Below are 56,216 nucleotides of genomic sequence, written 5' to 3' on the forward strand. Positions count from 1 at the left end.
CCACGCCGGTGATGTCGTCGATGGTGGCGTTGGGGTCGACACGCAGCTTGATGATCTTCTGTGCGGTTTCGGCCAGCGGCGGAATTTCGATGGTCGCTTCCAGGCGCTGCTGGATACGCCGCGCGGTGAACGCTTGAACGGCCTGGGTGATTTCCTCGCGGTCATCATCGGGGCGGTCAAGGTTCGGGCGGATGCTGCTCAGGGCTTCGCCGAAGTTGGCGGCACTGGCCTTGTTGAGCATGGATTTGAAGGCTTCGCTGGAGATTTCCAGCAGCACGCCCGGCTCCCCCGAGTTGACCAGCACCGACGGCTCTCGCAGCAAGCTTTCTTCATACAGGCACGGCGAACTGGTGAGTGCCGGCAGGCCCGGTAGCAGGCTCAGGCTGTGCTTGCCGAGCATCTTTTCCAGGCGTTCGGTCGGCACTGCGGTGAGGCGGCGGCCAGTGAGTTCGGTGAGACGGTTGAGGTCGAGCAACTGGCTCTGCGGAAACAGCACCATCAGCGCGCCGACGGCGTCATCGAGCAGCACGGCCTGGACCTTGCGCGCCGGGTTCAAGCCGTGATGGTCGAGGACTTCTTCATAGGCAATGCCCAGTTTGCCCAACAGCAGCCGTATAACCGACGGAGCGTGCGGGGAGGCGGGTGCGAGGGCAACTTCGGTCATGGTCTGTATCCGGACTAAAACAATTGCAGGAGTATAACCAGCTTGCTCAAACCCATCCTCCAGAAACTGCGACGGTGCTCACACTTGGCCGTATTGCTGCCCGTGGCGCAGCCAGCGGTCGAGCAATGGGCTGACGTGGTCCGGCCAGCGCTCCAGCAAAGCCTGGGCGGCGTCGCGTACAGCGGGAAGCAGGTCGGCGTCGCGCATCAGGTCGGCGACCTTGAATTGAAGCAGGCCAGTCTGACGCGTGCCGAGCATTTCGCCAGGCCCGCGCAGTTCAAGATCCTTTTCGGCAATGACAAAGCCGTCGTTTGTTTCGCGCATGATACCCAGGCGTTGGCGGCCGATCTGCGACAGCGGCGGATGGTAGAGCAGTACGCAATGGCTGACTGCGCTGCCTCGACCGACGCGACCGCGCAACTGGTGTAATTGCGCGAGGCCCAGGCGTTCGGGGTTTTCGATGATCATCAGGCTGGCGTTGGGGACGTCCACGCCGACCTCGATCACCGTGGTAGCGACCAGCAGTTGCAAGTTGCCGGTCTTGAACTCGGCCATCACCGCGGCTTTCTCGGCAGGCTTCATGCGGCCGTGGATCAGCCCGACTTTCAGTTCGCCAAGCGCAGCGGTCAGGTCTTCGTAGGTGGTTTCGGCGGCCTGGCAGGTCAGCTCTTCCGACTCTTCGATCAGGGTGCACACCCAGTAGGCCTGACGCCCCTCGGCACAGGCGCTGCGTACTCGCTCGATGACTTCGACACGCCGGGTGTCGGTGATCAGCACGGTGTTGACCGGGGTTCGGCCGGGCGGCAGTTCATCGAGGATCGAGGTGTCGAGATCGGCGTAGGCGCTCATGGCCAGCGTGCGCGGGATCGGTGTGGCGGTCATGATCAACTGATGCGGGCACATGCGCCCGCCGACGCCTTTCTGCCGTAAAGCCAGCCGCTGTTGCACGCCGAAGCGGTGCTGTTCGTCGATGATGACCAGCGCCAGGTTCTTGAACTGCACTTCGTCCTGGAACAATGCGTGGGTGCCGACCACCATGGGGGCGCCGTTGGCGATCTGTTCCAGCGCGGCCACGCGGTTTTTGCCTTTGAGCTTCCCGGCCAGCCATGCGACTTCGATGCCCAGCGGTTCGAGCCAGCGCTTGAAGGTGATGAAGTGCTGCTCGGCGAGAATCTCGGTGGGCGCCATCAGGGCTACCTGATAGCCAGCCTCCAGTGCCTGAAGTGCAGCGAGGGCGGCAACCACTGTTTTACCCGCGCCCACGTCGCCCTGAATCAGCCGCAGCATGGGTTCGCGTTGGCTCAGGTCGTAGGCGATTTCGTTGCCGACCCGCTGCTGGGCTCCCGTAGGGTTGAACCCGAGGTTGGCCAGGTATTGGGCCGGCAGATGCGTGGCCTTGGGCATGGCCGGGGCGCGCAGTGAGCGCATGCTTTCGCGAAGACGTTGCTGGGACAGTTGATGGGTCAGCAGTTCTTCGAATGCCAGGCGGTGCTGCGCCCAATGGTGCCCGAGGGCCAACTCGTCGACGTCGGCATCGGCGGGCGGGTTGTGCAAATAGCGGATCGCATCGGCCAGCGGCGCCAGTTGATAGTCGCGGGCCAACTCGTTCGGCAGCCAGTCGGGCAGGCTCGTCGGGCCGAGCAGCGTGAGCGTTTGCATGCACAGCTGGCGCAAGCGTTGTTGGGTCAGGCCTTCGGTGAGTGGATAAACCGGGGTCAGGGTTTCATCCACGGGCGGCGGTTCATCACCGTTAATGGCGCGGTATTCCGGGTGGTAGATTTCCAAACCCGACGCCCCGGGCCGCGCTTCGCCGTAGCAGCGAATGCGCGTGCCGCGCTTGAGGCCTTCTTTCTGGGCATTACTGAAATGATAGAAGCGCAGGCTGAGCCCGCCGGTGCCGTCCTGCAGGCGCACGACCAGACTGCGGCGACGGCCCATGACCACATCGGCGCCGCTGACGGTGCCTTCGATGACGGCATCCTGCCCAGGGCGCAGTGCGCCGATCGGCACTACGCGCGTGCGGTCCTGATAACGCAGCGGCAGATGAAACAGCACGTCCTGGAGATTTTCCAGGCCCACCTTGGCCAGTTTCTCGGCCATGGCTTCGCCGACACCCTTGAGTGCCGTCACCGACACTTGCGACAACTCGGTCATGACGCTTGCTTAGCCCGCCACCACCTGCGCGGACGGCTTGGCCACCGAGCACAGGCGAATGGAGTCAGCGAGGATTTCAATGGCCTTGGGCCGCGGGAAGCTGGCACGCCAGGCGATGGCCACCGTGCGATAAGGTGTGGGCGCCGACAGCGGCCGCACTTCGATCACGCCGGGGGCATAGTGATGGCTGTCGACCGCCGACAGCGGCAGGATCGAAACCCCGAGGCCGGACGCGACCATGTGGCGGATGGTTTCCAATGAGCTGGACTCCACCGTGGTGTGCTTGGCGCCGTCGTTGCCCTTGGTCAGGGTCGGGCAGGCCTCCAGCACTTGATCGCGGAAGCAGTGGCCTTCGCCCAGCAACAGCAGGCTCTTGTCGTTGAGCAGGCTGGCGTCGATTGACTCTTTTTGCGTCCACGGGTGTTGGGCCGGCATCAGCACGTAGAAAGGCTCATCGTAGAGTTGCAGGGTCAGCACGTCGGCTTCGTTGAACGGCAGGGCGATGATGATCGCGTCGAGCTCGCCGTTGCGCAATTTGTCACGCAGCACGTGGGTGAAGTTTTCTTCGATGTACAACGGCATCTGCGGGGCGACCCGGTGCAGTTGTGGAATCAGGTGTGGAAACAGGTAGGGGCCGACGGTGTAGATTGCACCGACTTTCAGCGGCGCGGTCAGCTGGTTTTTGCCGGCCTGGGCCAGTTCGCGGATGCCTTGGGCCTGTTCCAGCACCTTTTGTGCCTGGGCCACAATGCCTTCGCCGACCGGGGTCAGGCGCACGGCGCTTTTGCTGCGCTCGAAAATCAGCACACCGAGTTCGTCTTCAAGCTTTTTCACGCCTACCGACAGGGTCGGCTGGCTGACGTGGCAACGCTCGGCCGCATGACCGAAGTGCTGCTCTTGGGCGAGGGTAACGATGTAGCGTAATTCTGTCAGAGTCATAGCAAGCGTCCATGAAGTTGCGAGCCAAGCATACCGGCTGCAATCGATAGACGCACGTTATCAGAAGGTATGTGTCGAGTGACACCGGGCAATGCCGGTTTGCCGTTGGCAGATAGGTAAAAGGCACCTTTCGGTGCCTTTCGAAGATCTTGAAGTCGCCGCTTAACCTGTAGGAGCCGAGCTTGCTCGCGATGGCGGTGTATCAGGCAACGATGATGTTGGATGATATGGCCTCATCGCGAGCAAGCTCGGCTCCTACAGGCACAGCATTTTTTCCTACCGCCGGCGGTTTTCCAGCGAATAAACAAAGGGTGCAACAATTTCGATGGAGCCGTTGGTCAACATATCGGCCGGTGGTTTAGGCAGCGGCTGGGCGCGGCGGATCATGTCGAGCGTGGCCCGATCCAGATCGGCAGTGCCGGAACTGCCCACCAGTTCAAACGACAACACATTGCCCTCGGCATCCACGACGAAGCGCAGACGGTTCATCCCTTGTTTGCCCCGCGCTTGTGCACTGGCCGGGTACTTTTTGTACTTGGCCAAATGCGCGAGCAGGGTGCCTTGCCAGCTGGCCTTGGCGGCCACTTGGGCTGCCGACGGGCCTGGCGCAGGCTGAGCGGACTTCTCAGTCGGGGCTGGAGTCGGAGGTGCTTCGCTCGGTTTGGCCTCGGATGGTTTTTCCTTCGGCGGCTCCGGCTTTTTCTCCACAGGCTTGGGCGGCTGAGGCTTTGGCTTGGGCTTGACCGGTTTCGGTACGGCAATCTCCGCCTTCGGCGCTTCGGCGAGTTTCGGAATCGGCAACTCTTCAACAGGCGCTGGCGGCTGCGGTGGCGTGACGACTTTCGGCGGGGCTGGCGGTGGCGGGGCTGGAACCGGTGCCAGCTCGACCATCATTGCCTGGGGCGGCAATTCGATGGGCGGGCGGGCTGTCCAGTTAACGGCCAGCGCGATGGCCAGCGCGTGAACGCCCAGCACCACGGCCAGGCTACCGCTGTAACGCGTCAGCTTATGGCGCGTCGTGATCATTTCTTGACTGCCGTCTCGAGTCCGACCAGGCCGACCTTCAGGTAACCGGCCGAGCGCAGGTTGTCCATCACGTTCATCAGGTCGCCGTAATCCACGCCCTTATCGGCCTGGAAAAAGATCGTCGTGTCTTTTTTGCCCTGGGTCTTGGCGTCGAGCGTGGCGCCGAGTGCTTCGGCCTTCACTTCGTCTTCGCCCAGGAACAGGCGCTGGTCAGCCTTGACGCTGAGGAACACCGGTTTCTCGGGCCGCGGCGCCGGCTTGGCAGTGGACGCAGGCAAGTCGACCTTGATATCAACAGTGGCCAGCGGGGCCGCCACCATGAAGATGATCAACAGCACCAGCATCACGTCGATGAACGGCGTGACGTTGATTTCGTGGTTTTCGGACAGATCGTCGTCTGCCCCTTCTTTCAAATGCAGGCCCATGGCCGATTACCCCACTTTCACCATGTGCGGTTGCGAGCTGCGCTCAGGCTGGTGATCGAGGTCGCGGCTGACCAGCAGCAGGACTTCTGCCGAAGCGTCGGACACCTGCGCCTTGTAGCCGGCGATGGAACGGGCAAACACGTTGTAGATCACGACCGCAGGAATCGCTGCAACCAGGCCCAGTGCAGTTGCCAGCAGGGCTTCGGCGATGCCGGGGGCCACGACGGCCAGGTTGGTGGTCTGGGTTTTGGCGATGCCGATGAAGCTGTTCATGATGCCCCATACGGTACCGAACAGGCCGACGAACGGCGCGGTGGAACCGATGGTGGCGAGCACGCCGGTGCCGCTGCTCATGTTTCGACCGCAAGCGGCTACCAGGCGCTCAAGGCGGAAGCTGACACGTTCCTTGATGCCTTCTTTTTCACGGGCACTGACCGACAGGTGCATTTCTTCCAGAGCGTCGTGCACCAGTAGATTGGCGAGGGTGCCTGGCTTGGTGGCCGTAGCGCTGGCTTCCTTGAGGGTGGCGGCTTTTTTCAGGTGGACGATCTCGGTGCGCAGGCGACGCTTGGCGCCCATGAGTTCAAGGCCTTTGGCGATCCAGATGGTCCAGGTGATGATCGAGGCGATAGCCAGGCCGATCATCACGGTTTTCACGACGACATCGGCGTTCTGGTACATGCCCCAAGGCGACAGGTCGTGAGCCATGCCCAGCGTGTTGTCGGCTTCGAGGACTTCAGGAGCGTCTTCGCCTAGGGTTTCCTGGGCCGCTGCTGCCTGGGCCGGGTCGGTCGCGGCAGGTGCAGCAGCGTGCTCAGTTGCGGCGGGTGCGGTGGCAGGGGCTTGCGCGTCAGCGAATGCTGCGGTCGGTGCCAGCATCAAGCTGAGCAGCAGGGCGGCCACTGCGCTCCAGGCGCGAGGTCGTTTGGTTGGCGAAGCGGGGATTTGATTGCGTGTCATGCTGGCCGGACCTGAGATAGAAAAACGATGATGCTCTTCCAGGCCTCGTGAGGCCGAGAACAAAAGTGGTGCGTATTATTGCAAGTAATTCTTGTTAACAAAAGTAATAGAGTATCTTTTTTTCCTGTATTGCTAGCCGCTCGTCCATTGCCAGCGCTAGTCTGTCGGTTTCCAAAGGGAGTTTTCTGATGTCCGCGCCTTCTGTTTTGATCGCCGGTTGCGGTGATGTCGGCAGTCGTCTGGCCACGCAGTTGTTGGCTGCTGGGTGGGAGGTTCATGGCCTGCGGCGCGACGTTTCACGCCTGCCTCAGGGGGTGATTGGCGTTGCCGGGGACCTGTTCAACAAGGATTGTCCAGAGACCTGGCCAGTCGGCGCTGTGGACTACCTGGTGTATTGCGCCGCCGCCACCGATCACGATGAAGCCGGTTACCGCGCCGCTTATGTCGAGGGCTTGCAGCATGTGCTGGAGTGGTTGGAGGACTACGGGCAGGCGCCCAATCGCCTGCTGTTCGTGTCCAGCAGCAGTGTTTATGGCCAGCAGGAGGGTGAGTGGGTCGACGAGACTTCGCCAACCGTGGCGGCCGGCTATTCAGGGCGAGTGATGCTCGAGGCCGAGCAGGTGGCCCTCAAGAGTGGCATCCCGGCCAGCATTGTGCGGTTGACCGGTATTTACGGTCCGGGCCGTGAGTGGTTGCTGACTCAGGTGCGCCGGGGCTATCGCGTGGCGATCGATCCACCGTTGTATGCCAATCGGATTCATGCCGAAGACGCGGCGGGTTTGATGGCGTGCCTGCTTGAGGCAGATCGGCGCGGTGTGGCGCTGGATGATGTCTATATCGGTGTCGATGACGCGCCGGCAGCACTGGCGGAGGTGGTGGGCTGGTTGCGCGAGTATCTGGGTGTGACCGAATGGGCGGACGACGCCAGTGTGCGTCGCACCGGCAGCAAGCGCTGCAGTAATGCGCGTGCCAAGGCGTTGGGGTGGGAGCCGAAGTATCCGAGCTTCCGTGAAGGTTATGCCGCGATCCTTGAAGGACGCTGCTGACTTCCGTGCGCCCCATAACAACTGTGGGAGCGAGCTTGCTCGCGAAGAGGCCATAACATTCAACACGTTTGTCGACTGTTACACCGCTTTCGCGAGCAGGCTCGCTCCCACATTGATCACGCCGTGTTTATTGCTTCTCGAGCAACCACTTGCGATTCTCTGGCGTGAACTGAGGCATTTCATCCGCCAGCGCGGTGTTCACGGTCTGGAAAATTTCCAGCTCCTTGCCTTTGCGCGTGAAAATCCAGGCGTTTCCTTGTCCGTTGAGTTGCAGCCACATGTTGTCGTTGCCGCCACTCATCGAAGCGCAGTCGCCCGCCAGGCATAACGCATAACGATCAGTGCCGGGCAGGCCCGTCACTTGGCCGTCGGCCTGGAACTGCACAGTGTTGCCTTCGCCGGGGCCGCTGATGACTTTCCAGCTACCGCCCATGTAGGCCGAATACAGTGCACGCTCGAAGCTGGCGCCGATCGGTGCGCCATCCGGTACCGGAATCAATGCGCGGTCGAAGACCTGGGCGGGTTCGTTTTCGGTCGCGGCCTGGCTCAGTTGTTTACCGTTGCGCTTCAATTCGCTTCCGGAACTGCCATAAAAGTCGATTTTCCAGGCACCGGACTCTTCGCCCAGCAGCTTGCCGTCGACATTCTCAAAACCATTGGTGTAACGGGCCTGACCGGCCTTGGTGTTGACGTCCCATTCCAGGTTCGGGCCATAGGCCTGGAGCGCTTCGCGCAAGGGGACGCCCTTGGATGCAGCATCGATCGCCACCTGATTGATCCAGGTGCCGCTGATATCACGATCGGCAGGGTCGCTGGCACAACCACCCAAAAGCAGGGCGAGCAGCGAGAGAGCAAGCGCTTTGCGCATGGTGGAATCCTTTCAAGCTTTCTTTACAGCAGAGCAGTCGGCGCAGCCCGGGGCTGCGCCGGACACATTACTCGATGACCAGGATGGCATCCATTTCAACTTGCGAACCCTTTGGCAGGGCCGCAACGCCGATGGCGGCGCGAGCTGGGTAAGGCTGGTCGAAGTACTTGCCCATGATCTCGTTGACCTTGGCGAAATGGCTCAGGTCGGTGAGGAAGATGTTCAGCTTGACGATGTCCTTGAACGAACCACCGGCGGCTTCAGCCACGGCTTTGAGGTTCTCGAAGACCTGGACGGTCTGGGCTTCGAAGCCTTCGACCAGTTCCATGGTTTTTGGGTCCAGAGGAATCTGACCCGACATGTAAACGGTGTTGCCAGCCTTGATCGCCTGGGAATAAGTACCGATGGCGGCCGGGGCCTTGTCGCTGGTGATAACAGTCTTGGTCATGAATGACTCCTTGTAATGGATGGAGGGCTACGCACGCATGCGGGTGATGCGGATCACCCCGGTCAGGGCGCGCAGTTTCTTGATCACGCGGGCCAGGTGCACGCGGTCGTGTACGCTGACCACCAGTTGGACCACGCTGATGCGACCATCGCGTTCGTCCATGCTGATTTTTTCGATATTGCCGTCGGCCGCGTTGACGCTGCTGGCCAGCAGGGCGATCAAGCCGCGCTGATGTTCCAGCTCGACGCGCAGTTCGACATTGAATTCGCCGGTGACATCCTTGGCCCACGAGAGCTGGATGCATTTTTCCGGGTTGTGGCGGATTTCGCTGATGTTGCGGCAGTTGTCCAGGTGCACGACCATGCCCTTGCCCGCAGACAGGTGGCCGACAATCGGGTCGCCCGGGATCGGTGTGCAGCACTTGGCGTAGCTGAGCACCAGGCCTTCGGTGCCGCGAATCGCCAGCGGGCCTTCCGGGCTTGGCAGCTGCTCGCCTTCGCCGAGCAGTCGACGCGCCACGACATAGGCCATGCGATTGCCCAGGCCGATGTCTTCGAGCAAGTCTTCGATCAGTTCCAGGCGATACTCGGTGAGCATGGCCTTGACGCGCTCGGTCGAAATTTTTTCCAGTGAGCTGTCGAAGCCGTTGAGGACTTTGTTCAGCAGGCGCTCACCCAGGCTGATGGACTCGGAGCGCCGTTGCAGCTTCAGCGCGTGGCGAATGTGCGTGCGCGCCTTGCCGGTGACCACGAAGTTGAGCCAGGCCGGGTTCGGGCGTGCGCCCGGAGCGCTGACGATCTCGACCGTGGAGCCGCTTTGCAGCGGTTCGGACAGCGGCGCCAGACGACGATTGATCCGGCAGGCGATGCAGCTGTTGCCCACGTCGGTGTGCACCGCGTAAGCGAAGTCGACCGCCGTGGAGCCTTTGGGCAGCTCCATGATCCGGCCTTTTGGCGTGAACACGTAGACCTCGTCCGGGAACAGGTCGATCTTCACGCTTTCAATGAATTCCAGCGAGTTGCCGGCGCGTTGCTGCATCTCCAGCACACCCTTGACCCATTGGCGGGCGCGGGCGTGAGTGCCTTTGGGCTGCTCGTCGCCGCTGGACTTGTACAGCCAATGGGCGGCGATGCCGTTGTTGGCCATCTCTTCCATTTCGCGGGTGCGGATCTGGATCTCGATCGGAACACCGTGCATGCCGAACAGCGTGGTGTGCAGCGACTGATAGCCGTTGGCCTTGGGGATCGCGATGTAATCCTTGAAGCGGCCCGGCAACGGTTTGTACAAATTATGAACAGCGCCTAGCACGCGGTAGCAGGTATCGACCTTGTCGACGATGATCCGGAACGCGTAAACGTCCATGATCTCGTTGAAGGCCCGACGCTTGCCGCGCATTTTCTTGTAGATGCCGTAGAGGTGTTTCTGGCGACCGCTGACCTCGCCCTGGATGCCATCGATGGCCAGGCAGTGGCTGAGGGACTCTTCGATCTTGTTGACGATTTCCTTGCGGTTGCCCCGGGCGCGTTTGACCGCCTGGTAGATCCGCGCAGAACGCATCGGGTGCATGGCCTTGAAGCCGAGGTCTTCGAATTCTATGCGGATGGCGTGCATGCCCAGCCGATTGGCGATGGGCGCATAGATTTCCAGTGTTTCCTTGGCGATGCGTCGGCGTTTTTCGCCGGACAGCACTTCCAGCGTGCGCATGTTGTGCAGGCGGTCGGCCAGCTTGACCAGGATCACGCGAATGTCGCGGGCCATGGCCATGGCCATTTTCTGGAAGTTTTCGGCTTGTGCCTCGGCCTTGGTCTCGAAGTTCATCTGGGTCAGTTTGCTGACCCCGTCGACCAGTTCGGCCACGGTTTCGCCGAACTGCGCTTGCAGCGCTTCCTTGGCAATACCGGTGTCTTCGATCACGTCATGCAGCATGGCTGCCATCAGGCTCTGATGGTCCATGTGCATGTCGGCAAGAATATTCGCCACCGCGAGTGGGTGCGTGACGTACGCTTCTCCGCTACGGCGGCGTTGGCCGTCGTGGGCTTGTTCGGCGTAGAAATACGCTCGGCGGACCAGATTGACCTGGTCTTTGCCGAGGTAGGTCGATAAGCGATCGGCGAGGGCGTCTATGCTCGGCATGATGACTCCTGCCAAAAGCTGTGATCCCGCGCCGTGCTACGTCGACCTGGCATAGGCTTAGACGGCCTCGTTGGACTCGTCCTCGAATGCAGCAAAAAGCGGTTCATCTTCAACGATTTCGGCTTCGGCGATAGCTGCGTAGTCGATCAGGCCTTCAGCGATTTCGCGCAGGGCGACAACGGTAGGCTTGTCGTTTTCCCATGCTACTTTCGGCTCTTTGCCGCCGGTGGCCAGTTGACGGGCACGCTTGGTAGAGAGCATGACCAGCTCAAAGCGGTTATCCACGTGTTCTAGGCAGTCTTCAACGGTTACGCGGGCCATGGTCTTCCTCGTAGCAAATGCAATATGCGCGCTGCCCGGATGGGCGAGCGGACTCAACAGTTTAAAAAATCACCAGCGATTAGGGAAGCGCTGATTTTTTGATCAAGCTCTTCAACGCGCTGCAAGTGCCAATGTAAAGCCCTTGCAGCGGTTTTGGGAAGAGCGGATCAGCCGAGCAATTCAGCCAATAATTTGCCGTGGCGTTGCTGCTGACGCTTCTGCTGCAACTGATTGGCACGGAAAATCGCCTTCAAGTCGTGCAATGCGTGGGCGAAATCGTCGTTGATGATCAGGTAGTCATAGTCGACATAGTGGCTCATTTCGCTGACCGCTTCGCGCATCCGGCCGTCGATGATCTCGTCGCTGTCCTGGCCGCGGTTGGTCAGGCGTTGGTGCAAGGCCTGAAGTGACGGTGGCAGAATAAAGATCGAGCGGGCCTGAGGCATCAGCTTGCGTACTTGCTCGGCGCCTTGCCAGTCGATTTCCAGGATCAGGTCGTGGCCTTCGTCCAGCGTCTGCTGCAAATGGCTTTGCGAGGTGCCATAGAGATTGCCGAACACTTCGGCGCGCTCAAGGAAATCCCCGTGTTCGATCATCTTCACGAACTCGCTGCGGTCGACGAAGTGATAGTTCACGCCGTCCACTTCGCCCGGGCGCATGGCGCGGGTGGTGTGGGAGACTGAAACACGGATCTCCGGATTGGCGTCGGTCAGGGCCTTGACCAGGCTGCTCTTGCCTGCGCCCGAGGGGGCGGAAATGATGTACAGGGTGCCGGTGCTGTGGGTCATGTCGGGTATGCCTTACTCAATATTCTGCACTTGTTCGCGCATCTGCTCGATCAACACCTTGAGGTTGACCGCTGCCTGTGTGCTGCGCGGGTCGAAGGCTTTGGAGCCCAGTGTGTTGGCCTCGCGGTTGAGCTCCTGCATCAGGAAGTCCAGGCGTCGCCCGGCAGCGCCACCGGACTTAAGCACCCGGCGAACTTCGATGATGTGAGTGCTCAAGCGATCCAGTTCTTCGGCGACGTCGCTTTTTTGCGCGAGCATGACCATTTCCTGCTCCAGACGCTGCGGGTCCATCTCGGCCTTCATGTCGGCGAAGCGGTCGAGCACTTTCTGGCGCTGGGTGGCGAGCATCTGCGGAACCAGTTCGCGCAGGGTCACCACGTCTTCTTCAATGGACGTCAGGCGATCGTTGATCAACCGTGCCAGTTCCGCGCCTTCGCGCTCGCGGCCGGCCTTGAGCTCTTTCAGGCCCTGGTTGAACAACGCCAGCGCTTCGGCGTTCAAGGCTTGTGGGTCGATTGCATCACCCACCAGCACGCCAGGCCAGGCCAGTACTTCGAGCGGATTCAGCGCTGCCGGATTTTTGATCAGGCCGGCGATGGTCTCGGCGGCGGCGACCAATTGCGCGGCGCGGTCCTGGTCAACCTGCAGTGGTTTGCCGGTGTTTTCTTCAGTGAAGCGCAGGGTGCATTCGAGCTTGCCCCGGGATACGCCTTGGCGCAGCGCTTCACGGACGGCGCCTTCGAGATCGCGAAAGGACTCCGGCAGGCGCAAGTGGGGTTCCAGGTAGCGGCTGTTGACCGAGCGCAGTTCCCAGCTCAGGGTGCCCTGGACGCCGGCTTTCTCGACGCGGGCGAAGGCGGTCATGCTGTGCACCATGGAGGTACCTCGCAATGCGGATCGGCCCGGAACTGAAGTTCCGGCAATCCGATATCAATGAATTAAAGCCGACTGGCAGCAAAGGCGCAGGATTGTAGCGCAGTGGCGCGGATGCGCCCAAACACAGGGTGTGACAAAGGGCTGCAGGCCGTCGGCGACGGGCTGTTCAGAGCCTTCGGTCGTCGGAGGATTTTTTTAGAAGTGCCCAGGCGTGGCTGGCAGCTCTATAATGCTCCGCAGTTTTCCGTCCCCGTACAGGTATCCCTTATGAAACGTCCAAGTGGTCGCGCTGCCGATCAGCTCCGCTCGATCCGCATTACCCGCAACTACACCAAACACGCCGAGGGATCCGTACTGGTCGAGTTTGGTGATACCAAAGTCATCTGCACCGTCAGCGTCGAAAACGGCGTGCCGCGTTTCCTCAAGGGTCAAGGCCAGGGTTGGTTGACCGCCGAATACGGCATGCTGCCGCGCGCCACCGGCGAGCGTAACCAGCGTGAAGCGAGCCGCGGCAAGCAAGGTGGTCGTACCCTGGAAATCCAGCGTCTGATCGGCCGCTCCCTGCGTGCCGCGCTGGATATGTCCAAGCTGGGTGATGTCACCCTGTACGTCGACTGCGACGTGATCCAGGCCGACGGCGGTACCCGTACCGCGTCCATCACCGGTGCCATGGTTGCATTGGTCGATGCCTTGAAGGTGATCAAGAAGCGTGGCGGCCTGAAAGGCGGCGACCCGCTCAAGCAAATGATCGGTGCCGTTTCGGTCGGCATGTACCAGGGTGAGCCTGTGCTCGACCTGGACTACCTGGAAGACTCGGCTGCCGAGACCGACCTGAACGTGGTGATGACCAGCACCGGTGGCTTCATCGAAGTCCAGGGCACCGCAGAAGGCGCGCCGTTCCAGCCTGAAGAACTGAACGCCATGCTGGAACTGGCGAAGAAAGGCATGAACGAAATTTTCGAACTGCAAAAGGCTGCACTGGCTGACTGATTGGAATACCGCAGGCAAGGAGGACGCCATGAGTGACGAGCAACAACTGCTTCCCACCCCGAGCAAAGAGGTTCGGCAGTGGGCAATGTTTTGTCACTTGTCCGCCTTGCTGGGGATCTGGATTCCGTTCGGCACGCTGATCGGCCCGTTGATTCTGTGGCAGATGAAGCGCGAGATGGACCCGTTCATCGATGCCCAGGGCAAGGAAGCGCTGAATTTTCAGATTACCGTGGCTATCGCTTCCGCCATCAGCTTCCTGCTGATGGTGGTGATTATCGGGTTCTTCCTGTTTGGGCTGATTGCCATTGGCGCGCTGGTGTTGACCATCATTGCTGGCGTGAAAGCCAATGAGGGGTTTCCCTATCGGTATCCGTTCACCTGGCGATTGATCAAATAACGATCAGCGAAGATCCCTTTGTGGGAGCGAGCCTGCTCGCGAAGAGGCCGTCACAGTCAACACTGATGTGACGGATAGACCGCTTTCGCGAGCAGGCTCGCTCCCACATTGAAAAATCATTACCCACAAAAAAGCCGACATCGCTGTCGGCTTTTTTGCATCTGACGCTTAGATGGTCAGCGTCCAGTCGTAGTCCACGATCAGCGGCGCGTGCTGCGAGAACCGTGGCTGACGTGGCAGGCGTGCGCTACGCACGAAGCGGCGCAGGCCCGGGGTCAGCAGCTGATAGTCGAAGCGCCAGCCGAGGTTGAGCATCTCGGCCTGTTCGTTATCCGGCCACCAGCTGTACTGGTCGCCTTCGCGGCTGACTTCGCGCAGGGCATCGACATAACCCATGTTGCCGACAATCTCGTCCATCCAGGCGCGCTCAGGCGCCAGGAAGCCCGGGGATTGCTGGCTATCGCGCCAGTTCTTGATGTCCAGCTTCTGTTGCGCCACGTACAGCGAGCCACAATAAATGTACTCGCGGCGTTTGCGCCGTTGCTTGTCCAGGTACTTGGCGAAGTCGTCCATGAGCTTGAACTTCTGATTCAAGTCCTCATCGCCGTTCATACCCGAAGGCAGCAGCAACGTTGCAATACTGACTTTGTCGAAATCGGCTTGCAGGTAGCGCCCGTAGCGGTCGGCCGTCTCGAAACCGAGACCGCTGATGACAGCCTTCGGTTGCAACCGCGAATACAAAGCCACGCCACCTTGGGCGGGGACTTCGGCATCGCAGGCATAAAGGAAGTATCCATCCAGTTGGAAGGCTGGATCGTCCAGTTCAAAGGCGGAGGCACGGGTGTCCTGCAGGCAGATGACGTCGGCATTCTGTGCTTGCAGCCAACTGAGCAAACCTCGCTCGACTGCAGCCTGAATACCATTGACGTTCACACTGATGATCCGCATAAATGGCCCCAAAAATCGCGTGCGTGTATGATACACGGCGTCAAGCTAATTAGCTAAATCCGTGGTATTTGGGGTTTTTTTCATGCAAGCGTATCAGCGCGATTTCATTCGTTTTGCCATCGATCGCGGCGTTTTGCGCTTCGGTGAGTTCACCCTGAAGTCCGGGCGCACCAGTCCTTACTTCTTCAATGCGGGCCTGTTCAATTCGGGTTCGGCCCTGGCGCAGCTGGGTCGTTTCTACGCCGCAGCCATTGCCGAAAGCGGCATTCCCTTCGATGTTCTGTTCGGTCCGGCCTACAAGGGCATCCCTTTGGCGGCGACCACCGCCGTGGCGTTGGCCGAGCATCACAACCGTGACTTGCCGTGGTGTTTCAACCGCAAGGAAGCCAAGGCCCACGGCGAAGGCGGCAGCCTGGTTGGCGCACCGCTGACTGGCGATGTATTGATCATCGACGACGTGATCACTGCCGGTACCGCTATCCGTGAAGTGATGCAGATCATCGCTTCCCAGGACGGCGCCAAGGCGGCTGGCGTACTGATCGCCCTGAACCGTCAGGAGCGTGGCAACGGTGAGTTGTCGGCCATCCAGGAAGTGGAGCGCGATTTCGGCATTCCGGTGATCAGCATCGTTTCGCTGAACCAGGTGCTGGAGTTCCTGGCTGACGATCCGCAGCTCAAGCAGCACTTGCCGGCCGTGGAAGCGTATCGCGCCCAGTTCGGCGTTTAACGCGTACCGCCCCCCCTGTAGGAGCGAGCTTGCTCGCGAAAAACGTCAACGATAACGCCGGGTGCCTGACACTCCGCAGTGTTCTGGCGTCCATCGCGAGCAAGCTCGCTCCTACAGAGGCCGAGGTGAAAAAAAAGACCCCGCTCAGCCAGGCTGAGCGGGGTCTTTTTGTATCCGCTATCGCTTAGTGGCGCTTGCGATTGCTGATCAAGGTGCCCACGCCGGTGTCGGTGAAGATTTCCAGCAGGATCGCATTCGGTACGCGGCCGTCGATGATCAGCGAGCTGCCCACGCCACCCTGGACCGCTTCCAGCGCACAACGGATCTTCGGCAGCATGCCGCCGTAGATGGTGCCGTCGGCGATCAGGTCGTCGACCTGTTGGGTGGTCAAGCCGGTGAGGACCGTGCCTGATTTGTCCATCAGGCCGGCGATGTTGGTCAACAGCATCAACTTCTCGGCTTTCAGCGCCTCGGCCACTTTACCGGCCACCAGGTCAGCGTTGATGTTGTACGACTCGCCGTTGGCGCCGACGCCGATTGGCGCGATGACCGGGATGAAATCGCCTTTGACCAGCAGGTTCAGCAGGTCGGTGTTGATTCCGACCACTTCGCCGACGTGGCCGATGTCGATGATTTCCGGCTGGGTCATCTCCGGGGTCTGACGGGTGACGGTGAGTTTCTTCGCGCGAATCAGCTCGGCGTCTTTACCGGTCAGGCCAATGGCGCTGCCGCCATGACGGTTGATCAGGTTGACAATGTCCTTGTTGACCTGGCCGCCGAGGACCATCTCCACCACGTCCATGGTCGCGGCGTCGGTGACGCGCATGCCATCGACAAAGTGGCTCTCGATCGACAGGCGCTTGAGCAAATCACCGATTTGCGGGCCGCCGCCGTGAACCACCACCGGGTTGATGCCGACGGCTTTCATCAGCACGATGTCGCGGGCGAAGCCGGTTTTCAGCTCCTCGCTTTCCATCGCGTTGCCGCCGTATTTGATCACCAGTGTCTTGCCGACATAGCGGCGAATGTAAGGCAGCGCTTCGGACAGGACCTTGGCAGTGTTGGCGGCGGCTTCGCGTTCGAGGGTCATTCAGGGCTCCGGGTGAATCAGAACGGTAGTTGGAGATCAGGTGCAACACGCTTCAACTGGACATGGAAGACGTCCTTGATGCGCTGCAATTCAGCCTCGTCATCGGCCTCGAAGCGCAGTACCAGCACCGGTGTGGTGTTGGAGGCGCGAACCAGGCCCCAGCCTTTGGCATAGTCGACTCGCACGCCGTCAATGGTGGTCAGGTCAGCGCCTTCGCCCCACTGCGCGTCATGCAATGCATCAATGATGCTGAATTTGCTCTCTTCGGTCACATGGATATTGATTTCCGGCGTAGAAATATCGTTCGGGAAGGTGGCGAACAGCTCTTCCGCGGTGGATTTTTCCTTGCTGAGGATTTCCAGCAGCCGTGCGGCGCTGTAAATGCCGTCGTCGAAACCGAACCAGCGTTCCTTGAAGAAGATGTGCCCGCTCATTTCGCCGGCCAACAGGGCGCCGGATTGTTTCATTTTCTTTTTGATCAACGAATGACCGGTCTTCCACATGAGCGGACGACCGCCGTATTCCTTGATCAACGGGATCAGGCGGCGGGTGCATTTGACGTCGAAGATGATTTCCGCGTCGGGGTTGCGTGCTACCACATCCTTGGCGAACAGCATCAGCAGGCGGTCCGGGAACACGACGCTGCCGGTGTTGGTGACCACGCCCACGCGGTCGCCATCGCCGTCGAAGGCCAGGCCGATGTCGGCGTTGGTTTCCTTGACCTTGGCGATCAGGTCTACCAGGTTTTCCAGTTTGCCCGGGTCCGGGTGGTGGTTCGGGAAGTTACCGTCGACCTCGCAGAACAGCGGGATGACTTCGCAGTTCAATGCTTCGATCAGCTGCGGGGCAATCACACCAGCCGCGCCATTGCCGCAATCGACGACGACCTTCAGGCGGCGGGCCAGCTTGATGTCCTGGACGATTTCGGTGGTGTAGCGGTCGAGGATCTCGACCTTGGTGATGCTGCCCTGGCCGCTGCTCAGGTTGTTGCTCTTGAGGCGGTCATGCAGGGCCTGGATCTGCTCGTTGGCGAGGGTGTCGCCAGCGATGACGATCTTGAAGCCGTTGTAGTTCGACGGGTTGTGGCTGCCGGTCAGCATCACGCCGGATTTACCGGCCAGTACGTTGGCGGCGTAGTACAGCGCAGGGGTTGGCACCAGGCCGACATCGCTGACGTGGCAGCCGCTGTCGGCCAGGCCCTGGATCAGTTGTTCAACCAGTTCCGGGCCGGAAAGGCGACCGTCACGGCCGACGGAAACATTGGGTTCATTCTGGGCCAAGCTTTGGGCACCGATGGCGCGACCGAGCCAATAAGCCGTTTCGGCGTTCAGAAATTCCGGGACGGTGCCGCGAATATCGTAGGCGCGGAAGATGCTGTCGGGGAACTTGGGGGCGACGCGGACGGGGGTGCTCATCTGTGGAAATGCTCCATCTTGAAAGTGGCTGGACCTGCCGTCGAATCATTCGCCGGCAGGCTCAAACTGAAGGTATGACGGCGTTTTTCACAGAGAGTTCGTGGTGCGAAAAGGCCATGCCACCAGCACGGTGCGGAAATCAGCACAAATTTTGTGTTGAAGGAGCCTGTCGGATCAATGGCTGCCAGAGTGACCGAAGCCGCCGGTACCGCGCTGGGTCTCGACGAACTCTTCGACCATCTCGAAATGTGCCTGGACCACCGGCACCAACACCAACTGCGCCAGGCGCTCGCCAACGACCATGGTGAAGTCGGTCTGGCCACGGTTCCAGCACGAGACCATCAACGGGCCCTGGTAGTCGGAGTCGATCAAGCCGACCAGGTTACCCAGTACGATGCCGTGCTTATGGCCCAGGCCAGAGCGAGGCAGGATCAGCGCTGCGAGATTCGGGTCACCGATATAGACCGACAGGCCGGTGGGGATCAGCACGGTCTCGCCCGGTTTGATCACGATGTCTTTTTCCAGCATGGCGCGCAGGTCGAGGCCAGCGGAGCCTGGGGTGGCGTATTGAGGCAGCGGGAATTCGGTACCGATGCGAGGGTCGAGGATCTTGGCTTGCAAAGCGTGCATGTAAATTAAACCTGGTTCAGTCGTTCAGCGATAAAGGTGATCAGCTGGCGAGCAATTTTGCTCTTGCTGGTCTGGGCGAAAAGTGTGGCGTGAAGGTCGCGATCGATCACGCTGCAGGCGTTCTCTTCACTGTTGAAGCCAATGCTCGGGTTGGCGACGTCGTTGGCGACGATCAAATCGAGATTCTTGTCTTTCAACTTGCGGGCAGCGTAGTCGAGCAGGTGCTCGGTTTCAGCGGCGAAGCCGACGCTGAACGGACGGTCGGGGCGGGTGGCGATGCTGGCCAGAATGTCCGGGTTGCGCACCATCTGTAGCAACAAGCCGTCGCCGTTCGTAGGGTCTTTCTTGAGTTTCTGTGGTGCGACGACTTCCGGGCGGTAATCCGCGACCGCTGCGGAGGCGATGAACAGGTCGCAAGGGATCGCGGCTTCGCAGGCGGCGAGCATGTCACGGGCGCTGACTACGTCGATCCGTGTCACGCGATCCGGGGTTGGCAGGTGCACCGGGCCAGTGATCAGGGTCACGCGGGCACCGGCTTCCACTGCGGCTTCAGCCAGGGCGAAGCCCATTTTTCCGGAGCTGTGGTTGGTGATGTAGCGCACCGGGTCGATGTTTTCCTGGGTCGGGCCGGCGGTGATCAACACATGTTTGCCGGTCAGCGCCTGACGCTTGAAGCAATCCGCGGCGAGCTGGGCCAGGTCGGTGGCTTCGAGCATGCGGCCCAGGCCGACATCGCCACAGGCCTGGCTGCCGGAAGCGGGGCCGAAGACTTTCAGGTCGCGGCTTTCAAGGGTTTGCAGGTTGGCTTGGGTCGCAGGGTCGCGCCACATGGCCTGGTTCATTGCCGGGGCGACCGCGACCACCGCGTCGGTGGCCAGCACCAGCGTGGTCAGCAAATCGTCGGCGATGCCTTGGGCCAAGCGGGCGATCAGGTCCGCGGTGGCGGGTGCGATCAGCACCAGATCAGCCCATTTGGCCAGCTCGATATGGCCCATGGCCGCTTCGGCGGCCGGGTCCAGCAGGTCCAGGTGCACGGGGTGTCCGGACAGGGCCTGCATGGTCAGTGGCGTGATGAATTCGCTGCCGCCGCGAGTCATGACCACGCGCACTTCGGCGCCCTGGTCCATCAATCGGCGAACCAGATCGGCGCTCTTGTAGGCAGCAATGCCGCCGCCGACGCCCAGAACAATGCGTTTCCGATACAGCCGCTGCATAGGCCTGCCTTTCAATTCGTTGGTGACAAACGTAGCGAAACCCCCTCCCCAGGGTGAATTCGCCCGCAAAAAAGATGGGCTACGATATCACAGCGTCCGCTAGGGAACAGCGGCGCCCACAGACAGGGAGGTGCTATGAGTATTCGCGATTGGCCGGCGGCGGAGCGGCCGCGGGAAAAGCTTCTTGAGCAAGGCCCGGCAAGCCTCTCGGATGCCGAATTGCTGGCAATTTTCTTACGAACCGGCGTGTCCGGCAAAAGCGCGGTAGACCTGGCGCGGCATCTGCTGAGTCGATTTGGCAGTCTGCGCAATCTGCTGGAGGCGGATTTGCGGACCTTCAGTGGTGAGCTCGGGCTCGGCCCCGCAAAGTTTGCACAGCTACAGGCTGTGCTGGAAATGGGGCGACGCCATCTGGCTGAGCGCCTGCGACACAAGTCGGTGCTGGAGAACCCCGTGGCTGTGCGCGACTACTTGAAGTCGATGCTGCGTCACGAACCACATGAGGTGTTCGGTTGCCTGTTTCTGGATTCGAAGCACCGGGCATTGGCCTTTGAATCGCTGTTTCGCGGGTCTATCGACAGCACCAGCGTCTACCCCAGGCAAGTGGTCAAGCGTGCTCTGGCCCATAACGCCGCCGCGTTAATCTTGTGTCACAACCACCCGTCGGGCAATTCCACCCCCAGTCAGGCTGATCGAAAATTGACCAAGCGACTGAAAGAGGCCCTGGACCTGATCGATGTGCGGGTGCTTGATCATTTCATCATCGGTGACGGTGATCCGCTGTCGATGGCGGAGTATGGATGGATGTGAGGTGGGACGCTAAGCAGGTCTCTGTGGGAGCGCGCCTGCTCGCGAAGGCGTCGTGTCAGTCAATATCAAGTTCACTGACAGACAGCTTTCGCGAGCAGGCTCGCTCCCACAGGTTTTGTGGCGAAGCTATTACTTGATATTCACTTTCGAGTAATCCTGCCGCCCGAACGGGCTGACCGAATAACCCTCGACATCCTTGCGTGTCAGGGCGAAGGCGGTCGGATGAGCCAGCGGCAGCCACAGTGCCTGCTGCTGGATCTGCGTCTGGGCCTGTTCGTAGAGTTTGGTGCGCACACCTTGCTCGCCCGTGGTCTTGCCGGCGCTGATCAGCTTGTCCAGATCCTGGTTGCAGTAGCGGGCGAAATTGGTACCGGACTTGACCGCGGCGCAGGAAAACTGCGGCGTGAGGAAGTTGTCCGGGTCACCGTTGTCACCGGCCCAGCCCATGAACAGCAGGTCATGTTCACCCGCTTTGGCGCGACGAATCAGTTCGCCCCATTCGATCACCCGAATTTCAGCCTGGATGCCGATTTCAGCGAGGTCGGATTGCAGCAACTGGGCGCCAAGGCTTGGGTTCGGGTTCAGCAGGCTGCCCGAGGGGCGAGTCCAGATGGTGGTCTGGAACCCGTCCTTGAGCCCGGCCTTGGCCATCAGCGCCTTGGCTTTCTCCACGTCATGGGAATAGCCCGGCAGATTTTTGGCGTAACTCCAGGTATTGGGCGGGTAGGGGCCATTGGCGGGCTCGGCGGTGTCTTCGAACACGGCTTTGACGTAATTGGCCTTGTCGAAAGCGAGGTTGATCGCCTGACGCACTTCGGGCTTGTCCAGCGGCGGATGCTGGCTGTTGATGCCGACGAATGCGGTCATGAACGCGTCAGTCTTTTCCACTTTCAGGGTGGGCTCTTTCAGCGCTGCCTGCACGTCCAAAGGTTTTGGCGACAGGGCGATCTGGCATTCGTTACGACGCAGCTTCTGCAAGCGCACGTTGGCATCCGGGGTGATGGCGAAGATCAACGGATCCACCGAGGGTTTGCCGCCGAAGTAGTCCGGGTTGGCTTTGTAGCGAACCGAGGCGTCCTTCTGGAAACGCGTGAAAACAAACGGGCCAGTGCCGATTGGCTGGCTGTTGAGTTTGTCCGTCGCACCGGCTTTCAACAGTTTGTCGGCGTACTCGGCCGAATAGATCGAGGCAAAGCCCATGCTCAGGGTGGCCAGGAAGGTCGAGTCTGCGTGATCAAGGGTGAAGCGGACGGTCAACGGGTCAAGAGCGTCGATCTTCTTGATGAGCGCCGGCAATTGCATCGATTGTGCATGCGGGAAGCCGCTCTGGGCCACCTGGTGCCACGGATTGGCCGGGTCGAGCATGCGGTCGAAGCTGAATTTCACATCCTCGGCGGTCAATTCGCGCGTCGGGCTGAAGTACTCGGTGCGGTGGAATTTCACCTGAGGGTGCAACTTGAAGACATAAATCAGGCCATCGGGGCTGACCTCCCAGCTGTCGGCGAGGCTGGCGACCACTTTACCGCTGGCTGTGTCGAAGTCCACCAGACGGTTCATCAGCACATCGGCCGAGGCGTTGGTGGTGGTCAGCGAATTGTATTGCACCACGTCGAACCCTTCGGGACTGGCCTCGGTGCAGACACTCAGGGCGGCCGCCTGGGCCAGGGGGCTCAGCAAAAGAGGGGCGAGCAACAGCGGTAGGGCAGCGAGGCGCATGGTCGGATTCCTTTACAGATCGAAGGCCCATCTGCAAGTGCAGTCTGGAAAAGGCTTACCCTAGTGGGCTCCTTGGCAAATGACTATCCCCTTTTGCATTTTGAGGGGACTATAGGCGCCTGATTTTGCTGTGCCCGGGCGAAAAAACGTCGGGGGAGTGGCGTCGAGCAAATTCTCACGACGAGCGGTCGCAATCGCCCACAGCCTTTATCCAAAGCGCTTGAAGGGCGAAAAACCGGGTTTTTCTCCATTCAAGGCACAGCGAATGTTGTTGCTCTCCAGTCTTTCTGGTATAAAGCAGCGCTCTTTTCTAGGGGCCCGGTTCCTTCACTGTAGGTGTAGCCGGTAAGACCTCTAAAGAATCGCGGCGCCTGGCGCCACAATGACTAGAGATTAAGCGGCCAACCCATGCCGGGTTGGGCATGTGGTTTTAGAGGGCTGAGGCATGTCTAGAGTATGTCAAGTTACCGGTAAGGGTCCGGTGACTGGGAATAACATTTCCCACGCAAACAACAAAACCCGTCGTCGTTTCCTGCCGAACCTGCAGCATCACCGCTTCTGGGTTGAAGAAGAGAAACGTTTTGTGCGTCTGCGCGTATCTGCCAAAGGCATGCGCATCATCGACAAGCGTGGCATCAGTGTCGTGCTGGCCGAACTTCGTCGCGATGGCAAGGTTTAAGGGAGCTAATCATGCGTGAATTGATTCGTTTGATTTCGAGCGCCGGTACTGGTCACTTCTACACTACCGACAAGAACAAGCGCACTACTCCGGACAAAATCGAGATCAAGAAATATGATCCGGTTGTTCGCAAGCACGTGATCTACAAGGAAGGCAAAATCAAGTAATTGATTTTTCCCGACTTACGAAAAAGGCCCGTATCGCGAGATACGGGCCTTTTTTGTTGTCTGATGGTTATGTATTGCCTGTCAGGTCCCCTTCGCGAGCAGGCTCGCTCCCACAATGTCCGTGTTCACACTGATCCACTGTGGGAGTGGGCTTGCCCGCGATGAGGTCGTCCGATTCAGCGCAAACTTCAGGCCTTCTGCTCAAACGCCACATAGATCTTGCGGCAAGGCTCCAGCACTTCCCAGGTGCCACGAAAGCCCGCCGGGATCACGAAGCGATCACCCACCCGCAGCGTCTTGGCATTGCCATCGAGGTCGCGCAGCACGGAAACACCCTGCACGATTTCGCAGTATTCGTGCTCCGTGAAGTTCACCGTCCATTGGCCGACAGCCCCTTCCCACACGCCGGCGTTCAACTGCCCGCAAGGGCTGTTGTAGTGGTTGAATACTGCTTGCTCAGGGTCGCCTTTCAGCACTTTGGCCGGGTCTGGGCGATAGCGTTCGGCAGCAGTGGTAGCCTGGCTGAAGTCGACGATGTTCTGGATGCTCATTGTTGTATTCCCCCGTCATTGCGGTGCGAGTGGTTGATATTCCAAAGTCTATGTTTATTAAAATGAACATCGCAAGGCCGTTTGCCGGCGTTATGTCAAATATATTGAAACTTCCCCTGCCGCTGGTTTAGGGTGGCGGTTGCCCTGGGCCGAATTTCAGGCTGGCCGGGCAGAATTCCTGACAGCGTCCGCGAAATGCGCGGGCGTCGTATTCAATAAGAGGAGGACACTCGAATGACCACCCTGACTCGTGCCGACTGGGAACAAAAGGCTCGCGACCTGAAGATTGAAGGCCGCGCTTACCTCAATGGCGAGTACACCGATGCCGTCTCCGGCGAGACTTTCGAGTGCATCAGCCCGGTCGATGGTCGTCTGCTGGGCAAGATTGCCAGCTGTGACGCCGCCGACGCCCAGCGCGCCGTGGAAAACGCTCGCGCCACCTTCAATTCCGGCGTGTGGTCGCGTCTGGCACCGACCAAACGCAAATCCGCCATGATCCGCTTCGCCGGCCTGCTGAAACAGCACGCCCAAGAGCTGGCACTACTTGAAACCCTGGACATGGGCAAGCCCATCACCGACTCCCTGGACATCGACGTTCCCGGCGCGGCGCAAGCCCTGAGCTGGAGCGGCGAGGCCATCGACAAGATCTACGACGAAGTCGCCGCCACCCCGCACGATCAGCTGGGTCTGGTGACTCGCGAGCCGGTCGGTGTGGTCGCTGCCATCGTGCCGTGGAACTTCCCGTTGATGATGGCCTGCTGGAAACTCGGTCCTGCGCTGTCCACCGGTAACTCGGTGATCCTCAAGCCGTCGGAAAAATCTCCACTGACCGCCATCCGTATCGCCGCACTGGCCGTCGAAGCCGGCATTCCGAAAGGCGTGCTGAACGTGCTGCCAGGTTATGGCCACACTGTCGGCAAGGCCCTGGCCCTGCATAACGACGTCGACACCCTGGTGTTTACGGGTTCGACCAAGATCGCCAAGCAACTGCTGATTTACTCCGGCGAGTCGAACATGAAGCGCGTTTGGCTCGAAGCGGGCGGCAAGAGCCCGAACATCGTGTTTGCCGATGCACCGGACCTGCAGGCTGCTGCTGAAGCCGCTGCCGGCGCCATCGCGTTCAACCAGGGCGAAGTCTGCACCGCTGGCTCGCGCTTGCTGGTGGAGCGCTCCATCAAGGATAAATTCCTGCCGCTGGTGATCGAGGCGCTGAAGGCCTGGAAGCCGGGCAACCCGCTGGATCCGGCGACCAACGTCGGCGCGCTGGTGGATACCCAGCAGATGAACACCGTGCTGTCTTATATCGAATCCGGTCACAACGACGGCGCCAAACTGGTGGCCGGTGGCAAGCGTACGCTTCAGGAAACCGGTGGCACCTACGTTGAGCCGACGATTTTCGACGGTGTGAGCAATGCGATGAAAATCGCCCAGGAGGAAATCTTCGGGCCGGTGTTGTCGGTCATCACCTTCGACACTGCCGAAGAGGCCGTCGCCATTGCCAACGACACGCCGTATGGCCTGGCGGCAGCGGTGTGGACGACTGATATCTCCAAGGCTCACCTGACGGCCAAGGCTCTGCGTGCCGGTAGCGTCTGGGTCAACCAGTACGACGGCGGCGACATGACGGCACCGTTCGGGGGCTTCAAGCAGTCCGGCAACGGTCGCGACAAGTCGCTGCACGCGTTCGACAAGTACACCGAGCTGAAGGCGACCTGGATCAAGTTGTAAGCCGTTAACGGGAGCCTGCTGTAAAGGCAGGCATCCCGAACGACGCAGATCCCCTGTGGGAGCGAGCCTTTGTGGTGAGGGGATTTATCCCCGTTCGGCTGCGAAGCAGTCGCAAAACCAGCGTGCGCGGTGTATCTGATACTCCGTAATTGCAGGTTTTGGGGCCGCTACGCGACCCAGCGGGGATAAATCCCCTCGCCACAAAGGCTCGCTCCCACAGTGTTTTGTGTTGTACATAAAAATATCCACAGGAGCGTGGAACATGCGTTGGGCGACGTATTTCGCCGTGTTGGCGTCTGTCTTGAGTGTCGGGCTGGCCTTGGGTGTCAGCATGCCGCTGGTGTCGTTTCGCCTGGAAAGCTGGGGCTACGGCTCGTTTGCCATCGGTGTAATGGCGGCAATGCCGGCCATTGGCGTTCTGCTGGGTGCAAAGATCTCCAGTCATCTGGCGGCGCGCCTCGGCACCGCCAATCTAATGCGCCTGTGCCTGTGGGGCGGGGCTGTGTCCATTGGTTTGCTGGCGCTGATGCCGAGCTACCCGATCTGGCTGGTGCTGCGCTTGATGATCGGCGTGGTGCTGACCCTGGTGTTCATCCTGGGCGAAAGCTGGATCAACCAACTGGTGGTCGAAGAGTGGCGCGGACGACTGGTGGCGCTGTACGGCAGCAGTTATGCGTTGAGCCAGTTGGCCGGGCCGATACTGCTGGGTGTGCTGGGTACCGAGCACGATTATGGCTTCTGGGTCGGCGTCGGATTGCTGGTGGCGGCGCCTTTGCTGTTGTTGGGCCGCAGTGGCGCACCCAGCAGCGAGGCCTGCAGCGTGACCTTCGGTGATTTGCTCACCTTCTGCCGCGGCTTGCCGGCGATTGCCTGGGCGGTGTCATTGTTCGCCGCATTCGAAGCGATGATCCTGACGTTGTTGCCGGTGTATTGCCTGCGCCAGGGCTTCACCACGGAAATTGCCCTGGCGATGGTCAGCACGGTGGTGGTGGGCGATGCCTTGCTGCAATTGCCGATTGGCGCGCTGGCGGACCGGATGTCGCGCCGTGCATTGTTCACCTGGTGCGCGATGGTCCTGCTGGTGTCGAGCCTGGCAATCCCGTTGCTGATCGATACGCTGCTGATCTGGCCACTGTGGGTGCTGTTTGGCGCCAGTGCCGGCGGGTTGTTTACCTTATCCCTGATTCTGATCGGCGAGCGTTATCGTGACGATGCGCTGGTTCGGGCCAATGCGCACATCGCGCAGCTATGGGGGATCGGTTGTCTGCTCGGGCCGTTGATTGCCGGTGCCGGCAGCCAGTGGATTAGCGGGCATGCGTTGCCGTTGCTGATGGCGGCGGGAGCATTTGGGTTGGTGATTCTGGTATCGCGCCAGGGCGCGTTTGGCGCGGTTGCCGAGCCGGCCTAAAGCATTCGTTCAAGGCCGACCGTATTGCTGAACCAGGCATTGAAGCGCCGCCACCAGCTGCCCGGCTCCTTGGTCAGGGTGTGCATTTTTCCGTCATCTTCGGTCACCCACACCACCCGGCCATTCTCCAGCCGCGCCTGATAACTCAGGGGCGGCGCCATGCCCTCCAGCGCCAGTTCACGAACGCGGGCCGCGAGTTCCGGGCTGTCCACCAGCACCCCGACTTCGGTGTTCCAGAGTGCCGAGCGCGGGTCGAAGTTGAATGAGCCGATGAAGGCTTTCTGCTGGTCGAAGATGATCGCCTTGCTGTGCAGGCTGGAATCGGATTCGCCATAGGATCGTCGGGAAAACAGGCGAGGTCCGCTGCCGCTTTCATCGCCGGGCTGGCGGCGCAATTCGTAGAGTTGCACGCCATGCTCCAGCAGCGCCTTGCGATAGGGCGCATAGCCGCCATGCACCGCCGGTACGTCCGTGGCTTCCAGTGAGTTGGTCAGCAGCCGCACCGACACACCGGAATCAGCGCGGCCGGTCAGGTACACCAGCCCCGGTTGGCCCGGCACGAAGTAGGCCGAAACCATCACCAACTCTTTGCTGACTCCATTGAGCTCGGGCGCCAATTGGGTGGTCAGCAGCAATTGCGGGTCTGGCTCGCCGTCCGCCAGTACCTTGCTTGGCGCATCCCACAACGCCTGGTTCCAGGCCCAGATCAGCTCTTTGCGCCAGATGTCCAGGCGCGGGTCGGTAGCGAACTTCATCAATTGTTGAAACAGCGCGTGATTCTGTTTGCGCGATTCCGCCAGGGACTCTTCCAGGCGCGTCCGGGTGTTTTTCAGGTCCTGTGCGGTCGGTTTGCGCGACAGGAACTGCTCGACTGGCTTACTCAGCGCACTGTTCCAGTACTGGTCGAAACTGTGGCCCAACTGCTCGGCGACCGGGCCGACGCCGAGTATGTCGATATCAGTGAAATTCAGGTTCGGCTCGGCATCGAAATACTCGTCCCCCAGATTGCGCCCACCGACGATGGCCATGCTGTTGTCGGCCAGCCACAGTTTGTTGTGCATGCGCCGGTGCTGCTGCGACAGGTTGAACAGGCGGCCCATGGTGCGCGTCACGCCAGTGCTGCGCCCCAGATGCAGGGGGTTGAATACGCGAATCTGAATCTGTGGGTGTGCTGCCAGGGTGGCGATGGTGACGTCCTGGCCATCGCTGGTGGTGTCGTCGAGGAGAATACGCACCCTCACGCCGCGATCAGCAGCCTTGAGCAGTTCTTCCACCAGCATTCGCGTGCTGACGCCGTCATGGACGATGTAGTACTGCAGATCGAGGCTGCCTTGGGCATTGCGGATCAGTTCGGCGCGGGCGGTGAAGGCTTCGGTGCTGTCGGACAGCAGGCGAAACCCCGACTTTCCTTCATGGGGCGCCGCCTGGGCCTGGACAGAACGGCCAAAGGCCGAAGCGCTCGCCGGCAGCGCCTGGCTCGGTTCGCGCTGCACGTCGAAACTGGCGCAGCCGCCAAGGAACGAAGCAAGTAACACCAGAGCAAGCAGGGGCTGTCTGACTCTCACGTGGGACCGTTCCGATTGGCGGCAGATGTTGGCATATGGACGCTGGTCTCCGCAGAAAGGTCAGTCGGTCAGCCCATCGGTCTCCGCCAGCAGTTTGATGGCGGCGGCGCCGACCTTGCGCACGGCTTCTTCAATCTGTGCCGTTGGTTTGGCAGCGTAGTTCATGCGCAGGCAATTGCGGTACTTGCCCGAGGCGGAAAAGATACTGCCGACGGCAATCTGTACGCCCTGGTCGTGCAAGGCGCGATTGAGTTTCAGGGTGTCGAAGCCTTCCGGCAGTTCAACCCACAGCATGAAGCTGCCTTGCGGGCGGCTGGCGCGGGTGCCGGCAGGGAAGTAGCGGGTAACCCAATCGATCATCGCGTCGCGATTGCGCTGGTATTGCGTGCGCATCCGCCGCAAATGCGGCTCGAAATGCCCGCCTTTGATGAATTCGGCGATGGCGATCTGTGGTTGCGGTGCGGTGGAGCCGGTGCTGATGTATTTCATGTGCAGCACCCGTTCCAGATAGCGGCCGGGCGCAACCCAGCCAATGCGCAGGCCCGGGGCGAGGGTCTTGGAAAATGAACTGCACAGCAGGACACGGCCGTCTTCGTCGAAGGATTTGATCGTCCGAGGTCGCGGGTAGGTGTAGGACAGTTCGCCATACACATCGTCCTCGATGATTGCCACATCGAAGCGCTGTGCGAGCGTCAACAATGCGCGTTTGCGCGACTCCGGCATGATGTAGCCCAACGGATTGTTGCAGTTGGGGGTCAACTGTATGGCCTTGATCGGCCACTGCTCCAGAGCTAGTTCAAGGGCGTCGATGCTGATCCCGGTCAGAGGGTCGGTAGGGATCTCCAGGGCTTTCATGCCCAGGCCCTTTAAGGTTTGCATGGCGCCGTGAAAGCTGGGCGAGTCCACGGCCACGATGTCGCCCGGTTCGCAGATCGAGCGGATGCTGGTGGACAACGCTTCATGGCAGCCGGTCGTCACCACCAGATCGCCAGGGCTTAACTGGCACCCGGAATCGAGCATGAGGCGGGCAATCTGTTCGCGCAGTTCGAGGTGTCCGTGGATGTTGTCGTAATACAGGCCGGGCATGTCTTGCCGACGGCTGAGCTGCGCCAGGCCGCGTAGCAAGGGTTTGAGGGTCGGGGTAGTGATGTCCGGCATGCCACGACCGAGTTGCACCACATCCTTGCGCGGTACCGCGCGGATCAACTCCAGCACCTGATCCCACTGGGAAATGTCCACCGGCCGCTGGGCGGGGCGGCCCACTACTGGCAGCTCCGGCAGTTCCCGGCTGACGGGCACGAAATACCCGGACTTGGGCTTTGGCGTGGCCAGTCCGCTGTCTTCCAGCACGCGATAGGCCTGCTGCACGGTGCTCAGGCTGACCCCGTGTTCGATGCTCAGCGCCCGCACCGACGGCAGTCGGTCGCCGGGCCGATAGAAGCCCTGTTCGATACGCGTGCCGAGCAATTCGGCGAGATTGACGTAGAGGGTCATGGTGCAGTCTCGATAAAGGTCGTTCGGCTAACCAGTACAGATGGGGCAAAAAAACAGGATTCAGAGGTCAGGCTGCTAAATCTGTATGGAAATAATACAGATGCATTGGATCTGTAATGGTTTTGGCCGTCCGCGCATCATGAAACCTCTGGCTACCCAAGTAAACAGGAGCATTCAAGATGAACGGCTTGAGCGATGTGCGGCTGACGTTACACAGTCAGGAACTGACGGCAGGGCATGAAAACAGTGCACGCGAGGCGAACATGCGCAATGCACCGTCGGGCCTGAGTCGCTGGGGCCTGTTCTGGCATCGTCTGCACACGCGCAAGGCGTTGCTGGCGCTGACGCCGGAGCAGCTCAAGGACATCGGGCTGACCCGTGAGCAGGCGCGGGAGGAGGGGCTGAAACCCTTTTGGCGGATCTGAGCATTGCAGTGGTCATTAGATCCATTCGCGAGCAGGCTCGCTCCCACAATAGATCATCTGTATGCACACTATTTGTGAGCGACAAAGATCAATGGTGGGAGCGAGCCTGCTCGCGAAGGCGCCAACGAAAACACCACAAAATCTCTAGATCAATTCTTTAAACCGATGCCACAACATCCCCAACGCCAACAACGGCGAGCGCAAATGCCTGCCGCCCGGGAAGGTCATGTGCGGCACCTTGGCAAACAGATCGAACCCGCCACTCTGCTGGCCGCTGATGGCCTCGGCCAATAGCTTGCCCGCCAAGTGCGTGGCATTCACCCCGTGACCGGAATAAGCCTGGGCGTAATACACGTTCGGCTGTTCCTTGAGTCGGCCGATCTGCGGCAGGCGGTTGGCGCCGATGCCGATCATGCCGCCCCATTGATAATCAATCTTCACCGAGGCCAATTGCGGAAAAACCTCCAGCATCTTTGGCCGCATGTAGGCCGCGATGTCTTTCGGATCCCGTCCCGAGTAATGGCAGGCCCCTCCGAACAGCAAGCGTCGGTCCGCCGAGAGTCGGTAATAATCCAGCGCCACCCGTTGATCGCAGACCGCCATGTTCTGCGGCAGCAGCGAGTGCGCCAGCTCCTCGCTCAGCGGTTCGGTGGCGATGATGTAACTGCCAGCCGGCAGCACCTTGCCACTGAGTTCAGGGTTGAGTTCGTTGAGATAGGCATTGCAACCCAGCACCAATGTCCTGGCGCGAACCGTGCCCTGGGCGGTATGCACTTTGATCTCGGGGCCGTAATCGATGCGGGTGACGGCCGACTGTTCGAAGAGTTTGACGCCCAGTTGTTGCGCCGCGGTGGCTTCGCCCAGCACCAGGTTCAGCGGATGCAAATGCCCGGAGCCCATGTCGATCAGTCCGCCCACATAACGGTCGGAACCCACCACAGTGTGCATTTCGTGGGGTTGCAGCAGGCGGGTTTCGTAGCGGTAGCCGAGGCTGCGCAGTTCTTCGGCGTCTTCAGCAAAGCCTTCGAGGTCACGGGGCTTGTTGGCCAGGTCGCAGTAACCCCAAGTCAGGTCGCAGGGGATCTGAAAACGCTCGACCCGCTGTCGGACGATTTCCACGGCTTCCAGGCCCATGAGCTTCATCTGACGCACACCGTCGGTGCCAATGACGTTAGCGAACTGATCGAGGCCATGGCCGACCCCGCGAATCAGCTGCCCGCCGTTGCGTCCACTGGCGCCCCAGCCGATCTTGCGGGCTTCGAGCAGCACCACACTGAGGCCGCGTTCGGCCAGCTCCAGCGCCGTGTTCAACCCCGAAAAACCGCCACCGACCACGCACACATCGGCCAGTACTTCGCCTTTGAGCATCGGGTAATCCGGCTGCGGCAGGCTGCTGGCGGCGTAGTAGGAGGCAGCGTGCTGGGCACCGGCATTCATGGGCGTCATCCTGATTCTTGTGTTTAGAAAACTTGACGGAGAATAAGCCGGACCTTTGCGGGCGGGCAACATTGGTCGGTTGCCGCTGTCTGGATCGCGGCTTTTGCCTCAGAATTGCGCTCTATCCCGTTATCGGTCAGCGCCACGATGAGCTGCAACAGCCAGAAAATTCGCACCCTGCGCCAGCAGATTCCCTCGTTCGAATGCGTGCCCGGCTGCCATGACTGCTGCGGCCCGGTGACCACCTCGCCGGAAGAAATGTCCCGGCTGCCGCGCAAGACCCGGGCCGAGCAGGAGGCGGCGATGGACGAACTGAATTGCGTTCATCTTGGACCCAATGGCTGCACGGTGTATGACGAGCGACCGTTGATCTGCCGATTGTTTGGCACTACCCAGACATTGCCATGCCCGAATGGCCGGCGACCGGTGGAATTGATTCACCCGCGAGTGGAGAAGCAGGTATTTGAGTACATGGCTTCGAACCGGCAGGTGCTTGTTTAAGCGTCAGACCGAGTCGCCTGCCTTCGCGAGCAGGCTCGCTCCCACAGGTTCACTGCAGTACTTGTGGGAGCGAGCCTGCTCGCGAAGGCAGGCGACTCGGTCTGACGCTGTAAAATCTCAATCCGGAATCGGCAGGCTCAGGCTCTCCTTCACCTCTTCCATCACGATATAGCTCTTGGATTCGCGCACATGGGGCAGCTTGAGCAGGATGTCCCCCAACAGCTTACGGTAAGACGCCATCTCGGAAATCCGCGCCTTCACCAGGTAGTCAAAATCCCCTGATACCAGGTGGCATTCCAGCACATGGGGCAGTTTCAGTACCGCGCGTCGGAACTCCTCGAAAGTGTCGCCGGATTTGTAGTCGAGGCTGATCTCGACGAACACCAGCAGACTTCCCTTGAGGTGCTGCGGATTGAGCCGCGCGTTGTAGCCCATGATGATCCCTTCGCGCTCCAGGCGCCGGACCCGCTCGGTGCAGGGCGTGGTCGAGAGTCCGACCTTTTCCCCAAGCTCGGTAAACGAGATGCGCCCGTCCGCTTGCAGGATCCGCAGGATGCTGCGGTCGATCTTGTCCAGCTCACGTTTGGTTTGAGTGTTGGTACGCATAGGGGATGCGCCTCCGTGAAAAGGGTTTTTGCCGAGAATTGTCGCCAAATATAGGCGCTTATATAGTGAAAATCACTGCTGAATCTTTTTTAAACTGCGCGCATCTAAAGCTTTGTATTACACACGTCAGCGGTCAGCCGCGATGAGGATATGAAAATGCGCGTTATGGTCTTGGGTAGCGGCGTCATCGGTGTCACCAGTGCCTATTACCTGGCCCGTGCCGGGTTTGAAGTGGTGGTGGTCGACCGGCAGCCGGCTGCTGCCATGGAGACCAGTTTCGCCAACGCCGGCCAGGTTTCGCCGGGTTACGCCTCGCCATGGGCGGCGCCGGGCGTGCCGCTCAAAGCCATCAAATGGCTGTTGCAGCGCCACGCACCGCTGGCAATCAAGGCCACTGGCGACATCGACCAGTACCTGTGGATGGCACAGATGCTGCGCAACTGCACCGCCAGCCGTTATGCGGTGAACAAGGAGCGCATGGTCCGTCTGTCCGAGTACAGCCGTGACTGCCTCGACGAACTGCGCGCGGAAACCGGCATTGCCTACGAAGGCCGCAGCCTCGGCACCACCCAACTGTTCCGCACCCAGGCCCAGCTCGACGGCGCCGCGAAAGACATCGCCGTGCTGAAAGAATCCGGTGTGCCGTTCGAATTGCTCGACCGCGAAGGCATTGCCCGCGTTGAACCGGCCTTGGCCAGCGTCACCGATATCCTCGCCGGTGCCCTGCGTCTACCGAACGACCAGACCGGCGACTGCCAGATGTTCACGACCAAACTTGCAGAAATGGCCGTGAAACTCGGTGTGCAATTCCGTTTCGGCCAGGATATTCAGCGCCTCGACTTCGCCGGTGATCGCATCAACGGCGTGTGGATCGACGGCAAGCTGGAAACCGCTGACCGCTACGTGCTGGCATTGGGCAGCTACTCGCCGCAATTGCTCAAGCCGTTGGGCATCAAGGCGCCGGTGTATCCGCTCAAGGGCTACTCCCTGACCGTGCCGATCACCAACCCGGCGATGGCCCCGACCTCGACCATTCTCGACGAGACCTACAAGGTCGCGATCACCCGTTTCGACAACCGCATCCGCGTCGGTGGCATGGCGGAGATCGCCGGTTTTGACCTGTCGCTGAACCCGCGTCGCCGCGAAACCCTGGAGATGATCGTCAATGACCTTTATCCTCAGGGCGGCAATCTGGCCGAGGCCAGCTTCTGGACCGGCCTGCGTCCGACCACTCCTGATGGCACGCCAATCGTCGGTGCCACACCGTTCAAGAACCTATTCCTGAACACCGGTCACGGTACGCTCGGCTGGACCATGGCCTGTGGCTCGGGCCGTTTGCTGGCTGACCTGATGGCGAAGAGAAAGCCGCAGATCAGCGCCGAAGGCCTCGATATTTCTCGCTATGGCAGCAAGAGCCCGGAGTCTGCCAAGCATGTCAGCCCGGCACCGGCTCACCAGTAATTGCCCAAGCGGTCGGCTGTGGCCGCTTTACCCCAAGCCAGCCAGATAGATCCCTCTCCCGGCGCTACTCGCGGTTAACATCGTCAGCCAGCGCCGGTTTTTCTTCCCAACGACCGACCAGAAGTCTGCCGCCATGCGTCCTGCCCGTGCCCTGATCGACCTTCAAGCCCTTCGTCACAACTACCAGATCGCCCGTGAAGTAACGGGTGCCCGCGCCCTCGCGGTGATCAAGGCCGATGCCTATGGTCATGGCGCGGTGCGTTGCGCCCAGGCGCTCGAAGCCGAGGCGGACGGTTTTGCGGTGGCCTGCATCGAAGAGGCCCTGGAACTGCGCGCCGCCGGTATTCGTGCGCCGGTGTTGCTGCTGGAAGGCTTTTTCGAAGCCGATGAACTGTCGCTGATTGTCGAGCATGACTTCTGGTGCGTGGTGCATTCGCTGTGGCAACTCGAAGCCATCGAGAAAGCGGCGCTGAGCAAGCCGATCACGGTCTGGCTCAAGCTCGACTCGGGCATGCACCGTGTCGGCCTGCATCCGAAGGACTACCAGGCCGCTTATCAACGGCTACTGGCCAGCGGCAAAGTGGCGAAGATTGTGCTGATGAGCCACTTCGCCCGTGCCGACGAATTGAACTGTCAGGCCAGCGCCGAGCAGGTCGCGGTCTTTGAGGCGGCGCGTCAGGGCTTGTCGGCCGAAGTCAGCCTGCGCAATTCCCCTGCAGTGCTGGGTTGGCCGCAGATTCCAAGCGATTGGGTACGTCCGGGCATCATGCTCTACGGCGCCACACCGTTCGAAGAAGCCAACGCCGTGGCCTCGCGCCTGCAACCGGTGATGACCCTCGAGTCGAAAGTGATCAGCGTTCGTGAATTGCCAGCCGGCGAGCCGATCGGCTACGGCGCCAAATTCATCACCCAGAAGCCGATGCGCGTTGGCGTGGTGGCCATGGGTTATGCCGACGGCTATCCGCGGCTGGCGCCGACCGGGACACCCGTATTGGTCGCCGGGCAACGCAGCCAGTTGATCGGCCGGGTGTCGATGGACATGCTCTGCGTCGACCTGACCGATATTCCGCAAGCGGGCCTGGGCTCGACGGTCGAGTTGTGGGGCAAAAACATCCTCGCCAGCGATGTGGCCATCGCGGCGGGCACGATTCCTTATCAGATCTTCTGCAACCTGCGCCGGGTGCCAATGCTCTATTCCGGGAGCTGACGCCAGGCGAGCCGGACCGAAAGTCGCCTCGCTGAACAGGATTCAGGTCAAAGTGTTGTAAATACTGAACGCTGTCGCCATGATAACGCTCAATATTCCAACAACCTGAATCCCTGGAGGCGCAAGCTTTGGACGTCGGTGAACGACTGCAATCGATCCGTAAGCTCAAAGGTCTTTCCCAGCGTGAACTCGCCAAACGCGCGGGCGTCACCAACAGCACCATTTCGATGATCGAGAAGAACAGCGTCAGCCCCTCGATCAGTTCGCTGAGGAAAGTGTTGGGCGGGATTCCCATGTCCATGGTCGAGTTCTTTTCCGAAGAAATCCTGCAGGAAAAACCGACTCAGATCGTCTACAAGGCAAACGAGCTGATCGACATTTCCGACGGTGCAGTGACCATGAAACTGGTCGGCCGGGCTCACCCGAGCCGGGCTATCGCCTTCCTCAATGAAATCTACCCGCCAGGCGCCGACACCGGTGACGAAATGCTCACGCACGAAGGCGAGGAAACCGGAATTTTGGTGGAAGGTCGGCTTGAGTTGGTGGTCGGGCTTGAAACATTTGTGCTCGAAGCCGGCGATAGCTACTACTTTGAAAGTACCAAGCCGCATCGTTTCCGTAATCCGTTCGATGCGCCGGCGCGACTAATCAGCGCAGCTACACCCGCGAATTTTTAAGAAAAGAGGCGCCCTGCCAGCATGGCCGAGGCACCCGAGCTGTTTTTTCGTTGCGCAACAAGACCCCTTTGATTTTGGGGTTGTTTCAGTGTCGCGGGCTTACCGCTATACTTGCGCCCGCCTGCGAACCGTGGCCGTAGGCGTGACTAGCCACCATTGAGGGTGAACGCGTGAACCTAATTATGAAAATGCTGGCCGTACCAGCAACCGTATTGGCCCTCTGGGCTGTCAACGCACAAGCTGCGACGAATGACGATGTTGCCAAACGCCTTGAGCCAGTCGGCCAGGTCTGTGTTCAAGGTAAAGAGTGCAAGGGCATGGAAGTCGCCGCTGCTGCCGGCGGCGGTGGTGCCAAAGCGCCTAAAGATGTTATTGCCAAGCATTGCAATGCTTGCCACGGCACTGGCCTGTTGGGCGCGCCGAAAATCGGCGACAAGGCAGCCTGGAAAGAGCGTGCCGATCACCAGGGCGGCCTCGACGGCATCCTGGCTAAAGCCATTACCGGTATCAACTCGATGCCGCCTAAAGGCACCTGCGCCGACTGCTCCGATGACGAGCTCAAAGGCGCCATCAAAGAGATGTCCGGCCTGTAACAAGCCCGTCTCTTTCGAAAAAAAGCCGCTTTCGAGCGGCTTTTTTGTGCCTGCGATTTCGTTAAGCGCCAGTGATCCCTGTAGGAGCGAGCCTGCTCGCGATGGTCGTGAACGATAACGCGTGAACCCAGATGCCCAGCGGCGCCCCCGGGTTTTTCGTGAGCGAGTTCGCTCCTGCAGGGCTGTTAATTGCAGCAAAGACCCGGCAAGCTCGGTCCAACCCCAGTTCATGGAATGTAAGGGAGGATCGGATGGTTCAGCTGTGTTCTATCGAGCAAGCGGTCGATGAGGTGTTGGCGAGATTGCCGGCGCACATTCACATGGGCCTGCCGCTGGGCCTGGGTAAACCCAACCCGTTCGTCAACGCGCTGTATCGGCGCATGGCGCGGTTGCCGGAGCGGCGGCTGACGATCTACACCGCGCTGTGCCTGGGCCGTCCTGCACTGGGCGATGGCCTGCAGAAGCGCTTTCTCGAACCGTTCATCGAGCAGGTCTTCGGCGACTATCCGGAGCTGGATTTCCTTGCCGATCTGCGTCGCGACAACCTGCCGGGCAATATTCATATCCAGCAATTCTTCATGCAGCCCGGCAGCCTGCTCAACAGCGCTGCGGCGCAGCAGGATTACGTCAGCAGCAACTACAGCCATGCAGCCCGGGACATCAACGCTGCCGGCCTGAACCTGGTGGCGCAGCTGATGGCCAGCCACAGCGATCATCCCGATCGCCTGAGCCTGAGCTGCAACCCGGACATCACCCTCGATCTGTTGCCGATGATTGCCAAACGCCGGGCCGCCGGGGAGACGATCCTGATGGTCGGCCAAGTGCACGATGATTTGCCCTATATGCCCGGTGATGCCGACGTCAGCATCGACACCTTTGACCTGCTGATCGACGAGAAGGACAGCACCACACTGTTCTCCACGCCGAACATGCCGGTGGGTTCCCAGGATCATTTCATCGGTCTGCACGCCAGTACGCTGGTACGCGACGGCGGCACCCTGCAGATTGGCATCGGGGCCATGGGCGATGCGCTGACCGCAGCGCTTTTAGCGCGTCAGGCGGATAACGGCAGTTACAAGGCGTTGCTTGCAGATGTAGATCTCAGCCATTGGGCGAAACTGATCGAACGCGAAGGCGGCCTCGAACCCTTTGCCAAGGGCCTGTACGGTTGCAGTGAAATGTTCGTCAACGGCCTGCTGGTGCTGGCCGACGCCGGGATCGTGCGGCGCAAGGTCTATCCGGACGTACAGACGCAACAACAGGCGAACGCCGGTACGCTCGATGAATCGGCGCAGACCGACGGCATCTGCGTGCACGGCGGGTTTTTCCTTGGCCCCCGCAGTTTCTATGAGCGTCTACGCGACTTGCCGCACGGCAAGCGGCGCGAATTCAACATGACCCGCATCAGCTACATCAACGAGCTGTACGGCCAGGAAGAACTCAAGCGTTTGCAGCGTGTGGATGCGCGGTTCATCAACACGGCCTTCACCATGACCCTGCTGGGCGCCGGTGTAGCCGATCAGCTCGAAGACGGGCGCGTGCTCAGTGGTGTTGGCGGGCAATACAACTTCGTGGCGCAGGGTCATGCACTGCAAGGCGCACGCTCGGTGTTACTGCTGCGCAGCTGGCGGGAGTCGGGTGGTGAGGTCAGTTCCAACATCGTCTGGGAGTACGGTCACTGTACGATCCCACGGCACCTGCGAGACATCGTGGTGACCGAATACGGTATCGCCGATCTTCGCGGCAAGACGGATGCAGCGGTGATCGAAGCCCTGTTGAACATCAGCGACTCGCGTTTTCAGCCGGGTTTGATCGAGCAGGCACAGAAGGTCGGCAAGCTGCCCAAGGACTTCCGTCTCGATCCGCGTTTCTCGGATAACAGCCCGCAACGTTTGCAGGCGATTCAGGCACGGCATGCGCATTTGTTTGCGGAGTATCCGCTGGGGTGTGATTTCACGGACGTGGAGCGGGACTTGCTGCGGGCGCTGAACTGGTTGAAGAGCAAGTTCAAGCTGAGCGAGATACTGGAATTGGGCAAGGCTGCGCTGGATGCGCCGCCGGCTTCGGAGTTTCCCGAGCATTTGGAGCGGATGCAGCTGACGAATCCGGAAGGCCTGAAAGAGGACCTGTTTCAGCGACTATTGCTCACGGGCCTCAAGGCCACCACGCAGTAACTGTCGACCCAAAACCACTGTGGGAGCGAGCCTGCTCGCGAAGAGGCCATAACATTCAACATCACTGTTGACTGAAAGGCCGCTTTCGCGAGCAAGCCCGCTCCCACAGGGGATAGGCGGTGTGGCGGGCGGATCAGTCGATGAAGGTTACAACGCCATCCTTCAGCGATTGCACCCGCGCCAACGACTCAACGCGATACCCCTGCGCATCCAGCTCGGCACGGCCGCCCTGGAACGACTTCTCGATCACGATACCCAGGCCCGCCACGGTGGCGCCGGCCTGTTTGATGATCGAGATCAGCGCCTGGGACGCCTTACCGTTGGCCAGGAAGTCGTCGATGATCAGCACGCGGTCGCTGCTGGTCAGGTGACGCGGGGAGATGGCCACGGTGCTTTCGGTCTGCTTGGTGAACGAGTACACGGTCGCCGACAGCAGGTTTTCGGTCAGGGTCAGGGACTGGTGCTTGCGGGCGAAAATCACCGGCACGCCGAGATTCAGGCCGGTCATGATCGCTGGCGCGATGCCCGAGGCTTCGATGGTGACGATCTTGGTGATGCCCGAGTCCTTGAACAGCGTGGCGAATTCGTCGCCGATCAGCTTCATCAGGGCCGGGTCGATCTGGTGGTTCAGAAAGGCGTCGACTTTCAGGACCTGATCGGAAAGCACGATGCCTTCTTCGCGGATTTTCTTGTGCAGGGCTTCCATGAAGCTGTCCTCTATTGGCGCCTTTTGCGCCGAAGGTCTAAATAAAGTGGTCAATTCTAGCGCTTTAACATCGCGCGTATATCCGCCAATGCATTGTTTCCGCGAACGGCTTTGACTTCAGTCGGGGTGTCGTCGTTGCCTTCCCAGGCCAGGTCGTCTGGTGGCAGCTCATCGAGGAATCGGCTCGGCGCGCAGTCGATGATCTCGCCGTACTGCTTGCGCTTGGCGGCGAAGGTGAAAGCCAGGGTCTGCCGCGCGCGGGTAATGCCCACGTAGGCCAGGCGCCGCTCCTCTTCGATGGTGTCGGCTTCGATGCTGGAGCGGTGCGGGAGGATTTCCTCTTCCATGCCCATGATGAACACGTAGGGGAATTCCAGACCCTTGGAGGCGTGCAGGGTCATCATTTGCACGCCTTCGGCACCGTCTTCCTCTTCTTGCTGACGCTCAAGCATGTCGCGCAGCACCAGCTTGCCGATGGCGTCTTCGACGGTCATTTCGCCTTCTTCGTCTTTCTCGAGCGTGTTTTTCAACGCCTCGATCAGGAACCAGACGTTACCCATGCGGTAGTCGGCGGCCTTGTCGCTGGAGCTGTTGGTGCGCAGCCAGTTTTCGTAGTCGATGTCCATGACCATGCTGCGCAGGGCCGAGATCGGGTCTTCGCCGGCGCATTGCTCGCGGACCCTGTCCATGAAGCGCTTGAAGCGCGACAGGCGATCGGTGAAACGGCTGTCCAGATGCTCGCCGAGGCCGATCTCGTCGGTGGCGGCGTACATCGAGATTTTTCGTTCGGTGGCGTAGTTGCCCAGCTTCTCCAGCGTGGTCGAACCGATTTCCCGGCGTGGGACGTTGATCACCCGCAGGAAGGCGTTGTCGTCATCCGGGTTCACGATCAGGCGGAAGTAGGCCATCAGGTCCTTCACTTCCTGGCGTCCGAAAAAGCTGTTACCGCCGGACAAGCGATACGGCACCTGGTGGTGCTGCAATTTCAGCTCGATCAGCTTGGCCTGGTAGTTGCCGCGATAGAGGATCGCGAAATCGCTGTACGGTCGGTCGGTGCGCAGGTGCAGGCTGAGGATTTCCATGGCCACGCGCTCGGCTTCGGCGTCTTCGTTGCGGCAACGGATCACGCGGATCTCGTCGCCGTGGCCCATTTCACTCCACAGCTGCTTTTCGAATTCGTGGGGGTTGTTCGAGATCAGGACGTTGGCACAGCGCAGGATACGGCTGGTGGAGCGGTAGTTCTGCTCCAGCATCACCACTTTCAAGGACGGGTAGTCTTCCTTGAGCAACATCAGGTTTTCCGGCCGCGCGCCGCGCCAGGCGTAGATTGACTGGTCGTCGTCGCCCACCACGGTGAACTGGTTGCGTTTGCCGATGAGCATTTTCACCAGCAGGTACTGGCTGGCGTTGGTGTCCTGGTATTCGTCCACCAGCAGGTAGCGCACCTTGTTCTGCCACTTTTCCAGAATGTCGGCGTGTTCTTCGAACAGCTTCACCGGCAGCAGGATCAGGTCGTCGAAGTCCACCGCGTTGAACGCCTTGAGCGTGCGCTGATAGTGGGTGTAGACGATGGCGGCAGTCTGTTCCTTGGGATTGCGGGCGTTTTCCAGCGCCTGGGCTGGCAGGATCAGGTCGTTTTTCCAGGCGCCGATCATGTTCTTGATCTCGTCGACGCCGTCGTCGCCCGAGTATTCCTTCTGCATGATGTCGGTCATCAAGGCCTTGACGTCGGTCTCGTCAAAGATCGAGAAGCCCGGCTTGTAGCCCAGCCGCACATGTTCCTTGCGGATGATGTTCAGGCCCAGGTTGTGGAAGGTGCAGACCGTCAGGCCGCGACCTTCACCGGCGCGCAGCAGGGTCCCGACCCGTTCCTTCATCTCTCGCGCGGCCTTGTTGGTGAAGGTCATGGCGACGATGTACTGGGCGCGGATGCCACAGCTCTGGATCAGGTGGGCGATCTTGCGTGTGATCACGCTGGTCTTGCCGGAGCCTGCACCGGCGAGCACCAAAAGAGGGCCGCCGACGTAGCTCACGGCTTCTTGCTGCCGGGGATTGAGTCGGGACATAGCGAAATTCAGGGGTCAGTCACGAAATGGGCCGGCATTTTAACAGGCTCAGAGAATTGTGCTGCTCTCTCCGACTTGTGACGTACAACGCGATCTCTAATTGCCGGTTTTGTTACTTTCACGCAGGATGCGCAACGGATTTGCGGCTAATGTTCGTAATTCCAGATACAAAGGCTTCGTTTTGATAACTGATGTCATTGGTTATTAGGTATCGCCTCGGCATAATGCCCGTCGCCTACATCTTTGCAGAGTCTAGGGAGCTAGCTTGTCTACGCCTGTCGAACCCTTGCGTTTGCTGCTACTGGCCGAAGAGCCAGCGTGGGCAGCGTTGTTGCGCGAGTGTCTGGCTCCGATGGGGAGCTCGGCCGTGCTCATCAGCGCGCCGAGTTGGGAGTCGGTCAGCAGTCTGTTCGATGACAACCGCAGCGCGGTGTTGTTGACGATCCCGGCCCTTCAGCCGGCGCCGGGCCGTTGCTGCCTGCCGACGGTGCTGCTGCTCGAGCATGAGCCGCTGACCCCGCCCGACGGCGTAAGCGACTGGCTGGTACGCGACCACCTCGACCCCGGCATGCTGCGTCGGTGCCTGCGCCATGTGCGTGAGCGCGGCGTGCTGGAAAACACCCTGCAACGCCTGGCCGAGCAAGATCCACTGACCGGCATCGCCAACCGCCAGGGTTTCCAGACCCTGCTGACAGCGCGACTGGCGGAAAACGACGGGCGTGGCCTGGCGCTCGGGCACCTTGATCTCGACAACTTCCGACACGCCAATGATGCCCTCGGCCATCAGGCCGGCGACCGACTGATCCTGCAAGTGGTCGCGCGTCTCAAGAGCCAGCTTGAGGCCGGCGATCAGCTGGCACGGCTGGGCAGCGACGAATTCGCCCTGCTCATCGACACCCGCCGCGCCCCCCAGCGCGCCGAATGGATGGCCGAACGCATCACCGAAGCCCTGGCCGAGCCCTATTGGGTCGATGGCGAAAGCCTGTTGATCGGCTCCAGCCTGGGTATCGCCCACGCGCGCGCCCAGGCCGGTGCCGATCCGCTGATGTGGCACGCCCACATCGCCATGCAGCAAGCCAAGAGCACCCAGGGCTGCACCTTCCATATCTTCAACGAACGCATCAACCGTAATGCCCGCAGCATCGCCGACCTCGAAACCGAGCTGCGCCGGGCGCTGCGCCGTGATGAGCTGGAGCTGCATTACCAGCCGCGGCTGAACCTCGAGGATGGGCAAATCGTTGGCCTCGAAGCCCTGGTGCGCTGGCGCCATGCCGAGCGTGGGTTGCTGCCACCGAGTGAGTTCGTGCCGCTGGCCGAGCAGAGCGGTCTGATCGTGCCGCTCGGATACTGGGTCATTTCCCGGGCCTTGCGCGACATGCAGGCTTTGCGTGAACGCGGTTTGCCGCCGCTGCACATGGCGATCAACCTGTCGTTCCGCCAGTTCCAGGACAGCCAGCTGCTCTCGACCCTGAGCCGGCTGATTGCCGAGCGCGGCGTCGAGGCGCAATGGCTGGAGTTCGAATTGACCGAAACCGCGGTCATGCGTCGTAGCGACCTGGTCAAGCAGACCATGGATGCCCTCGGTCGCCTGGGCGTGCGTTTCTCCCTCGACGATTTCGGCACCGGCTTCTCGTCATTCGTGCACCTCAACAGCCTGCCGATCACCTTGTTGAAGATCGACAAGAGCTTTGTCGGGGGCATGGAGCAGCGCGAAGAGAACCGCAAACTGGTTCACGCGATGATCAACCTGGCGCACAACCTCAATCTGGAAGTCGTCGCCGAGGGTGTGGAAACACCGGAGCAACTGGCTCTGTTGCGCGGGTTTGATTGCGATCAGGTGCAGGGGTATCTGATCAGCAAGCCGTTGGCGTTGGCCGAGTTGGTGGAGTATCTGACTTTCGATGGCAGCCAACAGGCGCCGCTGGAAGGGGTGATCTAAACACGGACCACTACTGTGGGAGCGAGCCTGCTCGCGAAGACGGCGTCACATCCAACACTTGATGTGACTGATTCACCACTTTCGCGAGCAGGCTCGCTCCCACATGGGACCTCAGTCAGGCTGAGCCATCTGAAAACCGTCTTGCGACACCGGCTCGCGCCGAATCATCCGCTTCATCTTCCACTCAAATGCCAGCGTCAAGCTCACCGCCGCGAACGCCAGCCCCAGCGCCAGGCCCCACCAGACGCCCGTTGGCCCCCAATTCAGATGGAACGCCATCCACCACGCGGCCGGAGCGCCGATCAGCCAATAGCAACCGAGGCCGACCAGGAACGTGGTCTTGGCATCCTTGAGCCCGCGAATGCAGCCCATGGCGATGGTTTGCGTACCGTCGAACAGCTCGAACCAGGCTGCCACTGCCAACAGGCTTACCGCCAGATTGATGACCTCGCGGAACGCCGGGTCGTTGTGATCGAGAAACAGCCCGACCAACTGATTCGGCAGCAACCAGAACACCATCGCAAAGCACAGCATCGCCGCCGCACCGAAGCCGATGCCGACCCGTCCGGCCAGCCGTGCATCCAATAGTTGTCCGGCGCCGTAGTGCTGGCCGATGCGCATGGTGATCGCGTAGGAAATCCCCGCCGGCACCATGAAGGCTACCGAAACGATCTGCAGGGCGATCTGGTGCGCGCCCAGTTGCGTACTGCCCATGGTGCCCATGCACAGCGCAGCAAATGCAAACAGCCCAACCTCCACGGCGTAGGTGCCACCAATGGGCAGGCCCAGGCGCCACAGTTCCTTCAGGTACTGACGGTTGAGCTTCAGCAAACCCTGCCGCAGCGGGTAGGCGTCGTAGGCCGGGTGCCGGCGAATGTGCCACGCCAGCGCCAGGGCCATGAGGTTGGCCACAATCGCGGTGACCAGGCCGATACCCGTCAAGCCCAGTTTCGGCAGGCCGAACATCCCGGTAATCAACGCATAGTTGAGCAGGAAGTTGGCCACAGTGCCGCCCAGGCTGATGACCATCACTGGCGTCGCCCGGCCGATGGCGCTGGTAAAGCCACGCAAGGCCATGAATGTCAGGTAGCCGGGCAGGGCGAAGGGCAGAAACACCAGGAATTGCCCGGCCGCCTGCACGTTGCTTTCAGTCTGGCCGAACAGCAGCAGGACCGGCTTGAGGTTCCACAGCAGCAACCCTCCGCCCAGCGCCATCAACCACGCCAGCCACACCCCGGCCTGGGTCAGCCGGGCTGCGCCGAAAATATCGCCCGCGCCCTGACGAATCGCCACCAGAGTGCCGACTGCGGCAATTACGCCAATGCAGAAAATCGACACGAACGAATAGCTGGCCGCCCCCAGCGAACCACCGGCCAGTGCTTCGGGACTCAGGCGCGCCATCATCAAGGTGTCGGTGAGAACCATCAGCATGTGCGCCAACTGCGAGGCGATCAACGGCCCCGCCAGCCGCAGGATGGCCCAGAGTTCAATACGTGCTGGATGTTGCATGGTCATCACGCTCTGTAGGAAAAGTCGACAGGAAAGGGTCGATTCTCGGCGCTCTGCGGGGTTTGCACAAAGGGATAAAAAGGATGGATGGCATGATTCAAACTCATGCTGGAAAGTTTCTGCTAGGGTGGCCGAACCCCGGTGCAGGAGCTTTTCCCTATGTCACGTCGTCTTCCTCCCCTGTATGCCCTACGCGCATTCGAAGCGGCGGCGCGGCACAGTTCGTTCACCCGTGCCGCCGAAGAGTTGTCCATTACGCAAAGTGCGGTCAGCCGGCATATTCGTACCCTCGAAGAGCATTTTGCCTGCCGCTTGTTTCACCGCAGCGGCCGCCACCTGCAACTGACCGAATCGGCCCGGTTACTGTTGCCGGGGATTCGCGAGGGCTTTACTGCTCTGGAGCGCGCTTGCAACACCTTGCGCGCCGAGGACGACATTTTGCGCATGAAAGCCCCGTCGACCCTGACCATGCGCTGGTTGCTGGCGCGTTTGAGTCGCTTCCGTCATCTGCAGCCCGGCAACGAAGTGCAGTTGACCAGCGCCTGGATGGACGTCGATTCGGTGGACTTCAACGATGAGCCGTTCGATTGCGCGGTGTTGCTGAGCAACGGACATTTTCCGCCTGACTGGGAGGCGAGTTACCTGTTCCCCGAGGAGTTGATCCCGGTGGGCGCGCCCAACCTGCCGAGCGATCAGCCTTGGGATGCCGCGCGTCTGGCCAACACCGAACTGCTGCACCCGACACCGGACCGCCGCGACTGGCGCAACTGGCTGGAGCGTATGGGCCTGGCCGAACAGGTGTCGCTCAAGGGCGGGCAAGTCTTCGACACGCTGGAGCTGGGCATGATCGCCGCGGCCCGAGGCTACGGCGTATCCATGGGCGACTTGTTGATGGTGGCCGAGGATGTGGCGCAAGGACGGTTGAGCCTGCCGTGGCCGACAGCTGTGGCCAGCGGTGAGAAATATTACCTGGTCTGGCCGAAAACCCGCCCCGGCGGTGAGCGCATGCGCCGGCTCAGCGACTTTCTGCAAAGTGAAGTTCGGGCCATGGAATTGCCGGATGTCGTGCACTTGAGCTGAAACGATGAAGCTATATCCCGGCTGAGTGCTCAAGTATTCCCGTCAACCGCCGAAAATGTGCAAGTGGGACCTTCGTGCAGGTCCGACGCTACCCCCAATTATTAGAAAATTTGCTGAGTGTGCGTCGCGATCAGGATGATCCAGTCACTCGGCCAGGAGCTGTCATGTCTCAACCTCGTGCCCGGATCGCTTCACAGCTCGGTCTTGCGCTCGCCGTGATTCTGGCGATTGTCATCACCGGCAGTACCTTGTTCGCCCTGCGTTCGCTGGACACCGCCAACCTCGCCACCCGCGAAGAGCACCTGGCCAGTGAAGCCCGGTTGCTGGCCGATCAGTTGAGCACCTTTCACGGCTCGTTGCGTGAAAGCACCCAGCGCCTTGCCGGGTTGTTTGAAAAGCGTTTCAGCGAGGGCCTGAGCGTACACCCGGATGAGCCGGTGTCCGTGGCCGGCACGCAGACGCCGGGCCTGCATCTGGGCAGCGAGGTGTTGAACAACAACTTCAAGGAAGTGGATGAGTTCAAACAGATGACCGCCGGTGTGGCCACGGTGTTCGTGCGCAGCGGCGAAGACTTCATTCGGGTCAGCACGTCCCTGAGCAAGCAGGACGGCAGCCGAGCCATCGGCACGCTGCTCGATCATGCCAACCCGGCTTATGCACGCCTGATGGCGGGGCAGAGCTACGTCGGTCGCGCCTTGCTCTTCGAGCGTTTCTACATGACGCAATACACCCCGGTACGGGATAGCGCCGGTAAGGTGATTGCCGTGCTGTTCGTAGGATTCGATTACACCGACGCGCAGAAGGCGCAGTTCGAAAACCTCAAGCGCTTCCGCATCGGCCAGACCGGCTCCCTGGCGTTGCTGGACGAGCAGAACAAATGGCTGGTGCCGATCGCCGGTGTGCAAACCCTGGATCAGGCCATCCCGGCCGTCAATGGCCTGGCGAAAACCCCGGGCAAGGGCCAGTTCTGGAGCGATAAATCCGAAGACTTCTACAGCATTGCCGTACCGTTCGAAGGCGGCCCCTGGTCGGTGGTGGCGAGCATGCCGAAAACCGAGATCAGCGCCGTGACCTGGAGCGTTGGCATTCAATTGGCCATTGGCAGTTTGCTGGCGATGTTGCTGGCGGTGGGCTCGGCGGTCTGGCTGTTGCGCAGCAAACTGGCGCCGCTCGGAGACTTGGTGCGCCAGGCTGAAGCCTTGGGCGCCGGTGATCTGAGCGTGCGTCTGAGCGTGTCGAGCAACGACGAAATCGGCCAATTGGCCCGCGCGTTCAACCAGATGAGCCAGGCGTTGTCGACCATGGTCGAGCACATCCGCAATGCCTCGATGGAGGTCAACAGCCGCGCCCAGGCCTTGTCCGGTTTGTCCGGTGGCGCCTATGAAGGGATGGAGCAGCAGTCGGGGGAAATCACCAGCATGGCCGGGGCCGTGGAAGAGTTCAGCGCGACCTCGTTGAACATTGCCGACAACATGGGCAGCACCCAGCGCATGGCTCAGGAAAACGCCCAGCAAACGCAGATCGGTCGCACGTCGATGGACGAAGCGTCTTCGTCGCTGGAGCAAATCGCCGGTGCGTTGAACAGCACGGCGACGGTGATCAACACCCTGGGCCAGCGCTCCCAGGAAATCGGCGGCATCGTCGGTGTGATCACCTCGATTGCCGATCAAACCAACCTGCTGGCGCTCAACGCCGCGATCGAAGCGGCCCGTGCCGGCGAGCAGGGCCGTGGTTTTGCGGTGGTGGCCGATGAAGTGCGCAACCTGGCTTCCCGTACCCGAGAAGCCACCGATGAAATCTCCGGCATGATCCAGAGCATCCAGCACGAAACCGGAAACGCCATCAGCACCATGGAGCAGGGCAATGTACTGATGCAGGAAGGTTTGTCGCGCAACGCCAACGTCGCCGCGGCGCTGGCGCGAATCGACGAGCAAAGCCGCTCGGCCGGTCAACAGTTCGCTGCGATTACCACGGCGACCCAGGAGCAGAGCAGCACCGCGACCTTGCTCAGCAGCAATCTGCAGAGCATTGCGTTGGCGAACAGCGAGCAACGTGAAGTGGTGTCGAACCTGGCGGTGACGGCCAAAGAGCTGGAGAAGCTGGCGGCGGATTTGCGGTCCGAGGTTGATCGGTTTCGGTGAGGTGCCTTTGAAATAGTCATCGCGGGCAAGCTCGCTCCCACAGGGTACCTGCGTCGTCGAACAATCCTGTAAACGACACAAACTCTGTGCGAGCCTGCTCGTGAATGGGGTCACCTCAATTCAGCATCTTTCCCCAGCTAATCGCACTTGGCATTGCTGGATACTTCCTTGCTTGCCTGTTTCAACAGGTTACCCAACTCAGCCGCATTGGTGCTGTTGTAAACCCGGCCACCGGTGTTCTCAGCGATGCAGCGTGACGGGCCGCCAGCACCGATTTTCACCACGTTGACCCGCAGGCGCGGTTGTTCCCTGGCGATTCGACGGGATACCGCGCAAACGTCCTGCCCGCAACCGTCTTCTCCGTCGACAAACATCACGATAACCGCATCGTTATTGCGCCCGTCGACGGTACTCGCCGCGTGGGCCAGGCTGTCGGCCAGCGGTGTGCCGTCGTCGGGAACCAGACCTCGAATCCCGTTGATCAGCCGCGGGCGGTCGCCGAACTTGAACACACCTCGGTCCGGTGTTCTTTCGCAGCCGGCGAAGGTGATCAGGCGTGTATCGATCTTCGGGTCCAGCCCGTTGATCATGCCGGCCAGCGATTCCTTGGCGACGTCCATGCGGCTGGGTTTGGCGGTGAGCCGCATGGTGCGGTTCGGGTCCAGGAGCTTGTTGATGTCAGGACCGTAGAACCAGTCCTCGTCGGCTTTCACTGACTTGATGTTCAAATCCATCGAGCCCGAAGTGTCGAGCACCACCACGAACTGCGGGACCTCTGACTTCGGCGCTGTTTTGCGGCATGCGAAGTTGTCCAGCGTCGGGGCTGGTGGTGGGGCCGCCACTTCCGGTTTTGGTGGTGGAACCGGTTTGGGTGGCGGGGTCGGCTTGGGTTCCGGTACGGGTGCCGGTTTGGGTGCCGGGACCGGCTTGGGTACCGGTACCGGTTCTGGCGTGGGTTCTGGTGCCGGAACAGGTTTCGGTTCCGGTTCCACGACAGGCGCGGGAGCAGGCTCAACCGGCTTCTCAACCGGTTTCTCAACTGGCGTAACCACCGGCGCTACAGGCGGAACCACGACAACCGGCTCACGGTGCAGGAACCACCAGAGCCAGAGCGCCAGAAGCAGCAACAGCAGCGCGAGCAAGGCCGCCGCGAGCCACCAGCCCCGCCGCGACGGCGGTACGACCGGCGCCACCGGAATCACCGGCGGCACGATCGGTTTGGGCGGACGCTGGTTCCAGCGCACCACCAAAGGTTCACCGTTGAGGCTGTAGAGTTTGTCCAGCTCAGGCGCGCCGAGCAGGCTGCGCAGGTCATCCGCTTCCGTCGGTTGACCGCGTTTTTGCAGTTCATCCGCCAGCTGTCCGAGGGACGTCTGACGTACCTCATAGGTTTCCAGCAAACGTCGTTGCGCGTCCTCTTTGAGATCGGCATAAGGCGTGGGTTGGCCGCCCAGTTCGGTCCACCATTCCAGTACGTCGCCGCTGCCCATCCGCGGGATGGCAAACAGACTGGCGACGGTCGGCGGAAAGTGTTTCTGGATGAGGGCGACTTTGGCTTGCAGCGCACTCATCCCCTCCGATGTGGCTTGCGCATCCCTGATGACCCGCTGCATGACGACGATTCCTGAAAAAGTGCAGGCATCCGTCGGGATGCCCTGCGGGGATGAAAAATTACTCTTCGTAGCCGAGGCTGAACTGCAGCTGATTGACCTTCTTCTGCAACGTTTTCAGCTCTTGCTGCTTGGCCGCCAATGCCGCTGGCGTTGATTTGGTCGTTGGCGCCGTTTGCGTAGCCTTGAGCTGCTTCTCGAGGTCGGCAATCTGCTTCTGCACCTGGGCTTCATTGCCACGCCGGGCCTTGAGCGAGTTCAGCAGTTGCGTCAGCGACTGATTCAGCGCCGCCTGGGATTTCTGCTGGCTGGCCAGATCGGCCTTGGTGCTGAGCTGCTGGGCCTGAATGTTCTCGTACACCTGACGGAACATTGCGTTTTGCTTTCGGGACTCGCTCAAGGCCAGTTCCTTCTGCTTGACCTGATCGCTGTAACCACCGGAATAGTCGCAGTTCATCTTGGTCAGCATGCTGCTGTCGCGATTGGTTGCATCGCATTCGCCGGGCTGGGTCGCGCAACCGCTCAGGGCCAGGACGGCAGTGATGACCATCAGTTGTCGTAGCGTCATGTGCTTAGCCCAGGGTGATTGCGGAGCGTTGGCTGTACAGAGCGTCGACTTCCTTCTGCAGGCTGACGACTTTCTGGTTCATTCTCTGAATGTTCATCTCCACTTGCCTGATCTCGGCGCTGGAGCCTTGTGAACGCTCGGCGTCTGCCACTTTGCGGTACTCGGTGACTTTGGTACGCATGTTGGCAAGGTCTTTGCGCAGGCGCGCGATGTCCGAATCGATCCCGGCGATTTGCGCCTGGGCCCTGCTCTTGTCGACTTTCTTGTTGGCGATGTCCTTTTTGATCTGGGCAATTTGCGCCTGGTCATCATTGATCACTTGCTGAGCGGTCGCCGTCCGGGCGATCACGTTCTGCGTGTCTTGTTCGACGTCGCTGTTCATCTTCGCCAGGCGGGTGGTGGTGTCGGCGTATTCGGCGCGACGTTGATCCAGGTAATAGTTCGCGCCCATGGCCACGCCACACGCGGTAATACCGGCGGCGATGACGCACACGGTTTTGTTGCTGCTGTTGGACAGCGCGCAAGCGAGGATGCCGACACCGGCGCCGACGGCGCAGGCCTGGTATCCCGACTTGCTGAAGAACTCTGCGTCATTGCCCTGGGTCAGGCGCGGGTCGGCACCGTCACTTTCGCCTTCGCCGAGCATGGAACTGCCGGTGTTGGCGCAACCGGTCATTAGCAGGCTGCTGGCGACTACGAAAGCGATCTGTAGTTTGAAGCGAGTCCAAAGGCTGCGCGACATGGTGAAACTCCTACGTAACGGTGTTGATGCGTTGTTATTGAGTGACGGTTTTGCAGCTGTTCAGCCAGGCTGCAGTGTCGATTTTCTGCTTTTGCAGGAACGCTTTCTGATTGGCCCAGTGAGTGCGCAAGTAAGGTTTCAGGTCTTGCAGCTGTTTGTTGCGGGTGATGATTTCTTCCATCACCGGGACTTGCGTTTCAAGCAGTGGCTGGCCGTACAAAGTAGCCGATTCCACCAGGCTGCTGGCGTAGTAACGGCTGAGTTTGTGCAGGCGATCCTTTTGCTCCTCGAGCTTGCCTTTGCGCATGTCGCAACTGGCGTCTTTGTCCGTGCCTTCGCAATTGAGCTTGTAGTTTTTTTGCAGGAAGTCCACGTACTGGCCGTCGTCGAGCATCTTGGTGCATAGGAACGCGCCCAGGTTGAGGCTGGCGCGGATCGCCTGGTCGCGGGTTTCTTCCTGCTGCTGGTTGCTGGCGCGCAACTGGTTCTCCAGGGCCTGGAGCTTTTCCTTGAGCGCTTTGTCTTCGACGCCCGAGGCGAGGCTGTTCAGCGATTGCACGGTGCCTTTGTCGGCGGATTCGGTTTCCTTGCTGCCGGTGCCGAGTTTCTTCCAGCTGCTTTCGATGCTGGCGACTCGTTCGCGAGAGGTGAGGGTCGGGGAGACCAGCACCAATCGCAGGCCGGTGGTCTTGTTTTTCACCTGGCCTTCGGCGTTGTAATACGGTTCTTCCTTACGTAATGCAGTATGAAGGTCGGCCTGCGCGGTCAGGTAGTTTCCGCCACGGACGACGTAGCCACCGGCCTGACCGTGCTGGCGGTCGAGTTTGTTCAGGCGAAACGGCTCGAACATCATTTCGTCGACGTTACCGAGCATGTCATGCAGGCCCAGCGGGTTGGGCTTTTGCAGACCCGTCAATTGCACTTTGCCGTTGGACGATTGCGCGCCGGCGAACCACTCGTAGGCGTTGATGCCTTCTGGCATCGGGTAGTGCGTGTCGCGGAATTCAGCAGCACCGACTTCCAGCCCGCCGCGCGCGGCGAACTCCCACTCGACTTCGGTTGGCAGACGCAGAAAGCCTTGCGCGCCGTCTTCCTTGGGCAACTTGCCGGCGGCGTTTTTGCGCAACCACAGGTTGTACTTGTCGGCCGCTTCGATGGCTTGCACCCAGCTCACTGCCGTTTGCGGCAAGCGCATTTTGGTGGTGGCGGTGGGGCAGGTTGCTTCGGTCAATGCGGCGTATTGCAGTTGACTCATCTCGTACTTGGCCATCAGGTAGTAGCGGGATTTGTCGTTCTTGGCCCCGGTGAAACTACCGGCGATAAAGGTCGGACGGGTCTGTTCGACAAAGCCGTATTCCGCGCCGTCCTGACCGATGTTAATTGGGTAGTCATCCAGCGGGCCGGAGACCGGAATGAACACCTTGCGAAACACCATCGAACCTTCGCAGGGCATCGGCAGCACGACGTCGCTAGCCTCGGGCATCGGGTTGTAATACTTCTCTTCCCAGCCCGCCGCCGAGGCGTCGAGCAAGTAGCCGAGGCTCAGGGGTAACAGCAAGCCAAAACGTTTAGAGCTCACGCAGACTCTCCGCAGGTTGGATGTTGATGGCTCTCAGGGCGCCGATCACGGCCACCAGTGCAGCGACCAAAAAGGTCAGGAGCAGGGCGGCCAAGCCATGCCAAACAGTGATGTGGCAAGCGAAGGTGCCGGTGGCCTGGCTGCCGCCGAGCAGGTAGTCGAACAAATGACTGCCCACGGCATAAGACCCCAGCCCGCCCACGTAGCCGGCCAGACTCAGCACCAGCGCTTGCAGGACCACGAAACCGCCGACGGACCTGCGCTTGAAACCCAGCAGGCGCAGGACTGCCAGGCTTTTTCGTTTACGATCGATGTTGGCCAGGAACGCGCCAACCATGGACGCCACGCAGCCGATCAGCGCCGCGATGGCGATCACACCGAAGATCAACCCCAGCACATGATTGATGGCTTTGACGTTGTCGATGTCGGCCAGTCGGCTCGACGTTTCGATGTGTTGTTCGTTGAGCCAGTGTTCCAGCGATGCGACCTGATCGATATCGCGTGCATATACACGGGCGCGGGCATACAGCGGTTGTAAATTGCCCTGAGGTTTACCGGTGGTCACACCGAACTCACTGACCTGATAACCGTCGCGAAAACGCTCCAGATCCAGCAGCAGCGGCGGGGCGACAAACCCGGCAGCGCGACCAAAGCGGGCGCCGTCGAGCACGGCCAGTACCGTCAGTGTCATCTCGCCGCGTTCATTGACACCCTCCAGACGACGCAAGGCCCGTAGCTGTAAGCTGTCGCCTGCCTTGACCTGTAAGCGTTGCGCTGCGCTGGCGCTGAGGATCACTTGATTGCCGACGGGGTTGAGTGACGGCAGGTTCAGTTGGGGGTCGCCCGGCTCGGTGGCGATGATTTCCGCGCCTTCGACAAACCGTTGCATGCCGTTCAGCAGGTCAGCCTGGGTATTGAGCGAGCGGGTCTGTCCGAGGGCAAAACCGGTCTCGGGACGCTGGCGCAAACGCTCGATCCAGGCCGTGTCGTAGTTGCCATTGCTGAGCATCTTCACTTCAAGGTTGCGCGGGTCGCGCAGCAGTTCGCCCTGCAGCTGGCTGACTACCCCGTGTTTGAGCCCGAACAGCAACAACAATGGCGCGATCACCGCCACCAGGGAGGCGGCGATGCACAGCGAAACCTTGCGGTCGTGCCAGAGGTCTTGCAGTGCCAGTGAGCCCAGCAGGCGCAAGCGATCAGTCCATCGGTTCAAACAGCGTCTCCCCTTGATGGCTGATAGCGCCGAGTCGCGGCAAGCCGAAATCCTTCAGCAAGGCCCAGTCATGGGACACAACGAGCGCACTCAGGCCCATGCTCGACACCAGGCTCAGGAGCAACTCGAACAAACGCCGGGCACCGTGAGGGTCGAGCGCGGCGGTCGGCTCGTCGGCCAACAGCAGCAGCGGTTCATGGGCAATTGCCCGAACGCAGGCAACGCGCTGGCGTTCGCCGATCGACAAGGCCTGAGGTTGTTTATCCAGCAACCCTTGCAGGCGCAACACGTCAACGGCGTGGTCGATGTGATCGCTCTTGGCCGGCATCCCGAGCAAACGGCGTGGCAGGCTGATGTTGTCGCGCACGCTCAGGAACGGCAGCAAGCCGCCACTCTGCAAAATGAATCCCAAATGCCGTGAACGCACTGCTGCAAGAGCAGGCTGGTCGTCAGTGGCCAGCAGTTGGGCGATATCCTGAGCGTGCGTCGGGCCCAACCGAAAGCGCTCGAGTTCCACCGGCGCGAGCAACAGGCCGATGGCTTCGAGCAACGTGCTTTTGCCGCTGCCGCTCTCACCGGTAATGGCGAGGATTTCCCCGGCGCGGACCTGCAAGTGCGGCAGTCGCACATGATGAGCCTGTGCGCCTTCACCACGGCGCACCAGCAGGTTCTTGATATCGAGCATCGGCGTCTCTTTAAGGCATCATTTCCAGTGGCACGGGGTAGACGTTGTCCCGTGCATCGCTGTCTTTGGCTAAAGCAACCCAACGGTCGACATCGGCGTTGTAACGCTGGTAATGCCGCAGTTTGGTGTTAAGCGTGCGGATGAATTTTTCTTGTGCCAGACCATCCCAGCTCTTCCAGGTCTCTTCATCCAGATTCAGCACTTCACTCTGATAAGGCAGGTCTTCGAGGTATTCACCCAGGACGCCCATGTCCGCCAGTTTGGCATTGCTGTTCTGTTTGAGCTGATTGGGATCGGCGCCCATGGTCGCCGCCACCGAGCGCAGGCGATTGAACATGTCCGTCGGCGAAATCAGGCCTTCGTTGGCGGCATCGAGAATCTGCTTCATCACGTCGCTCAAGTCGCTGAGCTGTGACTTGGTCAGCAGCACCCGCACGTCGGTGGTCGGGATGTTCTGCTTGATCAGGTCGCGGTCGGTGATCCATGCCTTGAACACTGGCGGGGCTTTGCTGTTGGTCTTCTCGCCGAGATAGGCAAGTTGCATGGCGTGGCCGATCAGCGCCGCGTCTTCGAGCATTTTTTTCTCGGCCGGGTCCTGCTTGGCGTTTGCCGCGCTGCCAATGGCGTCTTCGCCCATGTAGGCAGCTTTGACCTGTGTAGTAATCGCCCCGGCCAGTGCGTCGACCTTGCGACCGAATTCCTGCACATCGCCAGCGTTCACCGGGTAGTACAGCGAAGTGTTGGTGCCCGGGTAGGTCGACAGGTTCTTATATTGCGCCTCGGCCTTGGCGTGGTCCTTGGCTCCGGCCGGGGTTTTCAGGTGCAGGGTGTAAATCGCCACGCCCGGGTTGGCGGCTTCGATACGCACCTGCGCAGCGCTCAAGCCGGTCTTCGACAGCTTGTCGTCGCCCTCGATGGCGCCCGCATCGGTGATCAGCACCACGTAGCGTGCGCCGAACTGGTTCCAGTCGACCTTGTCGATGCTTTCCATGACGCCGGCAAACGAGTCTTCATCAAAGCTGCTGCTCGACACGGTGGCCTGTTTGAGGTCGGCGATCCTGGCGAAAAAGTCGGCGCTGTCTTTCACCTGCGTCGGGTCGGCGTACATCTTGGTGGTGTA

At 60.6% G+C, this 56,216-nt stretch carries 51 protein-coding genes and 2 pseudogenes (2 of these 53 only partly in view); 20 read left to right on the plus strand and 33 right to left on the minus strand.

Features of this window, described 5'->3' with window-relative positions; genetic code table 11:
* The 6 genes from HNQ83_RS01065 to exbB form a co-directional block, all read right to left on the minus strand.
* A protein-coding gene (locus tag HNQ83_RS01065) for an aminoacyl-tRNA deacylase and HDOD domain-containing protein (protein WP_175387270.1) crosses the window boundary here: on the minus strand, positions 1 to 664 show its 5' portion. Its footprint begins 737 nt before the window's first position; only the first 664 of its 1,401 coding nucleotides appear in the window; its start codon is at positions 662 to 664; its stop codon lies off the left edge, out of view.
* A gap of 78 nt (positions 665 to 742) precedes the next feature.
* Entirely contained in the window at positions 743 to 2,818 is a 2,076-nt protein-coding gene (gene recG / locus HNQ83_RS01070; RefSeq protein ID WP_175387271.1) for an ATP-dependent DNA helicase RecG, read from the minus strand.
* Positions 2,819 to 2,827: 9 nt separating this feature from the next.
* A complete protein-coding gene (locus HNQ83_RS01075; RefSeq protein ID WP_175387272.1) occupies positions 2,828 to 3,757 on the minus strand; it encodes a hydrogen peroxide-inducible genes activator in 930 nt (309 codons plus the stop codon).
* 276 nt (positions 3,758 to 4,033) lie between these two features.
* Positions 4,034 to 4,783, minus strand: a complete 750-nt coding sequence (locus HNQ83_RS01080; protein WP_175387273.1) for an energy transducer TonB — start codon at positions 4,781 to 4,783, stop codon at positions 4,034 to 4,036.
* The gene (exbD, locus tag HNQ83_RS01085) at positions 4,780 to 5,208 is read right to left on the minus strand and encodes a TonB system transport protein ExbD (protein WP_175387274.1); all 429 of its coding nucleotides are present in this window, start codon (positions 5,206 to 5,208) and stop codon (positions 4,780 to 4,782) included. Before exbD ends, HNQ83_RS01080 begins: the two co-directional genes overlap by 4 nt.
* A 6-nt stretch (positions 5,209 to 5,214) precedes the next feature.
* Complete coding sequence (gene exbB, locus HNQ83_RS01090; RefSeq protein WP_175387275.1) at positions 5,215 to 6,168, minus strand: tonB-system energizer ExbB; 954 nt, start codon at positions 6,166 to 6,168, stop codon at positions 5,215 to 5,217.
* A 188-nt stretch (positions 6,169 to 6,356) separates the two neighbouring features.
* Between exbB and HNQ83_RS01095 the strand changes: the two genes are divergently transcribed.
* A complete protein-coding gene (locus HNQ83_RS01095; protein ID WP_175387276.1) occupies positions 6,357 to 7,214 on the plus strand; it encodes an SDR family oxidoreductase in 858 nt (285 codons plus the stop codon).
* A gap of 127 nt (positions 7,215 to 7,341) precedes the next feature.
* Here the strand turns inward: HNQ83_RS01095 and HNQ83_RS01100 are convergent, their stop codons facing one another.
* The 6 genes from HNQ83_RS01100 to HNQ83_RS01125 all read right to left on the minus strand — a co-directional run bounded on the left by HNQ83_RS01100 (position 7,342) and on the right by HNQ83_RS01125 (position 12,648).
* Complete coding sequence (locus HNQ83_RS01100) at positions 7,342 to 8,082, minus strand: hypothetical protein (RefSeq protein ID WP_175387277.1); 741 nt, start codon at positions 8,080 to 8,082, stop codon at positions 7,342 to 7,344.
* Between the two features lie 67 nt (positions 8,083 to 8,149).
* Positions 8,150 to 8,530, minus strand: coding sequence for a RidA family protein (locus HNQ83_RS01105; RefSeq protein WP_003229509.1), 381 nt, complete (start codon positions 8,528 to 8,530; stop codon positions 8,150 to 8,152).
* 27 nt (positions 8,531 to 8,557) lie between these two features.
* On the minus strand, positions 8,558 to 10,663 hold the full coding sequence (gene spoT / locus HNQ83_RS01110) for a bifunctional GTP diphosphokinase/guanosine-3',5'-bis pyrophosphate 3'-pyrophosphohydrolase (protein ID WP_175387278.1): 2,106 nt from the start codon (positions 10,661 to 10,663) through the stop codon (positions 8,558 to 8,560).
* Between the two features lie 57 nt (positions 10,664 to 10,720).
* Complete coding sequence (gene rpoZ, locus HNQ83_RS01115) at positions 10,721 to 10,984, minus strand: DNA-directed RNA polymerase subunit omega (protein ID WP_007921129.1); 264 nt, start codon at positions 10,982 to 10,984, stop codon at positions 10,721 to 10,723.
* 167 nt (positions 10,985 to 11,151) lie between these two features.
* Positions 11,152 to 11,772 carry a guanylate kinase gene (gene gmk, locus HNQ83_RS01120; protein ID WP_175387279.1) on the minus strand — a complete coding sequence of 207 codons (621 nt, stop codon included), beginning with the start codon at positions 11,770 to 11,772 and terminating at the stop codon, positions 11,152 to 11,154.
* 12 nt (positions 11,773 to 11,784) lie between these two features.
* The gene (locus tag HNQ83_RS01125) at positions 11,785 to 12,648 is read right to left on the minus strand and encodes a YicC/YloC family endoribonuclease (RefSeq protein WP_175387280.1); all 864 of its coding nucleotides are present in this window, start codon (positions 12,646 to 12,648) and stop codon (positions 11,785 to 11,787) included.
* A 267-nt stretch (positions 12,649 to 12,915) separates the two neighbouring features.
* On the opposite strand from HNQ83_RS01125, the gene rph reads away from it, so the two are divergent.
* Together rph and HNQ83_RS01135 are read left to right on the plus strand one after the other, a co-directional pair.
* Positions 12,916 to 13,638, plus strand: coding sequence for a ribonuclease PH (gene rph, locus HNQ83_RS01130; RefSeq protein ID WP_003229494.1), 723 nt, complete (start codon positions 12,916 to 12,918; stop codon positions 13,636 to 13,638).
* 28 nt (positions 13,639 to 13,666) lie between these two features.
* Positions 13,667 to 14,035 (plus strand): DUF4870 domain-containing protein, encoded by a 369-nt coding sequence (locus HNQ83_RS01135; protein ID WP_175387281.1) that lies wholly within the window; start codon positions 13,667 to 13,669, stop codon positions 14,033 to 14,035.
* A 168-nt stretch (positions 14,036 to 14,203) separates the two neighbouring features.
* Here the strand turns inward: HNQ83_RS01135 and HNQ83_RS01140 are convergent, their stop codons facing one another.
* On the minus strand, positions 14,204 to 14,983 hold the full coding sequence (locus tag HNQ83_RS01140; RefSeq protein WP_053163881.1) for an exodeoxyribonuclease III: 780 nt from the start codon (positions 14,981 to 14,983) through the stop codon (positions 14,204 to 14,206).
* A gap of 82 nt (positions 14,984 to 15,065) precedes the next feature.
* Between HNQ83_RS01140 and pyrE the strand changes: the two genes are divergently transcribed.
* The gene (gene pyrE / locus HNQ83_RS01145; protein ID WP_011336558.1) at positions 15,066 to 15,710 is read left to right on the plus strand and encodes an orotate phosphoribosyltransferase; all 645 of its coding nucleotides are present in this window, start codon (positions 15,066 to 15,068) and stop codon (positions 15,708 to 15,710) included.
* 184 nt (positions 15,711 to 15,894) lie between these two features.
* Here the strand turns inward: pyrE and argB are convergent, their stop codons facing one another.
* From argB to coaBC, 4 genes and pseudogenes are all read right to left on the minus strand, one after another.
* A complete protein-coding gene (gene argB, locus HNQ83_RS01150; RefSeq protein ID WP_034147720.1) occupies positions 15,895 to 16,800 on the minus strand; it encodes an acetylglutamate kinase in 906 nt (301 codons plus the stop codon).
* Between the two features lie 17 nt (positions 16,801 to 16,817).
* Positions 16,818 to 18,221: pseudogene (locus HNQ83_RS01155) on the minus strand (phosphomannomutase/phosphoglucomutase); the annotation flags it as partial.
* A gap of 168 nt (positions 18,222 to 18,389) precedes the next feature.
* The gene (gene dut / locus HNQ83_RS01160) at positions 18,390 to 18,845 is read right to left on the minus strand and encodes a dUTP diphosphatase (protein WP_137807175.1); all 456 of its coding nucleotides are present in this window, start codon (positions 18,843 to 18,845) and stop codon (positions 18,390 to 18,392) included.
* A 5-nt stretch (positions 18,846 to 18,850) separates the two neighbouring features.
* A complete protein-coding gene (gene coaBC / locus HNQ83_RS01165) occupies positions 18,851 to 20,059 on the minus strand; it encodes a bifunctional phosphopantothenoylcysteine decarboxylase/phosphopantothenate--cysteine ligase CoaBC (RefSeq protein WP_137807176.1) in 1,209 nt (402 codons plus the stop codon).
* 135 nt (positions 20,060 to 20,194) lie between these two features.
* On the opposite strand from coaBC, the gene radC reads away from it, so the two are divergent.
* Positions 20,195 to 20,869: a DNA repair protein RadC gene (gene radC, locus HNQ83_RS01170; protein WP_175387283.1), complete on the plus strand. Its 675-nt coding sequence runs from the start codon at positions 20,195 to 20,197 to the stop codon at positions 20,867 to 20,869.
* 129 nt (positions 20,870 to 20,998) lie between these two features.
* On the opposite strand, the gene HNQ83_RS01175 is transcribed toward radC, so the two are convergent.
* Positions 20,999 to 22,585, minus strand: a complete 1,587-nt coding sequence (locus tag HNQ83_RS01175) for an ABC transporter substrate-binding protein (protein WP_175387284.1) — start codon at positions 22,583 to 22,585, stop codon at positions 20,999 to 21,001.
* Positions 22,586 to 23,030: 445 nt separating this feature from the next.
* Between HNQ83_RS01175 and rpmB the strand changes: the two genes are divergently transcribed.
* Together rpmB and rpmG are read left to right on the plus strand one after the other, a co-directional pair.
* Positions 23,031 to 23,264, plus strand: coding sequence for a 50S ribosomal protein L28 (gene rpmB, locus HNQ83_RS01180; protein ID WP_003177273.1), 234 nt, complete (start codon positions 23,031 to 23,033; stop codon positions 23,262 to 23,264).
* Positions 23,265 to 23,275: 11 nt separating this feature from the next.
* Complete coding sequence (gene rpmG / locus HNQ83_RS01185) at positions 23,276 to 23,431, plus strand: 50S ribosomal protein L33 (RefSeq protein ID WP_003177274.1); 156 nt, start codon at positions 23,276 to 23,278, stop codon at positions 23,429 to 23,431.
* A gap of 188 nt (positions 23,432 to 23,619) precedes the next feature.
* On the opposite strand, the gene HNQ83_RS01190 is transcribed toward rpmG, so the two are convergent.
* The gene (locus HNQ83_RS01190) at positions 23,620 to 23,982 is read right to left on the minus strand and encodes a cupin domain-containing protein (protein ID WP_137807179.1); all 363 of its coding nucleotides are present in this window, start codon (positions 23,980 to 23,982) and stop codon (positions 23,620 to 23,622) included.
* A gap of 234 nt (positions 23,983 to 24,216) precedes the next feature.
* Here HNQ83_RS01190 and HNQ83_RS01195 point away from each other — a divergent pair, with 234 nt between their 5' ends.
* Entirely contained in the window at positions 24,217 to 25,710 is a 1,494-nt protein-coding gene (locus HNQ83_RS01195; protein WP_175387285.1) for an aldehyde dehydrogenase, read from the plus strand.
* A gap of 262 nt (positions 25,711 to 25,972) precedes the next feature.
* Positions 25,973 to 27,118 carry an MFS transporter gene (locus HNQ83_RS01200; RefSeq protein ID WP_175387286.1) on the plus strand — a complete coding sequence of 382 codons (1,146 nt, stop codon included), beginning with the start codon at positions 25,973 to 25,975 and terminating at the stop codon, positions 27,116 to 27,118.
* Here HNQ83_RS01200 and HNQ83_RS01205 read toward each other — a convergent pair.
* Positions 27,115 to 28,683: a phospholipase D-like domain-containing protein gene (locus HNQ83_RS01205; protein WP_175387287.1), complete on the minus strand. Its 1,569-nt coding sequence runs from the start codon at positions 28,681 to 28,683 to the stop codon at positions 27,115 to 27,117. The genes HNQ83_RS01200 and HNQ83_RS01205 overlap by 4 nt on opposite strands.
* Positions 28,684 to 28,743: 60 nt before the next feature.
* Complete coding sequence (locus HNQ83_RS01210; protein ID WP_175387288.1) at positions 28,744 to 30,177, minus strand: PLP-dependent aminotransferase family protein; 1,434 nt, start codon at positions 30,175 to 30,177, stop codon at positions 28,744 to 28,746.
* Positions 30,178 to 30,356: 179 nt separating this feature from the next.
* Here HNQ83_RS01210 and HNQ83_RS01215 point away from each other — a divergent pair, with 179 nt between their 5' ends.
* Positions 30,357 to 30,602, plus strand: coding sequence for a DUF1127 domain-containing protein (locus HNQ83_RS01215; RefSeq protein WP_175387289.1), 246 nt, complete (start codon positions 30,357 to 30,359; stop codon positions 30,600 to 30,602).
* A 144-nt stretch (positions 30,603 to 30,746) separates the two neighbouring features.
* On the opposite strand, the gene HNQ83_RS01220 is transcribed toward HNQ83_RS01215, so the two are convergent.
* Entirely contained in the window at positions 30,747 to 32,039 is a 1,293-nt protein-coding gene (locus HNQ83_RS01220) for an FAD-binding oxidoreductase (protein WP_175387290.1), read from the minus strand.
* Between the two features lie 147 nt (positions 32,040 to 32,186).
* On the opposite strand from HNQ83_RS01220, the gene HNQ83_RS01225 reads away from it, so the two are divergent.
* Complete coding sequence (locus HNQ83_RS01225) at positions 32,187 to 32,540, plus strand: YkgJ family cysteine cluster protein (RefSeq protein ID WP_095194411.1); 354 nt, start codon at positions 32,187 to 32,189, stop codon at positions 32,538 to 32,540.
* A 117-nt stretch (positions 32,541 to 32,657) separates the two neighbouring features.
* Here the strand turns inward: HNQ83_RS01225 and HNQ83_RS01230 are convergent, their stop codons facing one another.
* Positions 32,658 to 33,146 (minus strand): Lrp/AsnC ligand binding domain-containing protein, encoded by a 489-nt coding sequence (locus tag HNQ83_RS01230; protein WP_095194410.1) that lies wholly within the window; start codon positions 33,144 to 33,146, stop codon positions 32,658 to 32,660.
* Positions 33,147 to 33,302: 156 nt separating this feature from the next.
* Between HNQ83_RS01230 and dadA the strand changes: the two genes are divergently transcribed.
* From dadA to HNQ83_RS01255, 5 genes are all read left to right on the plus strand, one after another.
* On the plus strand, positions 33,303 to 34,607 hold the full coding sequence (dadA, locus tag HNQ83_RS01235; RefSeq protein ID WP_175387291.1) for a D-amino acid dehydrogenase: 1,305 nt from the start codon (positions 33,303 to 33,305) through the stop codon (positions 34,605 to 34,607).
* 133 nt (positions 34,608 to 34,740) lie between these two features.
* Complete coding sequence (gene alr, locus HNQ83_RS01240; protein ID WP_175387292.1) at positions 34,741 to 35,814, plus strand: alanine racemase; 1,074 nt, start codon at positions 34,741 to 34,743, stop codon at positions 35,812 to 35,814.
* A gap of 128 nt (positions 35,815 to 35,942) precedes the next feature.
* On the plus strand, positions 35,943 to 36,491 hold the full coding sequence (locus HNQ83_RS01245; protein ID WP_007947433.1) for a cupin domain-containing protein: 549 nt from the start codon (positions 35,943 to 35,945) through the stop codon (positions 36,489 to 36,491).
* A 182-nt stretch (positions 36,492 to 36,673) separates the two neighbouring features.
* On the plus strand, positions 36,674 to 37,084 hold the full coding sequence (locus tag HNQ83_RS01250; RefSeq protein WP_306154465.1) for a cytochrome c5 family protein: 411 nt from the start codon (positions 36,674 to 36,676) through the stop codon (positions 37,082 to 37,084).
* Positions 37,085 to 37,335: 251 nt separating this feature from the next.
* Positions 37,336 to 39,258, plus strand: coding sequence for an acetyl-CoA hydrolase/transferase family protein (locus HNQ83_RS01255; protein ID WP_175387293.1), 1,923 nt, complete (start codon positions 37,336 to 37,338; stop codon positions 39,256 to 39,258).
* A gap of 133 nt (positions 39,259 to 39,391) precedes the next feature.
* On the opposite strand, the gene HNQ83_RS01260 is transcribed toward HNQ83_RS01255, so the two are convergent.
* A complete protein-coding gene (locus HNQ83_RS01260; protein WP_095052388.1) occupies positions 39,392 to 39,964 on the minus strand; it encodes a xanthine phosphoribosyltransferase in 573 nt (190 codons plus the stop codon).
* Between the two features lie 56 nt (positions 39,965 to 40,020).
* The gene (gene rep, locus HNQ83_RS01265; protein WP_102699679.1) at positions 40,021 to 42,030 is read right to left on the minus strand and encodes a DNA helicase Rep; all 2,010 of its coding nucleotides are present in this window, start codon (positions 42,028 to 42,030) and stop codon (positions 40,021 to 40,023) included.
* A gap of 265 nt (positions 42,031 to 42,295) precedes the next feature.
* Here rep and HNQ83_RS01270 point away from each other — a divergent pair, with 265 nt between their 5' ends.
* Positions 42,296 to 43,969 (plus strand): bifunctional diguanylate cyclase/phosphodiesterase, encoded by a 1,674-nt coding sequence (locus HNQ83_RS01270; protein ID WP_175387294.1) that lies wholly within the window; start codon positions 42,296 to 42,298, stop codon positions 43,967 to 43,969.
* Between the two features lie 111 nt (positions 43,970 to 44,080).
* Here HNQ83_RS01270 and HNQ83_RS01275 read toward each other — a convergent pair whose 3' ends face one another.
* On the minus strand, positions 44,081 to 45,478 hold the full coding sequence (locus tag HNQ83_RS01275) for a NorM family multidrug efflux MATE transporter (RefSeq protein WP_175387295.1): 1,398 nt from the start codon (positions 45,476 to 45,478) through the stop codon (positions 44,081 to 44,083).
* A gap of 159 nt (positions 45,479 to 45,637) precedes the next feature.
* Between HNQ83_RS01275 and HNQ83_RS01280 the strand changes: the two genes are divergently transcribed.
* The 3 genes and pseudogenes from HNQ83_RS01280 (at position 45,638) to HNQ83_RS31510 (ending at position 48,699) form a co-directional block, all read left to right on the plus strand.
* Positions 45,638 to 46,558: a LysR substrate-binding domain-containing protein gene (locus HNQ83_RS01280; RefSeq protein WP_175387296.1), complete on the plus strand. Its 921-nt coding sequence runs from the start codon at positions 45,638 to 45,640 to the stop codon at positions 46,556 to 46,558.
* 164 nt (positions 46,559 to 46,722) lie between these two features.
* Positions 46,723 to 47,796 (plus strand): annotated as a pseudogene (locus tag HNQ83_RS31505) (Cache 3/Cache 2 fusion domain-containing protein); the annotation flags it as partial.
* A gap of 180 nt (positions 47,797 to 47,976) precedes the next feature.
* Positions 47,977 to 48,699 (plus strand): methyl-accepting chemotaxis protein, encoded by a 723-nt coding sequence (locus HNQ83_RS31510; protein ID WP_372241868.1) that lies wholly within the window; start codon positions 47,977 to 47,979, stop codon positions 48,697 to 48,699.
* A 137-nt stretch (positions 48,700 to 48,836) separates the two neighbouring features.
* Here the strand turns inward: HNQ83_RS31510 and HNQ83_RS01290 are convergent, their stop codons facing one another.
* The 7 genes in view from HNQ83_RS01290 to HNQ83_RS01320 are tightly spaced (at most 58 nt apart) and all read right to left on the minus strand, a layout consistent with a single transcriptional unit that may run on beyond the window.
* Positions 48,837 to 50,312: a VWA domain-containing protein gene (locus tag HNQ83_RS01290; protein WP_175387298.1), complete on the minus strand. Its 1,476-nt coding sequence runs from the start codon at positions 50,310 to 50,312 to the stop codon at positions 48,837 to 48,839.
* A 58-nt stretch (positions 50,313 to 50,370) separates the two neighbouring features.
* Positions 50,371 to 50,877 (minus strand): hypothetical protein, encoded by a 507-nt coding sequence (locus HNQ83_RS01295; RefSeq protein WP_175387299.1) that lies wholly within the window; start codon positions 50,875 to 50,877, stop codon positions 50,371 to 50,373.
* Between the two features lie 4 nt (positions 50,878 to 50,881).
* Positions 50,882 to 51,619: a hypothetical protein gene (locus tag HNQ83_RS01300; protein ID WP_175387300.1), complete on the minus strand. Its 738-nt coding sequence runs from the start codon at positions 51,617 to 51,619 to the stop codon at positions 50,882 to 50,884.
* A gap of 34 nt (positions 51,620 to 51,653) precedes the next feature.
* A complete protein-coding gene (locus HNQ83_RS01305) occupies positions 51,654 to 53,198 on the minus strand; it encodes an SUMF1/EgtB/PvdO family nonheme iron enzyme (protein ID WP_175387301.1) in 1,545 nt (514 codons plus the stop codon).
* The gene (locus HNQ83_RS01310) at positions 53,188 to 54,411 is read right to left on the minus strand and encodes an ABC transporter permease (RefSeq protein ID WP_175387302.1); all 1,224 of its coding nucleotides are present in this window, start codon (positions 54,409 to 54,411) and stop codon (positions 53,188 to 53,190) included. Before HNQ83_RS01310 ends, HNQ83_RS01305 begins: the two co-directional genes overlap by 11 nt.
* Positions 54,395 to 55,096 (minus strand): ABC transporter ATP-binding protein, encoded by a 702-nt coding sequence (locus tag HNQ83_RS01315; RefSeq protein ID WP_175387303.1) that lies wholly within the window; start codon positions 55,094 to 55,096, stop codon positions 54,395 to 54,397. Before HNQ83_RS01315 ends, HNQ83_RS01310 begins: the two co-directional genes overlap by 17 nt.
* A 10-nt stretch (positions 55,097 to 55,106) precedes the next feature.
* On the minus strand, positions 55,107 to 56,216 hold the 3' portion of the coding sequence (locus HNQ83_RS01320; RefSeq protein WP_175387304.1) for a vWA domain-containing protein. The gene runs 882 nt beyond the window's last position; 1,110 of the gene's 1,992 nt are visible here — the last part of the coding sequence; its start codon lies off the right edge, out of view; the stop codon is at positions 55,107 to 55,109.

It is taken from the genome of Pseudomonas sp. C2B4 (assembly GCF_013359695.1).
Lineage (GTDB): Bacteria > Pseudomonadota > Gammaproteobacteria > Pseudomonadales > Pseudomonadaceae > Aquipseudomonas.

Coding starts and splice junctions, on each gene's coding strand:
- dadA (WP_175387291.1), top strand. CDS start 33,303: ATGCGCGTTATGGTCTTGGGTAGCGGCGTCATCGGTGTCACCAGTGCC.
- HNQ83_RS01260 (WP_095052388.1), bottom strand. CDS start 39,964: ATGGAAGCCCTGCACAAGAAAATCCGCGAAGAAGGCATCGTGCTTTCC.
- gmk (WP_175387279.1), bottom strand. CDS start 11,772: ATGACCCACAGCACCGGCACCCTGTACATCATTTCCGCCCCCTCGGGC.
- coaBC (WP_137807176.1), bottom strand. CDS start 20,059: ATGCAGCGGCTGTATCGGAAACGCATTGTTCTGGGCGTCGGCGGCGGC.
- dut (WP_137807175.1), bottom strand. CDS start 18,845: ATGCACGCTTTGCAAGCCAAGATCCTCGACCCTCGCATCGGTACCGAA.
- HNQ83_RS01140 (WP_053163881.1), bottom strand. CDS start 14,983: ATGCGGATCATCAGTGTGAACGTCAATGGTATTCAGGCTGCAGTCGAG.
- HNQ83_RS01080 (WP_175387273.1), bottom strand. CDS start 4,783: ATGATCACGACGCGCCATAAGCTGACGCGTTACAGCGGTAGCCTGGCC.
- HNQ83_RS01315 (WP_175387303.1), bottom strand. CDS start 55,096: ATGCTCGATATCAAGAACCTGCTGGTGCGCCGTGGTGAAGGCGCACAG.
- spoT (WP_175387278.1), bottom strand. CDS start 10,663: ATGCCGAGCATAGACGCCCTCGCCGATCGCTTATCGACCTACCTCGGC.
- HNQ83_RS01225 (WP_095194411.1), top strand. CDS start 32,187: ATGAGCTGCAACAGCCAGAAAATTCGCACCCTGCGCCAGCAGATTCCC.
- HNQ83_RS01230 (WP_095194410.1), bottom strand. CDS start 33,146: ATGCGTACCAACACTCAAACCAAACGTGAGCTGGACAAGATCGACCGC.
- argB (WP_034147720.1), bottom strand. CDS start 16,800: ATGACCCTCGAACGCGAAGCCGCCGCCAACACTGCCAAGGTCCTGTCC.
- HNQ83_RS01125 (WP_175387280.1), bottom strand. CDS start 12,648: ATGGTGCACAGCATGACCGCCTTCGCCCGCGTCGAGAAAGCCGGCGTC.
- HNQ83_RS01075 (WP_175387272.1), bottom strand. CDS start 3,757: ATGACTCTGACAGAATTACGCTACATCGTTACCCTCGCCCAAGAGCAG.
- exbD (WP_175387274.1), bottom strand. CDS start 5,208: ATGGGCCTGCATTTGAAAGAAGGGGCAGACGACGATCTGTCCGAAAAC.
- HNQ83_RS01275 (WP_175387295.1), bottom strand. CDS start 45,478: ATGCAACATCCAGCACGTATTGAACTCTGGGCCATCCTGCGGCTGGCG.
- HNQ83_RS01195 (WP_175387285.1), top strand. CDS start 24,217: ATGACCACCCTGACTCGTGCCGACTGGGAACAAAAGGCTCGCGACCTG.
- HNQ83_RS01290 (WP_175387298.1), bottom strand. CDS start 50,312: ATGCAGCGGGTCATCAGGGATGCGCAAGCCACATCGGAGGGGATGAGT.
- alr (WP_175387292.1), top strand. CDS start 34,741: ATGCGTCCTGCCCGTGCCCTGATCGACCTTCAAGCCCTTCGTCACAAC.
- HNQ83_RS01175 (WP_175387284.1), bottom strand. CDS start 22,585: ATGCGCCTCGCTGCCCTACCGCTGTTGCTCGCCCCTCTTTTGCTGAGC.
- HNQ83_RS01295 (WP_175387299.1), bottom strand. CDS start 50,877: ATGACGCTACGACAACTGATGGTCATCACTGCCGTCCTGGCCCTGAGC.
- HNQ83_RS01105 (WP_003229509.1), bottom strand. CDS start 8,530: ATGACCAAGACTGTTATCACCAGCGACAAGGCCCCGGCCGCCATCGGT.
- HNQ83_RS31510 (WP_372241868.1), top strand. CDS start 47,977: ATGGCCGGGGCCGTGGAAGAGTTCAGCGCGACCTCGTTGAACATTGCC.
- HNQ83_RS01100 (WP_175387277.1), bottom strand. CDS start 8,082: ATGCGCAAAGCGCTTGCTCTCTCGCTGCTCGCCCTGCTTTTGGGTGGT.
- HNQ83_RS01255 (WP_175387293.1), top strand. CDS start 37,336: ATGGTTCAGCTGTGTTCTATCGAGCAAGCGGTCGATGAGGTGTTGGCG.
- exbB (WP_175387275.1), bottom strand. CDS start 6,168: ATGACACGCAATCAAATCCCCGCTTCGCCAACCAAACGACCTCGCGCC.
- rpmG (WP_003177274.1), top strand. CDS start 23,276: ATGCGTGAATTGATTCGTTTGATTTCGAGCGCCGGTACTGGTCACTTC.
- recG (WP_175387271.1), bottom strand. CDS start 2,818: ATGACCGAGTTGTCGCAAGTGTCGGTGACGGCACTCAAGGGTGTCGGC.
- HNQ83_RS01280 (WP_175387296.1), top strand. CDS start 45,638: ATGTCACGTCGTCTTCCTCCCCTGTATGCCCTACGCGCATTCGAAGCG.
- HNQ83_RS01200 (WP_175387286.1), top strand. CDS start 25,973: ATGCGTTGGGCGACGTATTTCGCCGTGTTGGCGTCTGTCTTGAGTGTC.
- pyrE (WP_011336558.1), top strand. CDS start 15,066: ATGCAAGCGTATCAGCGCGATTTCATTCGTTTTGCCATCGATCGCGGC.
- rph (WP_003229494.1), top strand. CDS start 12,916: ATGAAACGTCCAAGTGGTCGCGCTGCCGATCAGCTCCGCTCGATCCGC.
- HNQ83_RS01220 (WP_175387290.1), bottom strand. CDS start 32,039: ATGAATGCCGGTGCCCAGCACGCTGCCTCCTACTACGCCGCCAGCAGC.
- HNQ83_RS01215 (WP_175387289.1), top strand. CDS start 30,357: ATGAACGGCTTGAGCGATGTGCGGCTGACGTTACACAGTCAGGAACTG.
- rep (WP_102699679.1), bottom strand. CDS start 42,030: ATGTCCCGACTCAATCCCCGGCAGCAAGAAGCCGTGAGCTACGTCGGC.
- HNQ83_RS01210 (WP_175387288.1), bottom strand. CDS start 30,177: ATGACCCTCTACGTCAATCTCGCCGAATTGCTCGGCACGCGTATCGAA.
- HNQ83_RS01300 (WP_175387300.1), bottom strand. CDS start 51,619: ATGTCGCGCAGCCTTTGGACTCGCTTCAAACTACAGATCGCTTTCGTA.
- HNQ83_RS01095 (WP_175387276.1), top strand. CDS start 6,357: ATGTCCGCGCCTTCTGTTTTGATCGCCGGTTGCGGTGATGTCGGCAGT.
- radC (WP_175387283.1), top strand. CDS start 20,195: ATGAGTATTCGCGATTGGCCGGCGGCGGAGCGGCCGCGGGAAAAGCTT.
- HNQ83_RS01250 (WP_306154465.1), top strand. CDS start 36,674: ATGAAAATGCTGGCCGTACCAGCAACCGTATTGGCCCTCTGGGCTGTC.
- HNQ83_RS01190 (WP_137807179.1), bottom strand. CDS start 23,982: ATGAGCATCCAGAACATCGTCGACTTCAGCCAGGCTACCACTGCTGCC.
- rpoZ (WP_007921129.1), bottom strand. CDS start 10,984: ATGGCCCGCGTAACCGTTGAAGACTGCCTAGAACACGTGGATAACCGC.
- rpmB (WP_003177273.1), top strand. CDS start 23,031: ATGTCTAGAGTATGTCAAGTTACCGGTAAGGGTCCGGTGACTGGGAAT.
- HNQ83_RS01135 (WP_175387281.1), top strand. CDS start 13,667: ATGAGTGACGAGCAACAACTGCTTCCCACCCCGAGCAAAGAGGTTCGG.